General features: G+C 33.4%; 55 protein-coding genes (1 of these 55 running past the window's edge). 31 read left to right on the top strand and 24 right to left on the bottom strand.

All coding sequences use genetic code 11. From position 1 onward, the window contains the following. The 3 genes from ACWNT5_RS00275 to ACWNT5_RS00265 all read left to right on the top strand — a co-directional run. Window positions 1-137 carry the final stretch of a methyltransferase family protein gene (locus ACWNT5_RS00275; protein WP_299602817.1) on the top strand. Its footprint begins 337 nt before the window's first position, so the window shows 137 of its 474 coding nt (coding positions 338-474); its start codon lies beyond the left edge, outside the window; the stop codon is at window positions 135-137. 68 nt (window positions 138-205) lie between these two features. Beyond that, entirely contained in the window at window positions 206-766 is a 561-nt protein-coding gene (locus tag ACWNT5_RS00270; protein ID WP_456516267.1) for a YeeE/YedE family protein, read from the top strand. Window positions 767-768: 2 nt separating this feature from the next. Further along, entirely contained in the window at window positions 769-1,182 is a 414-nt protein-coding gene (locus ACWNT5_RS00265; RefSeq protein WP_456516266.1) for a DUF6691 family protein, read from the top strand. Window positions 1,183-1,279: 97 nt separating this feature from the next. On the opposite strand, the gene ACWNT5_RS00260 is transcribed toward ACWNT5_RS00265, so the two are convergent. Further along, window positions 1,280-1,426, bottom strand: a complete 147-nt coding sequence (locus ACWNT5_RS00260; RefSeq protein WP_456516265.1) for a hypothetical protein — start codon at window positions 1,424-1,426, stop codon at window positions 1,280-1,282. 922 nt (window positions 1,427-2,348) lie between these two features. Here ACWNT5_RS00260 and trxA point away from each other — a divergent pair. The 7 genes from trxA (at window position 2,349) to ACWNT5_RS00225 (ending at window position 7,492) form a co-directional block, all read left to right on the top strand. Beyond that, window positions 2,349-2,648, top strand: coding sequence for a thioredoxin (gene trxA / locus ACWNT5_RS00255; RefSeq protein WP_299602809.1), 300 nt, complete (start codon window positions 2,349-2,351; stop codon window positions 2,646-2,648). 13 nt (window positions 2,649-2,661) lie between these two features. Beyond that, window positions 2,662-2,934: an acylphosphatase gene (locus ACWNT5_RS00250; RefSeq protein ID WP_456516264.1), complete on the top strand. Its 273-nt coding sequence runs from the start codon at window positions 2,662-2,664 to the stop codon at window positions 2,932-2,934. Between the two features lie 167 nt (window positions 2,935-3,101). Next, a complete protein-coding gene (locus tag ACWNT5_RS00245) occupies window positions 3,102-3,977 on the top strand; it encodes a sterol desaturase family protein (RefSeq protein WP_456516263.1) in 876 nt (291 codons plus the stop codon). 18 nt (window positions 3,978-3,995) lie between these two features. Then, on the top strand, window positions 3,996-4,181 hold the full coding sequence (locus ACWNT5_RS00240; RefSeq protein ID WP_299895710.1) for a hypothetical protein: 186 nt from the start codon (window positions 3,996-3,998) through the stop codon (window positions 4,179-4,181). A gap of 74 nt (window positions 4,182-4,255) precedes the next feature. Further along, complete coding sequence (locus tag ACWNT5_RS00235; RefSeq protein ID WP_456516262.1) at window positions 4,256-5,641, top strand: MBL fold metallo-hydrolase; 1,386 nt, start codon at window positions 4,256-4,258, stop codon at window positions 5,639-5,641. Window positions 5,642-5,841: 200 nt separating this feature from the next. Next, a complete protein-coding gene (locus ACWNT5_RS00230) occupies window positions 5,842-6,648 on the top strand; it encodes a zinc-dependent peptidase (RefSeq protein ID WP_456516261.1) in 807 nt (268 codons plus the stop codon). A 139-nt stretch (window positions 6,649-6,787) separates the two neighbouring features. Next, on the top strand, window positions 6,788-7,492 hold the full coding sequence (locus ACWNT5_RS00225) for a Bax inhibitor-1/YccA family protein (protein ID WP_299895717.1): 705 nt from the start codon (window positions 6,788-6,790) through the stop codon (window positions 7,490-7,492). A gap of 101 nt (window positions 7,493-7,593) precedes the next feature. Here the strand turns inward: ACWNT5_RS00225 and ACWNT5_RS00220 are convergent, their stop codons facing one another. The 6 genes from ACWNT5_RS00220 to ACWNT5_RS00195 all read right to left on the bottom strand — a co-directional run bounded on the left by ACWNT5_RS00220 (window position 7,594) and on the right by ACWNT5_RS00195 (window position 12,441). Further along, window positions 7,594-8,568 carry a YpdA family putative bacillithiol disulfide reductase gene (locus tag ACWNT5_RS00220; RefSeq protein ID WP_456516260.1) on the bottom strand — a complete coding sequence of 325 codons (975 nt, stop codon included), beginning with the start codon at window positions 8,566-8,568 and terminating at the stop codon, window positions 7,594-7,596. Further along, window positions 8,568-9,227: a ribulose-phosphate 3-epimerase gene (gene rpe / locus ACWNT5_RS00215; protein WP_299602791.1), complete on the bottom strand. Its 660-nt coding sequence runs from the start codon at window positions 9,225-9,227 to the stop codon at window positions 8,568-8,570. Before rpe ends, ACWNT5_RS00220 begins: the two co-directional genes overlap by 1 nt. A 42-nt stretch (window positions 9,228-9,269) precedes the next feature. Further along, complete coding sequence (locus tag ACWNT5_RS00210) at window positions 9,270-9,686, bottom strand: BLUF domain-containing protein (protein ID WP_299602788.1); 417 nt, start codon at window positions 9,684-9,686, stop codon at window positions 9,270-9,272. A gap of 113 nt (window positions 9,687-9,799) precedes the next feature. Continuing rightward, the gene (locus ACWNT5_RS00205; RefSeq protein ID WP_299602786.1) at window positions 9,800-10,207 is read right to left on the bottom strand and encodes a BLUF domain-containing protein; all 408 of its coding nucleotides are present in this window, start codon (window positions 10,205-10,207) and stop codon (window positions 9,800-9,802) included. A gap of 227 nt (window positions 10,208-10,434) precedes the next feature. Then, the gene (locus ACWNT5_RS00200) at window positions 10,435-11,298 is read right to left on the bottom strand and encodes a sigma-70 family RNA polymerase sigma factor (RefSeq protein WP_027395748.1); all 864 of its coding nucleotides are present in this window, start codon (window positions 11,296-11,298) and stop codon (window positions 10,435-10,437) included. A 174-nt stretch (window positions 11,299-11,472) separates the two neighbouring features. Then, the gene (locus tag ACWNT5_RS00195; protein ID WP_456516259.1) at window positions 11,473-12,441 is read right to left on the bottom strand and encodes a hypothetical protein; all 969 of its coding nucleotides are present in this window, start codon (window positions 12,439-12,441) and stop codon (window positions 11,473-11,475) included. A 243-nt stretch (window positions 12,442-12,684) separates the two neighbouring features. Here ACWNT5_RS00195 and ACWNT5_RS00190 point away from each other — a divergent pair, with 243 nt between their 5' ends. The 6 genes from ACWNT5_RS00190 to ACWNT5_RS00165 all read left to right on the top strand — a co-directional run bounded on the left by ACWNT5_RS00190 (window position 12,685) and on the right by ACWNT5_RS00165 (window position 17,775). Continuing rightward, window positions 12,685-13,449, top strand: a complete 765-nt coding sequence (locus ACWNT5_RS00190) for an LA_2272 family surface repeat-containing protein (RefSeq protein WP_456516258.1) — start codon at window positions 12,685-12,687, stop codon at window positions 13,447-13,449. A gap of 5 nt (window positions 13,450-13,454) precedes the next feature. After that, window positions 13,455-13,841, top strand: a complete 387-nt coding sequence (locus tag ACWNT5_RS00185) for a hypothetical protein (protein WP_456516257.1) — start codon at window positions 13,455-13,457, stop codon at window positions 13,839-13,841. Between the two features lie 152 nt (window positions 13,842-13,993). After that, window positions 13,994-15,091: a fatty acid desaturase family protein gene (locus ACWNT5_RS00180; RefSeq protein WP_456516256.1), complete on the top strand. Its 1,098-nt coding sequence runs from the start codon at window positions 13,994-13,996 to the stop codon at window positions 15,089-15,091. After that, window positions 15,081-16,136: a fatty acid desaturase family protein gene (locus tag ACWNT5_RS00175; protein ID WP_456516255.1), complete on the top strand. Its 1,056-nt coding sequence runs from the start codon at window positions 15,081-15,083 to the stop codon at window positions 16,134-16,136. Before ACWNT5_RS00180 ends, ACWNT5_RS00175 begins: the two co-directional genes overlap by 11 nt. A gap of 180 nt (window positions 16,137-16,316) precedes the next feature. Next, window positions 16,317-16,871, top strand: a complete 555-nt coding sequence (locus ACWNT5_RS00170; protein ID WP_456516254.1) for a hypothetical protein — start codon at window positions 16,317-16,319, stop codon at window positions 16,869-16,871. Between the two features lie 184 nt (window positions 16,872-17,055). Continuing rightward, entirely contained in the window at window positions 17,056-17,775 is a 720-nt protein-coding gene (locus tag ACWNT5_RS00165; protein WP_456516253.1) for a hypothetical protein, read from the top strand. 53 nt (window positions 17,776-17,828) lie between these two features. Here ACWNT5_RS00165 and ACWNT5_RS00160 read toward each other — a convergent pair whose 3' ends face one another. From ACWNT5_RS00160 to rpsO, 3 genes are all read right to left on the bottom strand, one after another. Continuing rightward, on the bottom strand, window positions 17,829-20,336 hold the full coding sequence (locus ACWNT5_RS00160) for a chondroitinase-B domain-containing protein (protein WP_456516252.1): 2,508 nt from the start codon (window positions 20,334-20,336) through the stop codon (window positions 17,829-17,831). A 137-nt stretch (window positions 20,337-20,473) separates the two neighbouring features. After that, window positions 20,474-22,663: a polyribonucleotide nucleotidyltransferase gene (locus ACWNT5_RS00155; protein WP_456516251.1), complete on the bottom strand. Its 2,190-nt coding sequence runs from the start codon at window positions 22,661-22,663 to the stop codon at window positions 20,474-20,476. A gap of 244 nt (window positions 22,664-22,907) precedes the next feature. Then, complete coding sequence (rpsO, locus tag ACWNT5_RS00150) at window positions 22,908-23,177, bottom strand: 30S ribosomal protein S15 (protein WP_299602757.1); 270 nt, start codon at window positions 23,175-23,177, stop codon at window positions 22,908-22,910. A 164-nt stretch (window positions 23,178-23,341) separates the two neighbouring features. Between rpsO and ACWNT5_RS00145 the strand changes: the two genes are divergently transcribed. Then, window positions 23,342-24,172 carry a hypothetical protein gene (locus tag ACWNT5_RS00145; protein ID WP_456516250.1) on the top strand — a complete coding sequence of 277 codons (831 nt, stop codon included), beginning with the start codon at window positions 23,342-23,344 and terminating at the stop codon, window positions 24,170-24,172. A 73-nt stretch (window positions 24,173-24,245) separates the two neighbouring features. Here the strand turns inward: ACWNT5_RS00145 and accD are convergent, their stop codons facing one another. The 3 genes from accD to tamL form a co-directional block, all read right to left on the bottom strand. Next, window positions 24,246-25,106 (bottom strand): acetyl-CoA carboxylase, carboxyltransferase subunit beta, encoded by an 861-nt coding sequence (accD, locus tag ACWNT5_RS00140; protein ID WP_299602751.1) that lies wholly within the window; start codon window positions 25,104-25,106, stop codon window positions 24,246-24,248. Window positions 25,107-25,172: 66 nt separating this feature from the next. After that, a complete protein-coding gene (fbaA, locus tag ACWNT5_RS00135) occupies window positions 25,173-26,240 on the bottom strand; it encodes a class II fructose-bisphosphate aldolase (RefSeq protein WP_299602749.1) in 1,068 nt (355 codons plus the stop codon). An 87-nt stretch (window positions 26,241-26,327) separates the two neighbouring features. After that, the gene (gene tamL / locus ACWNT5_RS00130) at window positions 26,328-28,892 is read right to left on the bottom strand and encodes a translocation and assembly module lipoprotein TamL (protein ID WP_456516249.1); all 2,565 of its coding nucleotides are present in this window, start codon (window positions 28,890-28,892) and stop codon (window positions 26,328-26,330) included. Window positions 28,893-28,929: 37 nt separating this feature from the next. Here tamL and ACWNT5_RS00125 point away from each other — a divergent pair, with 37 nt between their 5' ends. Then, complete coding sequence (locus ACWNT5_RS00125; RefSeq protein ID WP_456516248.1) at window positions 28,930-29,661, top strand: TrmH family RNA methyltransferase; 732 nt, start codon at window positions 28,930-28,932, stop codon at window positions 29,659-29,661. A gap of 5 nt (window positions 29,662-29,666) precedes the next feature. On the opposite strand, the gene porT is transcribed toward ACWNT5_RS00125, so the two are convergent. The 3 genes from porT to ACWNT5_RS00110 form a co-directional block, all read right to left on the bottom strand. Continuing rightward, window positions 29,667-30,389, bottom strand: a complete 723-nt coding sequence (porT, locus tag ACWNT5_RS00120; protein ID WP_299602742.1) for a type IX secretion/gliding motility protein PorT/SprT — start codon at window positions 30,387-30,389, stop codon at window positions 29,667-29,669. Window position 30,390: 1 nt separating this feature from the next. Then, the gene (gene ubiE, locus ACWNT5_RS00115) at window positions 30,391-31,119 is read right to left on the bottom strand and encodes a bifunctional demethylmenaquinone methyltransferase/2-methoxy-6-polyprenyl-1,4-benzoquinol methylase UbiE (RefSeq protein WP_299602739.1); all 729 of its coding nucleotides are present in this window, start codon (window positions 31,117-31,119) and stop codon (window positions 30,391-30,393) included. A 241-nt stretch (window positions 31,120-31,360) separates the two neighbouring features. Beyond that, window positions 31,361-32,455, bottom strand: a complete 1,095-nt coding sequence (locus tag ACWNT5_RS00110; RefSeq protein ID WP_456516247.1) for a hypothetical protein — start codon at window positions 32,453-32,455, stop codon at window positions 31,361-31,363. 434 nt (window positions 32,456-32,889) lie between these two features. Here ACWNT5_RS00110 and trkA point away from each other — a divergent pair, with 434 nt between their 5' ends. Together trkA and ACWNT5_RS00100 are read left to right on the top strand one after the other, a co-directional pair. Beyond that, complete coding sequence (gene trkA, locus ACWNT5_RS00105) at window positions 32,890-34,239, top strand: Trk system potassium transporter TrkA (RefSeq protein WP_299602733.1); 1,350 nt, start codon at window positions 32,890-32,892, stop codon at window positions 34,237-34,239. Between the two features lies 1 nt (window position 34,240). Beyond that, a complete protein-coding gene (locus tag ACWNT5_RS00100; protein ID WP_299602730.1) occupies window positions 34,241-35,737 on the top strand; it encodes a TrkH family potassium uptake protein in 1,497 nt (498 codons plus the stop codon). Between the two features lie 8 nt (window positions 35,738-35,745). On the opposite strand, the gene ACWNT5_RS00095 is transcribed toward ACWNT5_RS00100, so the two are convergent. The 3 genes from ACWNT5_RS00095 to ACWNT5_RS00085 form a co-directional block, all read right to left on the bottom strand. After that, window positions 35,746-36,024: a hypothetical protein gene (locus tag ACWNT5_RS00095; RefSeq protein ID WP_299602727.1), complete on the bottom strand. Its 279-nt coding sequence runs from the start codon at window positions 36,022-36,024 to the stop codon at window positions 35,746-35,748. Window positions 36,025-36,219: 195 nt separating this feature from the next. Further along, a complete protein-coding gene (locus ACWNT5_RS00090) occupies window positions 36,220-37,407 on the bottom strand; it encodes a pyridoxal phosphate-dependent aminotransferase (RefSeq protein ID WP_456516695.1) in 1,188 nt (395 codons plus the stop codon). Window positions 37,408-37,450: 43 nt separating this feature from the next. Further along, complete coding sequence (locus ACWNT5_RS00085) at window positions 37,451-38,551, bottom strand: fatty acid desaturase family protein (protein ID WP_343911928.1); 1,101 nt, start codon at window positions 38,549-38,551, stop codon at window positions 37,451-37,453. A gap of 137 nt (window positions 38,552-38,688) precedes the next feature. On the opposite strand from ACWNT5_RS00085, the gene rsmG reads away from it, so the two are divergent. Both rsmG and ACWNT5_RS00075 read left to right on the top strand, forming a co-directional pair. Next, complete coding sequence (gene rsmG / locus ACWNT5_RS00080) at window positions 38,689-39,318, top strand: 16S rRNA (guanine(527)-N(7))-methyltransferase RsmG (protein WP_456516246.1); 630 nt, start codon at window positions 38,689-38,691, stop codon at window positions 39,316-39,318. Between the two features lie 83 nt (window positions 39,319-39,401). Further along, window positions 39,402-40,007: a hypothetical protein gene (locus ACWNT5_RS00075; protein WP_299602718.1), complete on the top strand. Its 606-nt coding sequence runs from the start codon at window positions 39,402-39,404 to the stop codon at window positions 40,005-40,007. A 79-nt stretch (window positions 40,008-40,086) separates the two neighbouring features. On the opposite strand, the gene ACWNT5_RS00070 is transcribed toward ACWNT5_RS00075, so the two are convergent. Together ACWNT5_RS00070 and pruA are read right to left on the bottom strand one after the other, a co-directional pair. Further along, window positions 40,087-40,548, bottom strand: a complete 462-nt coding sequence (locus ACWNT5_RS00070) for a GNAT family N-acetyltransferase (RefSeq protein WP_456516245.1) — start codon at window positions 40,546-40,548, stop codon at window positions 40,087-40,089. Window positions 40,549-40,981: 433 nt separating this feature from the next. Beyond that, window positions 40,982-42,610, bottom strand: coding sequence for an L-glutamate gamma-semialdehyde dehydrogenase (gene pruA, locus ACWNT5_RS00065; RefSeq protein ID WP_299602713.1), 1,629 nt, complete (start codon window positions 42,608-42,610; stop codon window positions 40,982-40,984). A 162-nt stretch (window positions 42,611-42,772) separates the two neighbouring features. Here pruA and ACWNT5_RS00060 point away from each other — a divergent pair, with 162 nt between their 5' ends. Beyond that, complete coding sequence (locus ACWNT5_RS00060; RefSeq protein WP_456516244.1) at window positions 42,773-43,492, top strand: NRDE family protein; 720 nt, start codon at window positions 42,773-42,775, stop codon at window positions 43,490-43,492. Between the two features lie 65 nt (window positions 43,493-43,557). Next, on the top strand, window positions 43,558-44,574 hold the full coding sequence (locus tag ACWNT5_RS00055) for a DUF6695 family protein (RefSeq protein ID WP_456516694.1): 1,017 nt from the start codon (window positions 43,558-43,560) through the stop codon (window positions 44,572-44,574). On the opposite strand, the gene apaG is transcribed toward ACWNT5_RS00055, so the two are convergent. Both apaG and ACWNT5_RS00045 read right to left on the bottom strand, forming a co-directional pair. Further along, a complete protein-coding gene (gene apaG, locus ACWNT5_RS00050; RefSeq protein ID WP_299602706.1) occupies window positions 44,543-44,929 on the bottom strand; it encodes a Co2+/Mg2+ efflux protein ApaG in 387 nt (128 codons plus the stop codon). The genes ACWNT5_RS00055 and apaG overlap by 32 nt on opposite strands. A 2-nt stretch (window positions 44,930-44,931) precedes the next feature. Beyond that, window positions 44,932-45,990, bottom strand: a complete 1,059-nt coding sequence (locus ACWNT5_RS00045; protein ID WP_299895769.1) for a DUF3667 domain-containing protein — start codon at window positions 45,988-45,990, stop codon at window positions 44,932-44,934. Window positions 45,991-46,379: 389 nt separating this feature from the next. Between ACWNT5_RS00045 and ACWNT5_RS00040 the strand changes: the two genes are divergently transcribed. Further along, a complete protein-coding gene (locus ACWNT5_RS00040) occupies window positions 46,380-49,883 on the top strand; it encodes a starch-binding protein (protein ID WP_456516243.1) in 3,504 nt (1,167 codons plus the stop codon). Window positions 49,884-49,935: 52 nt separating this feature from the next. Here the strand turns inward: ACWNT5_RS00040 and ACWNT5_RS00035 are convergent, their stop codons facing one another. Beyond that, window positions 49,936-51,204: a type IX secretion system plug protein gene (locus ACWNT5_RS00035; protein ID WP_299602699.1), complete on the bottom strand. Its 1,269-nt coding sequence runs from the start codon at window positions 51,202-51,204 to the stop codon at window positions 49,936-49,938. 189 nt (window positions 51,205-51,393) lie between these two features. Here ACWNT5_RS00035 and ACWNT5_RS00030 point away from each other — a divergent pair, with 189 nt between their 5' ends. From ACWNT5_RS00030 to nqrF, 6 genes are read left to right on the top strand one after another with little or no spacing between them, the layout of a single operon-like run. Then, on the top strand, window positions 51,394-52,746 hold the full coding sequence (locus tag ACWNT5_RS00030) for a Na(+)-translocating NADH-quinone reductase subunit A (protein WP_299602696.1): 1,353 nt from the start codon (window positions 51,394-51,396) through the stop codon (window positions 52,744-52,746). 4 nt (window positions 52,747-52,750) lie between these two features. Then, window positions 52,751-53,995: an NADH:ubiquinone reductase (Na(+)-transporting) subunit B gene (locus tag ACWNT5_RS00025; protein ID WP_299602693.1), complete on the top strand. Its 1,245-nt coding sequence runs from the start codon at window positions 52,751-52,753 to the stop codon at window positions 53,993-53,995. 2 nt (window positions 53,996-53,997) lie between these two features. Next, on the top strand, window positions 53,998-54,753 hold the full coding sequence (locus ACWNT5_RS00020) for a Na(+)-translocating NADH-quinone reductase subunit C (protein WP_299602690.1): 756 nt from the start codon (window positions 53,998-54,000) through the stop codon (window positions 54,751-54,753). Window positions 54,754-54,756: 3 nt separating this feature from the next. Continuing rightward, the gene (locus ACWNT5_RS00015) at window positions 54,757-55,455 is read left to right on the top strand and encodes an NADH:ubiquinone reductase (Na(+)-transporting) subunit D (protein ID WP_299602688.1); all 699 of its coding nucleotides are present in this window, start codon (window positions 54,757-54,759) and stop codon (window positions 55,453-55,455) included. Window positions 55,456-55,466: 11 nt separating this feature from the next. Then, entirely contained in the window at window positions 55,467-56,180 is a 714-nt protein-coding gene (gene nqrE / locus ACWNT5_RS00010) for an NADH:ubiquinone reductase (Na(+)-transporting) subunit E (RefSeq protein ID WP_299602685.1), read from the top strand. Window position 56,181: 1 nt separating this feature from the next. Next, a complete protein-coding gene (nqrF, locus tag ACWNT5_RS00005) occupies window positions 56,182-57,492 on the top strand; it encodes an NADH:ubiquinone reductase (Na(+)-transporting) subunit F (protein WP_299602683.1) in 1,311 nt (436 codons plus the stop codon). Window positions 57,493-57,671: the final 179 nt, after the last annotated feature.

Genomic DNA, 57,671 nt, shown 5'->3' with positions numbered 1-57,671 from the left:
GTATCTACATACTTTTTCATTTTAAAGCAAAGTATGAAGAAAAGAAATTAGCCATCTTTTTTTCTGAATATGCAGATTATCAAAAGAATACAGGGAGATTTTTGCCGAAAATACCCACATTTTTAGCTAAAAAATAATGTAATGTAACAATAGTTACTGACTTTCCTTTTTTAAATCCAGTAGTTTGTAGAGAAAATAAAATTGCATGAATTGGATACAACAACCTTGGCCATGGTATGTTGCAGGACCATTAATTGCACTAGTGATGATTTTATTGCTAATGCTTGATAAAAAAATGGGAATGTCATCTAACCTTCGAACACTCTGCGCTATTTGTGGAGCTGGAAAGACAACGAGTTTTTTTAGATTTAATTGGAAAGCGCAGCGATGGAATCTAGTTGTTGCTTTGGGAATGGTATTAGGAGGTTTTATTGGAGGAAATTTACTTTCTGAAGATCCAACAGTCCATATAGCGTCTAATGCAATTACAGAAGACTTAAAAGAAATGGGTTTTAGTGATGTTGGTAATGCTTACGCACCAGATAAATTATATGCTGATAATGTATTCAATGATCCAATAATGTTACTAATACTTGTAGTAGGTGGTTTATTAGTAGGTTTTGGAGCTAGGTACGCTGGAGGATGTACCTCTGGTCATGCGATTTCGGGATTAAGCGATTTGCAGTTACCTTCTTTAATAGCCGTTATAGGATTTTTTATAGGAGGTTTGCTAATGGTTCATTTTATATTTCCATTAATATTTTAGGGATGAGAACAGTAATTTATTTAGGTGTCGGAATTTTATTTGGGATTGTTCTTTTTAAATCAGAAGCAGCCTCGTGGTTTCGAATTTATGAAATGTTCCAGTTTGGATCTTTCCATATGTATGGAATTATTGGTTCTGCTGTTGTCATTGGTAGCGTTTTTATCCAATTCGCGAAAAAAGGAAATATAACATCCTTCTCTGGAAATAAAATCAACATGGTTCCAAAAGAAAGAGGATTTTATAGATATCTATTAGGAGGAATAATTTTTGGCTTGGGTTGGGCTTTAGCTGGAGCTTGCCCAGGTCCTTTATTTGTTCTGGCTGGAGCTGGTTATTTGCCTATTGTCATTGTAATAATAGCATCAATATTAGGGACATTTTTGTACGGATTGTTAAGAGATAAATTACCACATTAATTTAGAGTAATTGATAAGAAGAAAATATTAAAGTCGTTGCTATGAAAGAGAAGGGCTGAATTTTAAATTAATTTTTAAGATTCAGCCCTTTAAATGATCATTCTGTTTGATACGTATATCGCTTATTTCCGGTAATAATATTTCCTTCATAATCGTAAAATTGTGTTATATAATTTACGAATCGATTGTATTGTGGACTAGCACTATTTCGTGATCGATTCCTTATGTTTTGTAATGTTCTCATGATGATTAGATTTTTGATTGATAATTGATTTTATAATTACCTATAACGCCTTTTGGCATTCCAGATGTTTCCTTTTGTACTTTTTAATTTGTTCGAAATTTGATTGCTGTCTAAAGTTCTCATGATGTTGATTTTTTTTGATTGATGAATAATTGGTTTGATTGATTATCTGTAGCGTCTTTTAGCATTCCAGATATTTCCTTTTGTACTTTTTAATTTGTTCGAAATTTGATTGTTGTCTAAAGTTCTCATGATGTTGATTTTTTTGATTGATGAATAATTGTTTTGATTGTTTATCTGTAGCGTCTTTTAGCATTCCAGATATTTCCTTTTGTACTTTTTAATTTGTTTGAAATTTGATTGTTGTCTAAAGTTCTCATGATGTTGATTTTTTTTGATTGATGAATAATTGGTTTGATTGATTATCTGTAGCGTCTTTTAGCATTCCAGATATTTCCTTTTGTACTTTTTAATTTGTTCGAAATTTGATTGTTGTCTAAAGTTCTCATGATGTTGATTTTTTTTGATTGATGAATAATTAGTTTGATTTTTTATCTGTAGCGTCTTTTAGCGTTCCAGATGTTTCCTTTTGTACTTTTTAATTTGTTTGTGATTTGATTGCTGTCTAAAGTTCTCATAATTGATATTGTTTTGAATTGTTATATACTTACTAGACAACAAAACTTCAATTTCGTTACAGTACTATGTATAAAAAGGTACTATTTTAACATTTTTTAACCAAAATACAGGTGTTTTCAGACGTTTTTTAGAAATAAATTAGAGATTTATATGAAAAAAGAGCTACTTTTCCTCTGTAATAATGACTATATATGAAATAAGCCATAACAATAAGATGATACCTGCAGATATGATTAGATGGCGGTTCCATCTGACCATAAAAAAACAATAAAATTATAAACAGATGAAAGATAATTTTAGTAATATAATAGATTCAACTACTCCGGTCCTGATTGACTTTTATGCAGATTGGTGTGGTCCATGTAAAATGTTAGCTCCTATATTAAAGGAAGTAAAGGAGGAATTAGGAGATTCTATTAAAATTGTAAAAATAGATGTGGACAAAAATCAAACTTTAGCAGCAAAATATCAGGTAAGAGGAGTTCCAACAATGCTACTCTTTAAAGATGGTAAGCAACTTTGGAGACAATCTGGAGTATTGCAAAAGCAAAATATTATTTCAATAGTCAAATCTTATACATAATACTAGTAGTGATATGATTAAGCATTATAATATTATTGTAACAGGTAAAGTACAAGGAGTTTGGTATCGCAAAAGCACTTTGGAAAAAGCGCAAGGATTAGGAATAAAAGGAATTGTAAAAAATTTACCTAATGGAGATGTGTATATTGAAGCCGAAGGAGATGAAGATCAGTTATCACAGTTGTTGGCATGGTGTGCGGATGGTCCGCAATTTGCAAAAGTTACCAATGTGAATAAAGAGGAGGCACCAGTACTTTCTTTTAAAGAGTTTCAAATACAATATTAAAGCAAGCTGTGCTTAGTTGTTTTTGGATTGTAACTTTTGTTACTGAAATCAAAGTTCTCCTTTTATACATTTACCATTCTAAAAACTAATTCTTCATATAGTGTAGGAAAGGAATCATTTACTCGACATATAGTAAGGTAAGCGGTTTTCTTTAGTAAATTTGTATTATGGATAAATATGTGAATGTATTTATTGATGCGTTTAAAAATAGTCTTCAGTGGACTTGGAACTCTATTCTTTTTGAAGTTCCTTGGTATACCAACTATTTCTGGGGATTAATAGCTATTTCATTATTAGTTTGGAGTTTGGAGTTGTTATTTCCTTGGAGGAAAGACCAAGTAATTTTTAGAAAAGATTTTTGGTTGGATGGATTCTATATGTTTTTCAACTTTTTTGTGTTTTCTATTGTAATAAGTGGGGTTTATGAATTGTTGAGTTTATTTTTTAACAACTTAGGAATATCACATCAAAGTCTTACGATTTTGAATATATCAGATTTACCGAAATGGTTGCAGTTGCTCGTGTTTTTTATTATTCTAGACTTTGTACAATGGTTTACACATGTATTATTACATAAGTTTTCTTTCTTTTGGCGATTTCATAAAATACATCATTCCGTAAAGGAAATGGGGTTTGCCGCACATCTTAGATATCATTGGATGGAAAACATATTATACAAACCTCTTAAAACTATTGGAGTCATGATTTTAGGAGGATTCGAGCCAGAACAAGCTTATATAGTGCACTTTTTGGCAATTGCGATAGGGCATTTTAATCACGCGAATATTAAGATTACTTGGGGACCACTTAAGTATATTTTAAATAATCCAGTGATGCATTTATATCATCATGCGTATGTTTTGCCTAAAAATTCTTTTGGAGTAAATTTTGGAATTAGTTTAAGTCTTTGGGATTATATCTTTAAGACAAATTATATTCCAGAGGATAGCGGAACTGTTAAGATAGGTTTTCCGGGAGACGAAAATGTACCTAAAAGTTTTTTAGGACAGTTACTATATGGTTTTAAATACCCCAAAAAATAGGGTTTATCCTACTATAAGATGAAAGAAAAAGTACAGAAAAAAGCTTCTTCAAATACTGTTTATGGATTAGGTATTATTGGTGCTTTGATCTATTATATTAGTCATGCAACAAGTTTTTGGATGGGTTTATTAGGTGTGGTGAAAGCAATAGTATGGCCTGCTTTTCTTGTATATGAATTACTGAAATTTCTTGGTGCTTCATAAATGGGAGTAATAGCTTGTGGTATTTTTAATTAATTATAAATTTGAAAAATTTTTGATATTTATTTCTGAGAAAGATGAGAATAGAACAAATGTATACCGGTTGCCTTGCACAAGGAGCATATTATATAGAAAGTAATGGAGAAGTGGCGATCATAGATCCACTAAGAGAAATAAAACCATATATAGACAAATCAAAGGCGGATAATGCCGAGATCAAATATATTTTCGAAACACATTTTCACGCCGATTTTGTAAGTGGACATATTACACTTTCTAAAGAGTCTAATGCTCCAATTGTATATGGGCCCAATGCTCATACTTCTTTTGATGCAATCATTGCAGAAGACGGTCAGGAATTCAAAATAGGAGATGTAACTATTGTGGCCTTGCATACTCCAGGACATACCTTAGAAAGTACAACCTATTTATTAAGAGATTCAGAAGGAAAAGATCATGCTATTTTTAGTGGAGATACTTTGTTTTTAGGTGATGTAGGCAGACCTGATCTGGCGCAAAAAGCTGCGAATATGACCCAAGAACAGTTGGCAGAGATGTTATTTGATAGTTTACGCACTAAAATAATGCCGCTAGGAGATGATGTTATTGTGTATCCAGCGCATGGCGCAGGTTCAGCATGTGGAAAAAATATGAGTTCAGAAACTGTTGGAACCTTAGGAGTACAGAAGCAAACCAATTATGCGCTGAGATCGGATATGACCAAGGAAGAGTTTGTAAAAGAAGTAACAGATGGTTTATTACCGCCTCCCTCTTATTTTCCACTGAATGTGAAAATGAATAAAGAAGGATATGATGACATACAGGTAGTATTAAATCGTGGAACCCAAAAGTTAGATCCAGATACTTTTGAGCAAATAGCAAATGAGACTGGAGCAGTGATTTTAGATGTAAGGCATCAGAGTGATTTTGTTAAAGGGCATATTCCAAGATCAATTTTTATCGGTATAGATGGAGGTTTTGCACCATGGGTAGGAGCATTGATAGGAGATGTAAAACAACCTATACTATTAGTTACTCCAGAGGGTAGAGAAGAGGAAACGGTTACCAGATTATCCAGAGTTGGCTTTGATCATACATTAGGATGTTTAGAAGGCGGTTTTGAAACCTGGATACAAGCCGGAAAAGAAATCGATCAATTAGATTCTATTACTGCAGATACATTTAAAAATAAACTTACCGAAAGCACACCCGTTTTCGATGTACGAAAACAATCTGAGTTTTCTGGAGGACATATTCTAAAAGCTTCTAATACCCCTTTGAGTATGATTAATGATTACTTAGCGGATTTTCCAAAAGATGAAACCTTTTATGTGCATTGCGCAGGAGGTTATCGTTCGGTGATTGCAGCGTCTATTTTAAAAAGTAGAGGGATTCATAATCTGGTAGATGTGGCAGGTGGTTATAAATCCATCCAAGAAGTAGGAATTAATACCACCAAATAGTTAGATTTAAAGACCTTATTTGTAGGTTTTCTTTCATACTATTCGTTAAGGTTTAGCGTTTTAGTTACTGATTTAACAGAGTTTTTATTTCAAAACCTTTATTATTGTAACTTAATAAACCTACTTTTAGCTTTTTGAATCTTTATTTTTTATACATTATTTCCCTTCAGGAACAACCTGAACCTGGGATACCGAAATTTTTGGCTGTAATACTAGCCATGACTATTGTTGCTATATGTCTATATTATATCTCAAGATATCTGGAAACCGTATATGCAAATAAGTATAAGAAGCCTTTCTTCGTACATTTTTATATTACTCCCAAAAAGTTGCCTAAGCATTTGGTGCCTTTTTTGGCTACTAACTCATTGTATAATAGACTAGATAAACAGAAAAAAATTTTTTTTGAGCATCGTGTAGTTCGGTTTTTAGAAACGACAAAGTTTGTAGGAAGAGAAGGGGTGATTGTTGATGATGAAAAACGTATGCAAATTACGTTATTAGTGATTCAGATGACTTTTGGGATGCGTAATTATTTATTAGAATACGTAGAGACTATTATCTTATACCCATCTTCGTATTATTCTATTCTAAACAAAACAGAGAACAAAGGAGAATTTAATCCAAGATCTAAAGCTTTAGTGCTGTCTTGGGAGCATTTTAATCTTGGAAATTTAGATCAGGATGATGGTATCAATTTAGGAATTCATGAAATAACGCATGCGATTCATTATTGTTCTCTAAAAAGTAATAATATAAGTTCAGAAATATTTCATGATACTTTTCTGGAGTTGGAAGATCACTTATCCTCGGTTACGTTAAGGAATAAAATTATTGATAGTAAATTACTAAGAGAATATGCATTTACGGATAAATTTGAGTTTATCGCTGTGTTGGTTGAGGTCTTTATGGAATCTCCTGATAAGTTAAGAGATCAATTTCCCGATATCTATCTATATGTAAGCAGGATGCTCAATTTTCGTTATTTCGAAACTCAGATCAATTAATTTATATGTTACTTTTAAGTGACCTATCAGTTAAATCTAAAAAAAAGAAGAAATCAGGGTAACATTTTGCGCTATATTGACACTTATGTTTAACGATAAAAAGTATCTTAGTACGTATAACAAATTAAAAAAATAAAAAATGGAAGAATTTCAGCAAGTAGCTCCAGTAGTAAGTTCTCTTACTGACGAAAAAAGAGTGGCTTTTTACAAAAAGACATATACGCATCTAGCGATGGCAGTATTATTATTTGTAATTGTAGAATGGGTGTTTTTTCAGATAGAGCCATTAGTAAATTTTGCCTTTTCTATGACACAGGGATGGAGATGGTTATTGATGTTAGGAGGATTTATGCTGGCAACTAATTATGCGGAAAGAATGGCGCATAAAACTCATGATATTAATAAGCAATACTTAGGTCTTGTATTATACGTGGTTGCAGAAGCGTTTATTTTTATTCCTTTAATTGGGATAGCTATGATGATTGCTGAGAGTGGTGGTGCTAATATATTAAATCAAGCAGCAATTCTTACGTTAGCATTGTTTACTGGTTTGTCTGGTGTCGTACTCTTGACAAAAAAAGATTTCTCTTTTCTTAGATCTATGTTAACAATAGGGTTTTTTATTGCCCTTGGTTTAATTGTAGCGGGAATGTTATTTGGTTTTAATCTTGGTTTATGGTTTAGTGTTGGGATGGTAGTTTTAGCTTCGGGATCAATTTTATACCAAACCTCTAATATGGTTCATAAATACTCGGAAGATCAATATGTAGGTGCTTCATTAGGTTTGTTTGCATCATTAATGTTATTATTCTGGTATATTCTAAGTATCTTATCTAATGACTAACAGCTAAGATTAGATAAAATAAAACATTAAAAAGCGGGAGTTTATATTAAAACTCCCGCTTTTTCTTATAGCGAAATTTTGTTCTTTTCTAGTTGAAACCTTTAAGAGTCCTGTTTAGTAGTAACAATGTGGTTTAAGATAGTTTTTGCATGTATTCTAGAGTTTTCAATAAACCAAACATGTGTATCCATTCCACCGCAAATTACACCAGCTAAATAAAGACCATTGATGTTAGACTCCATAGTGTTTTCATCATACTGCGGATACTTCTTTTTGTCATCCGAAAGTTCAATACCAATGTTTTCTAAAAACTCAAAATTTGGCATGTATCCTGTTAAAGCCAATACGTAATCATTTTCTATAGAAACTTCACCTTCGGGTGTTGTAATCAGTAGTTTGTCCGAATGTATTTCTTTTACATTGGCGTTGTAAAAGGAATGAATACTTCCTTCTTTGATTCGGTTTTCGATATCAGGTCGTACCCAATATTTCACACGTTTTCCAATTTCTGGAGATCGAACTATCATGGTAACATCTGCCCCCTTGCGATAACACTCTAAAGCGGCATCTACTGCAGAATTACTAGCGCCAATAACTGCTAATTTTTGCTTTGCAAAAAAATGAGGGTCCTTATAATAGTGAGATACTTTGGGTAGTTCTTCACCAGGAACATTGATCTTATTCGGAATATCATAAAACCCCGTAGCTACTATAATGTAATTAGATGTATACGTATCCTTTTCCGTTTGGATATGGAAAAGATTTCCTTCTTTTTTAGCAGAATATACTTTTTCGAATAAGTTTATAGTAAGATTATTAGAAGTAACAATTCTTCTATAATATTCTAGAGCTTCATTTCTTTTTGGCTTTGCTTCATTGCTTATAAAAGGAATATTATCAATTTCCAATTTTTCTGAAGAAGAGAAAAATTGCATATTAACAGGGTAGTTAAAAAGAGAATTAACAATTGGGCCTTTTTCTATAATGAGATAATCTATCCCCTTTTTCTGAGCTTCTAGACCACAAGCAATACCTATTGGACCACCACCGATTATAATAAGCTCAATGTGTTTCATTACCCAATAATCTCTTTTAGTCCTTTTACAGTTTCAATAGGGTTTTCACTCTTAAAAACGTAGCTACCAGCAACCAATACATCTGCTCCAGCATCAACAAGTTGCTTTGCATTTTTGTTAGTAACTCCACCATCAATTTCGATCATAGTACTGGCGTTATTACGAACAATTATTTCTTTAAGCTGTTGTACTTTTTTATAAGTGTTTTCTATAAAAGATTGTCCTCCAAAACCTGGATTTACACTCATAATACAAACTAAATCAATATCATTGATCGTATCTTCTAATAAGCTAGCATTGGTATGTGGATTGATCGCAACTCCTGCTTTCATACCTTCTGCCTTTATTGCCTGCAATGTTCTATGAAGGTGTGTACAAGCTTCGTAATGAACGGTTAAAATATTACTACCTAAATCCGCAAATGTTTTTATATATCTGTCTGGATCTACGATCATTAAATGAACATCAATAGTTTTTGTTGCATGTTTTACGATATCTCTTAGTACTGGCATACCAAAGGAAATGTTAGGTACAAAAACTCCATCCATGATGTCGATATGAAACCAATCAGCATCACTGTTGTTTATCATTTCAACATCTCTTTGTAGGTTAGCAAAATCCGCAGCTAATACAGAAGGGGCAATTAATTTAGAAGCCATATTTAGTAAAATTTGCTGCAAAAATACTATTTAAGTTTAAAACTAAGAGAGCTTCATAAATTTATTCGCGATGTAGGATATGTTTTTAAAGTTTTTTGGATTATAACTCTTTTCAGATTCTAGAAAACGTTCTAGCTCTAAATAATCTTTCTCCTTATTTACGACAGTATAGGAATTTTCAAAAGTTTTAAAACATCGAATTTCTGTAGACCTATCAAATATTTTAATAATATCAAAATGCCTAATATCACGGACTATCTTTTGATATAAATTTTTAATAGTTGTTACTTCTCCTTCGATAATTTGAAAGAAATTTTGTTCAGAATACATCAAAATTCCTGTAATTCCTAAGTCATTATTTTTCAGTTTTGTAGTATTTAATAATTCGTTTATTTCTTGATCAGAAAGCTCGGAGCAAGTGCTAACATACGATATGGTATGGTAAATAGGTTTTTTCATATAACTTAAAGTTATAATTTTGAAAGGGAATTTTTCTGCAAAAAAATAGATTTAACAGTTGTTTTTAACAGTCGTTTAGTAAGACATGAATTTTTGCTCTACTAAATAATTACCTAGGAAAGTTTCATGAACTTTTTAGTAAGATAGGAGACACTTTTGTAATTGTCTGGATTATAAGACTTTTCTCCTTCTAAGAAATTCTGAAGTTCATTATGACTATAAGATTCTCCAAAAACTTTAAAGTCCGAGTGGTATTTTGAAAAGCAAGGGTTGATAATCTTTCGATCAAAAATTTTAATAACATTATAATGGCGTTCATCTTGTTGTATCTTAGAAAATAGCTCATGTATATAAGTTTTCTCACCTTCTAGTATTTGCATGAAATTACCATCCGAATATAAAAGTATACCAGTAATGCCCAGATCATTGTTTTTTTGTTTAACGAGCTGGAAAAGGTCTTCCATTTCTAAGGTAGTCAATGATGGATCTGCAGTACTTACATAACTAATGGTTTGCCACATAATTTCCTTTATATACTTTTAAAGGTACAGTTTTTTTAGAAAATTTGGGAAGTAATAAGATTTAATAATCATAATAATACTGTTAATTGTGGTTCAACAGTAATGTGTAAAACTACAGATATTGTGCAAGAAAAAACCTCCGGTAATCAGCCGGAGGTCATTCATCAATCAAAAAACGAACAGTTATGTTATAAACTGTTTGTAACCGCAATTTAGGAAATTAAAAGTTATCCTAAATAAGTTTTTAATATTTTACTACGAGATGTATGTTTTAATCTACGAATAGCTTTCTCTTTAATTTGTCTTACACGCTCACGAGTTAAGTCAAAAGTTTCACCGATTTCTTCTAAAGTCATAGGGTGTTGATCTCCTAGACCAAAGTATAAACGGATTACATCAGCTTCTCTTGGTGTTAGTGTTTCTAAAGCACGCTCAATTTCGGTGCGAAGTGATTCGTGCAATAGAGATCTATCAGGATTTGGAGATTCTCCAGAATTTAGTACATCATATAAGTTAGAATCTTCACCTTCTACTAAAGGAGCGTCCATACTTACGTGACGACCAGAATTTTTCATGGATTCCTTTACGTCATTGATCGTCATGTCTAATTCTTTAGCGATCTCTTCTGCACTTGGCGGTCTTTCATGAGATTGCTCTAAGAAAGCATATGTCTTATTTATCTTATTGATCGAACCAATTTTGTTTAATGGTAATCGAACGATACGTGATTGCTCTGCTAATGCTTGTAATATAGATTGACGAATCCACCATACAGCATAAGAAATAAATTTAAATCCTCTAGTCTCATCAAAACGCTTAGCAGCTTTGATTAAACCTAAGTTTCCTTCATTAATCAAATCAGGTAATGTCAATCCTTGATTTTGATATTGTTTTGCAACAGATACCACAAATCGAAGATTGGCTTTTGTTAATTTTTCAAGGGCTCTCTCATCTCCAGCTTTAATGCGCTGAGCTAATTCCACCTCTTCATCTGCAGTAATAAGATCTACCTTACCTATTTCCTGCAAATACTTATCCAGCGATGCAGTTTCACGATTCGTTACCTGCTTCGTAATTTTAAGTTGTCTCATCTATGTTATCCTTGAAATTTAATATTGTGAATATTTAGGGCTTCTCTTTTCTTAATTATACGTAAGGTGTTACGAAAATGTTACAAAAAAGTAAAATTATTTTTTTATATGCACTATTACTGCCTTAAGTATTGGTAGTATATGAGTCGTAATAGGAGCTAAAAGTTTACAGGCTTATTCGAATTCTAGTACATTTTTGGCTATAATTAATGAACGTAAGGCTTCAATTTTTTTCTGCATTTTATTAAAAAATAAATTTCTTTCTTTTTCTCCCGCAGTACTTAATAATTTAGAACCTTCCATTTGTATATTTAGAAATTCTTCGGCTTGATCACAAGTGATCACATCGTTGGTCCTATAATAAGAAAGAATGGTAAAAGGGACATAGAGCGATCTTTCGGTAGGTGTTTTTACCAATACACGGTTGTTCATGAGTAACAATTCATTATAGTAGAACTTAAAATTATCTTTTTGCTCAATTATTTTTCTAGAAATTTGATGTAGTAACTGTTGCAGGTCATCACAGATTTGTAAAGCATCTTTAGAAGTAAGAGAATCGGATTCGAAATAAAAGTGTATCTGTTTTAATGTACTATTAATAGTAGTGATGTCCCAAATTTCTATAGAGTTAAGATCATTGTACATTTTTCCTAATCTTTTAGCAGCCTCAATTAAGGATAGAGAAGGGTTAAAACCAGTGAATTTTACATCACCAAGTTCAGAATCCATAATTTTTAACCATACATACATCTTAAATTTAGAAAGGAGATTATCATCAGAAGTATAGAATATTGGTAGATCTTTGGCTGAATAAATTATCTCTACATTCGGATTGTTAATGAGCGGAGATAAAGATTTGTAGGAGTTTTCATAGTATGCTAATAAACTTTTCATGTCCTGAACTGGAGCCGTTTTTTTTACTGCCACAATATGCTCATCTTCACTAGAAAACAACTGATCAATGGATAAACTGAAGTATTTAGCCAGTGTTACCCCTTCTTCAAGAGATAACTTACTTTTTTTACTAATTCTTCTATGAGCAGCATCATAGCTTATATCTAAAGCTGTTGCTACTTCATCGATGAGCGAAGTTTTAGAGCAGATTTGTTTTTTAATAAGCTCTAAAAAATTTTCTTGTATCATTCTTTATTTTTTTACGATTGATGATAGTGCGATGGAAAAATAAGATAGAAAAATAATTCAATTTTGTGATTTTCGCAAAAAATATAAAGTGTCTTTGTGATTTTTAATTTTTTCACAAATACAAAATTAGGAGATATTAATTTGCGAAAATCACAAAAAAATAAAATCCTTTTCGCACTTATCACTTTTTGTCTTGTACTTATCACAATAGTTTTGACTTGTGAAATTTTAAAAACAAGAAAAATGAGAATTAGTATTTTAACCTTAATGGTATTGATAATAAGCAGAATTACTTTCGGACAAGACAATAAGGTAGTAGCACCAATTGGTTTTTTTAATAGTACAAATACAGATGTTTATGGTTTGTCGATTGGTTTGGCACAAAAGAAAGTAGAACCAGACACGAACACAACAAAATCAAACGGGCTTAGAATTGAACCTTTCGGTAAAGGTTTTTCGATATTTTTTACTCCCAAAATCGGACTACCTGATAAAGAAAGTGAATTTGAAAATTATTTCAATCGGAAACCTACGGAGATCGTAAATGGAATAAATGTTTCTGGTGGAACTTTATCATTTATGGATATTAATGGGATTTCTGTTTCTGGAGGAGTTCAAGCTTTAAGAAGAATGAATGGGATTTCTATAACAGGATTCGGTAATTATTCTTACAAAGTAAATGGAATTCAATTAGCTGTTTATGGCAGCTCTACTTATGTTTTACGAGGTGTTCTCTTTGGAATGCTTGGTAGTTTTGTTGTGGATGGAAAAGGAATTCAAATATCAGGATTTAATGATTTTAAGACATTTAAGGGATTGCAAATAGGTGCTTGGAACGATATTGACTCCAAAAGTGAGAGTTTTGAAGGGGTTCAAATAGGAATTCTTAATAATACAAAAACACTAAAAGGTATTCAAATAGGGCTTTGGAATAAAAATGAAAGACGCTCTTTGCCTTTTATCAATTGGCAATTTTCTAAAAAGAAAAATAAATCAAAAACATCTTAGTAATTATGAATATCACTAGCAACTTAAGCATCGAAGGGGACTATGGTTTCGAAGCTTTTTACGTACTTACTGGAAACTTGGTTGGTCTTATTCCGGTAAAAGAAAAATTGTATACTCGCATTAAAGTGTTGGATAAAGAGACATTAAAAATTTGTTTAATGAAATCTGAAACACTAAAAGTGTCAAAATATATTAAAGGATCACTAAAAGATGGGATTTTTAGTGTTTCCTCTTCTAATAAGATTACTTCTGTTTTATCATTTATTAAACATTGGCGGACACAGAAAATAAATGCGAATTCTAAAAAAGAACAACTATTGGTGTTCTTATCTAAAACAGGAAATGTTCAACTAGGGGTTTTTAAGGATATTACTTCTAGAAAAAAGAAGTAGTATGTTGAATGATCTAAAAAGGAGCACTTAGTTTATACCCTATAAACTCTTCGTATTAATTCTAGTTAATTCACTATATGTTGGAATGTGAGAAGGTATGCCTTCTCACATATCCAAAGGACTGTTATATGTCTAATTTTAAAGAAATAATTATGCAAAAAATAAAATTTTCTAAAGATGAAGGTTCTGAATTTTATAAAGAACTTACCGAGAAGATTCGAGAATATTTTGAGTCTAATAGGTTGGAGAAATTCGGAAATAATAAGATGATTTTTAAAATCATTCTATATTTTATGATGGCAGTCTTGTTGTATGTTCTGATGATAACGTCATCAAATATAATCGGTTTTTACTTGTTGTATTTAGGTCTGGGAATATCAGTTTTGTTAACAGCATTTAATGTATCTCATGATGCAGCGCATGGAGTGGCTGTAAAAAGTAAATTCTGGAATAAAATTTTGTTTCAGTTAAGCTTTAATTTACAAGGCAATAATGCATATGTATGGGGCAAAAATCATAATGAATCCCATCATTTGTATACTAATATTGAAGGAAGTGATATCGATGTGTTAAATAATCCTCTTGTTAGGATGACAACAAGTCAAAAGGTACGTTGGTATCATAGATTTCAATATTTATATGTGCCATTTTTATATTTGTTTTATTCTCTTAATTGGTTTTTGTTTAGAGAGTTTTTAATGATATTTAATCGCTCGAGTAGGACAATTAAGGTTGCAATTCCGGTATGGGAAATCGTAAAGCTTTTGTTCTTTAAAGTATTTTATGTGGGGTACATGATTGTTATTCCTGGCTTGTTATTGCCATTTGGTTGGGAGCATATTGTAGTAGCTTTTATGCTCAATCACTTTCTAATTTCTATCATATTTACTGCGGTTTTAGGAGTATCTCATTTATCGGATTTTGTAGCACATCCCGAAGCTGATAAAGAAGGTAATTTGTCGATGAGTTGGCCAAAGTTGCAGATGTGTACTTCGGTTGATTATAATGTGGATAGTAAATTTTTAAACTGGGTTTTAGGAGGATTTAATGCACATGCTTTACATCATTTATTACCAAATATATGTCATGTACATTATATAAAATTGGCTCCGATATTTAGAGAATTAGCAAATAAACATAGTATTACGTACATGGAGATGCCATATCGCGATGCCCTAAAATCACATTTTAGGTTTCTAAAGAAAATGGGAACACAAGAATCACCAAAACCTTTGCAATATGAAATCTAAGCATTTATATATTAAAGATCATGTAGAGCTTTTTGGTGCTATTCAGGAAGAGATCTATAAAAAAATTAATTTCTGTAACCGAAGATTTCAGAAAAAGATGTTCTTAAAGGGATTCATTTATTTTTCCTTTACACTAATTTCATATAGTTTTATTTATCAAATATCACAACCGCAATTGTTGGTATTGGCTTATGTTGTTTTTGGGTTAGTTTCTATGTTATTCGCATTTAACTTTGCGCACGATTTTTCGCATAACACAATTTTTAAGAAAAAGGAGTTAAATCATAAATGTTTCATTACTCTTTATACGATGGTAGGAGCTCATGCAGAAGCATGGAAAGAGAGGCATGTAACATCGCATCATCATGCTCCTAATGTTGAAGGTTATGATACAGATTTAGAAATTACGAATTTAATAAGAGTAGTTCCTGGTTCGAACATGAAATGGTTTCATCGTTTCCAATATTTATATGCTCCTTTTTTGTATACAACGTATTCATTGTTCTGGGTGTTTATTAAAGATTTTAAGGTGTTTTTTAGCAACTTTGGTAATAGCAAGAAACATTCTTTAGCATACAAGTTTTCTTTCTGGTGTCAAAAAATAGTTTATCTAAGCTATTTGGTGTTCTTGCCTATGATATTTATTGACCTAAAATTGTATTGGGTAATAGTAGCATTTATAAGTATGCATATGGTGCAATCGCTATTTTTATTGTTCACCTTTTTTATGACACATCATATAAAGGGTCTGGCATATCCAGAAAAAGATACTTCTGGAAAGATAAAAACATCATGGTTCATGAATCAGGTGCAAAGTTCAAATGATTTTTATCCTTTTAGTAGGTTTGCAAATTTTATTTTTGGAGGATTTAATAATCATATAGCACATCATCTTTTTCCGCACATTCATCATGTTTATTATCCGGAACTTAATAAGATTCTATATAAGGTTTTAAAGAATCATCAAATCATTCCGAATCAGACTTCTTATTTAGGTGGAGTAGTAGCTCATTTATCGCATCTAAAAAGATTGGGGATAGAATAATAAATTTTTGCAAACAATAAAATAAGATTGAAGCACCTTCATTTTTTTGAAGGTGTTTTTTTATGAACATACCCGAATTGTGATTATCACAAGTATAAAATTTTATACTCGTGATTTTGACAATGGTAGTTCTTAGATAGAAAGTATGTTTGATTCACTAAACAAGTTAAATATTTTATTATGGAAAGATTAATTAAAGTGGCTATTGTGTTACTAATTTCAAAGATTTCCTTTGGACAGGAAAATGATACGTCTGATAAGGGGAAATTTAGATTCAGATCTATCGAGGCCGGTTTTGGTTTTTATGAATCAACTTACAAAGAAAGAATCAATTCTTCTGGCCATAGTGGAATTGATTTAAGTGTAAGAACATCCTTTTCATTAAAAAGGAATATTTTTTCCTTGGATTTAAAATTAGGAGAAGAAGTGAGCTTTTTTGGAGGTGGGGATAGTTTTTATACGGTTAATCTTTTGTACGGAAGACAATGGGATTTAGCAGCTTGGTTTGCAATAGAAACTCATTCAGGATTAGGAGTATTTTCTAATAGTAGATATGATCTTAGTGGTGATTTTGGAAGGGATACTAAAACAGAGGAAAGTCTAGGAGTTCCTATTGATCTAAAATTTATGTTGTATCCCAAAGGGTTTACTATCGGACTTAATCCAGGAGTTAATTTTAATTCTATTGGTAATACTTTTTACGGGAATCTCATTTTTCAATATAATTTCAACTAATCCATAGTATTCTATGATAGATAATCCTTATAGACTAGTTCTAAAAAGTCTGTTGCTGTTTTTTTAGCACTGATCACTTTGCTCTTGTGATTATCGCAAAACCAAAATTTCATACTCGTGATTTTGACAACTAAGACTGTGGTATTGCTATTATGTTTACATCACTAAACAATAAATTTTTAATATGATGAAAAAGTTGGTCAGTGTTACAATTCTATTCTTATGTGTGTCAAAATATGGTCATAGTCAAAATTTGGATAAGGATCAAAAACAAAGAAGAGAGAAGAAACCAATTGCCTTTACCAATGGTTTTAGCTCTATTGCCAGTGATGAAAGTAATGAGTTGGATATTTACGGAGGTATTATGTTTGAACGAAAAAACGGATGGGGATATGGATTTGATTTTACAAGATCTGCCTACACCGCAGAAAGTACAAAAGGTATCCCTCCAATAGATGAGATAGAAAACTTTGAAGGAACAGAATTACCTGAAGGAATTGAAAAAAGATTTCCTAATAGTGGTGAGAGGGATAATAGATTGTATGCGTTATCTCCTAATTTATTTAAGTCATTTGCTCTTAACAAGAAAAGCTCTTTTAAGATATTTGCCATGCTAGGTCCTTCTATTATATACAGTGAAGACTATGAGTATGCTGTAGAATATTCTCCAGGATCTACTTGTGGTTTTGGAGGTTTTTGTTTTCCCGGTTCATCGGGACCATCATTGGATTATAGGAGAGTACAAGAAAGTAAGAAAATCATTCTTGGGGGATTTTCTAAGATATCTTTGCGATATACATTTAATAGTGTAGTAGGTCTCGAACTTTCTACTTATGGTAATCTCAATGGGGTTAAAAGTGTATATGGCTTTCAGTTTGGTGTTGTCTTAGGAAGACTTTTCTAATAGAAAAAACAAACCCTCTTTAAGACCTATTAAAGAGGGTTTGTTTTTTGTTGTTATTGTATCACAAAACGGCCGTAGGCTCCTTGTATTTTAGCAATATAAGTTCCATTACTTAAGTTATTAGTGTTAATCGTACCATTGGTACTATTAAACTCTTCTTTTAGGATTGTTCTACCTCTAAGATCAAAGACTTGTACTAAACCGATAGCTGTCTTAGAAATGATTTGGATCGGTTGGTTTTCTGAAGGAACAGGGTATAATAAAATACCCTTACTAGCTAGAGTGTTTTCATCTACTCCTAAGGTAGCATCACATTCTAGGTCACCATAGATATTCACTTCGACAATACTTGCAAAACCAGATCCCGTATTGGTACCATTGGAAGTAAACTTGATATATCTTCCTGTTACATTGTTAAGAGCAAATAACTGCTCTGTATTTTCAGCACCACTTTCGATGGCACTATCTTGTCCTGTCAATACATTGGTAAAAGGACCATTTTGATCATCGGCAACGGCAATATCGAAATTAATCATTCTTTCATCAGCTTTTAAAACATGAATTCCTATTTGACTAAGGGTTCTTATACAAGATACATCGAATGTTATCGAAACTTCAGGTTCGGTATTTGCGTCTCCTGTCCAATATTCAGATGCGGTTACATTATCATCCCATGCAAATTGAGGCCCAACATTAGGTTTTCCTTGTTCAGTTCCTATTGCAGTTGCGTCTACTATAGTAATTTCTTCTGAAAAAAGATTAGACTGTATAATGTTTACTGTAGTGGTTAAATCACTTCCTCCAGGAGTCTCATTAATGGTTAAGGTTGCGGTACGCTGTGCATTAGTATTATTCTCTGTATAGTCAACTGTAATTATCGCAGAGTTGCTTCCCGAAACATTATCAACTGTTATCCAAGCGGAGTTTTCGGTGATGGTCCAGTTAACATTAGCATTGATTTCAAACGAAATGTTTCCTCCACTTCGATTTGCGTTCAATGTTGTTGGAGTAGCTGTTAGTCTTGGAGTATCCATTCCAGTTCCACCAAAACCAATACTCACACCTACATCGGCAGTTGTGTATGGAATACGAGATCCACCTGAATTGAATTCTTCTGCACCTGCATCAAGGCTTCCAGAACGAGTACCTCCTAAGATGTCCGTAGTAACAAAAGGGTAGTTACCAACTGCTGCGTCGATAGCAGGACTGTTAGAACCTAATTCATAATAAAAAGGACCATTTTCTAAAAGTCCAGATGTTACTACTTGGTTACTATTAGTGCCCGTTGAAAGATCCCAGGAACCATTTTGTGTTATATTTCCTTGGTATACAGATGTTCCTGTTGGTGCTGTTTGCTCGTCAACTGCACTTTCTGCAGTATTAATCATGATATTATTTGCAATAATTAAGTTTTCTGGTGCTAAGCTTAAGTTACCTCCAACATTAGTTCCGATTCTAAAACCATAATCACAGTTTACAAAAGTATTATTTACTATAGTAGCATCAATAACCTGATAATATCCATTAAGGGCTGTATTAGGTCTTCCATTACTAACATTAATAGCTCCAGCTGTACTAGTGTTACTACCATCTGGTTTTTCAGAATTTACTCCTTCAATATAGTTGTTATATACTCTATGTCCTTCTCCAATTACACGAATACCACCTGAAAAAAGATTGTTTTGTGCAAAAAAGAAGTTGTTGTATACTTCGCAGTTATCACCATGGCGTAATGTTAACGTTCCTTGATAGTCTCTAAAAGTATTATTGTAATATTTGTTTTCACCACTTTTGTTTGAAATAATTTCTACTTCTCCAGACCAGTTGTAAAATAGATTGTCATAAACTTCAGTATTAGAAGGATGTAATGAGGTGCTACTGTTTCCTATTCTAATAGCATCTTGATCATTATCCTGATTAACCTCTCTAATTGGTGTACGATCTGCAAAATAGTTATGATGAATTTTTGTAAAATCAGGTTCTGCAAATTCAGTAGAAGTAGCATTTCTATTGTCGTTGATAATACTACCAATACCATGTTTTCCAATAAATGAACTGAAGCTAATTTCGTTATATTGTCCGTACACCACAATCCATTTGAAAGTTAAGGTTTCTTGTGATGTAGTTCCATTATAACTATCTACTTTTATATTTGTAACTGTACAATGATCACATTCATTGTTACTGCTATCTCTAAACTCAATTATAGGTTCTATCGTACTTCCGCTAGTGCTTAAGTTTGATGGATTTTGAAAAACTACTCCTTCAAAAACAACATAGGAACCACCCATACTTACTCTAGAATTACCTTCGAAAAAAACTGAACCTGGAGTTTGTGCTTTGATAGTAACTGGATTTGTTTCCGTACCATTTTTATTGATGTTTATGACCACATTTGTCCAAGTTCCATTAGCCAGTGTAATGGTAGATCCTGCGGATGCATTAGTGATAGCGCTTTGTAATTCAGAATTGTTAGAAACTGTTTGTGCAAATATTGGGGTATTTGCAAAAGTCAGCAATACACAAATGACGATTGTGCTTGTTAAGATTTTAATGTTCATGATTTAGGGTCTTCAATTAAATTGGTCAACCAATTTGGTCAACCAGACAAATATACTATTCATTTTTGTAAAACCAAAAAACGCTTTCAAAAATAATGAAAGCGTTTATTATTAGGTATTTAGAGAAATGTTATAGCCTACTTCTCTTTTTTGTCATTGCTTCTTGGTTTTCTATCACCTCTTGGTTTATCACCATCTTTTCTTGGTGGTCTAGGTAATAAAGCTTTTCTGGAAACTTTTTCCTTTCGAGTTCTAGAATCAATACCAAAGTATTTTACATCCATTACATCACCCATATTTACCACGTCACTTACATTTTCAGTACGTTCCCAAGCTAATTCAGAAACGTGAAGTAGTACTTCATTTCCTGGAGCTTCCATATATTCTACAACAGCTCCGAAGTCAAGCATTTTTACAACTTTTACTTCATAGACACTTCCTACTTCTGGTTTGAAGGTAATAGCATTTATTTTTGCTAGAACTTTATCAATTCCTTCTTGATCTGTACCAAGGATTTCTACAATACCTTCTTCAGTAACAGGATCTTCATTAATTACAATAGTTGTATTTGTTTCCTTCTGAAGTTCTTGAATAACCTTACCTCCAGGTCCGATAAGAGCACCAATATATTCTCCAGGAATGGTTCTGGTAACCATTTTTGGAGCGTGTCCCTTTACATCTGCATTTGGAGTAGAAATTGTATCGGTTAATTTTTCGAGAATGTGTAAACGTCCATCACGAGCTTGTTTTAATGCATTTACTAAAATCTCATAGCTTAATCCTTTAATTTTAATATCCATCTGGCAAGCAGTGATACCATCTGCAGTACCAGTAACTTTAAAGTCCATGTCTCCTAAGTGATCTTCATCACCTAGAATATCCGATAATACTGCATAATTACCTGTGTCTGGATCGGAAATTAATCCCATCGCAATACCTGAAACTGGCTTTTTTAGTTGAACTCCAGCATCCATTAATGCCATAGTTCCAGAACATACTGTTGCCATAGAAGAAGATCCGTTAGATTCTAGAATTTCAGAAACTACACGAACTGTATATGGACAGTCATCAGGAATCATTCCTTTAAGAGCACGTTGCGCTAAATTACCATGTCCGACCTCTCTTCTTGAAGTTCCACGAATTGGTCTTGCTTCTCCTGTAGAGAAAGGAGGGAAGTTGTAATGTAGATAAAATGTTTCTTCTCCTTCGTAAGAAGGCATATCTATCTGATTAGCTTCTCTAGAAGTTCCTAAAGTTACAGTTGCTAAAGCCTGTGTTTCACCTCTTGTAAATATAGACGATCCGTGTGTAGATGGTAGATAGTCGACTTCACACCAAATTGGTCTAATTTCGGTTGTCTTTCTTCCATCAAGTCGTAATCCTTCGTTTAGTGTCAAATCACGAACCGCTGCTTTTTCGGCTTTTCCGTAATATTTAGAAACTAAGTCTCCTATGTCTTCTAATTCCTCTTCAGAAAAAGTAGCTAATATTTCTTCTTTGATTTCTGCAAATGCAGCACCTCTTTCTTTCTTAGAAGAACCTTGTTTTGCTACAGCATAAACTTTATCATATGCCATATCATGAATTTTCTGAGCTAGATCTTCATCATTTCTTTCTGGTTCGTATTCTCTAACTTCCTTCTTTCCGAATGCTTCTGCTAATTTTCTTTGAGCAATACATTGTGCCTTAATAGCTTCATGTGCAAACTTGATAGCCTCTGTCATTTCCTCTTCGGAAATTTCATCCATTTCTCCTTCAACCATCATAACAGAATCTTCGGATGCTCCGATGACCATATCAATATCAGATTCGTCTAATTGAGCTCTTGTAGGATTTACAATAAACTCTCCGTTAATTCTTCCTACTCTTACTTCAGAAATAGGGCATTCAAATGGAAAATCAGATAATTGTATTGCTGCAGACGCTGCCAATGCCGCCATTGCATCTGGCATCACATTTTCATCGTGAGACATTAACTGGATCATTACCTGAGTTTCGGAGTGATAATCTTTAGGGAATAGTGGGCGTAGTACACGGTCTACTAATCTCATTGTTAATACTTCTCCATCACTTGGTCTCGCTTCTCTCTTGAAGAATCCACCAGGATATCTACCTGCAGCTGCAAATTTTTCTCTATAGTCTACAGTTAATGGAAGGAAATCTACATCTGCAGCTTTATAGTTAGAAACTACAGTACACAATAGCATACACTTTCCTGATTGTACAACAACAGAACCATGTGCCTGTTTTGCTAATTTTCCAGTCTCTAAACTAATTTCTCTTCCATCACCTAGGTCAATGACCTCTCTATACACTTTTGGAATCATATTTTTTTTTTGATTCTAATCTCAATATATAATGCGATTGCATTTCTTATATCAAGATTTCATTAAACATTGGTTTCCGTCTTACTCGGACGGACAAGGTTGTGTTGTTGTAGTTGTTGTGCGACCAATGAAAAACTAAGGCATTCATTTTAATCTTCTCTAGATCAAAATGTTTTATTAAATTTTATCAAAAAGAAAATAAGAGTATAATTAAAAAGAGAGGCATACAGCCTCTCTTTTTTGATTATTTTCTTAATCCTAATTCTTTTACGATTGCACGATATCTCATGATATCTTTCTTTTTAAGATAGTCTAAAAGATCTCTACGCTTACCTACTAATTTTACTAGTGAACGCTCAGTGTTAAAATCTTTACGATTCTTTTTTAAGTGTTCAGTTAAGTGTGAAATTCTGTGTGTAAACAATGCAATCTGTCCTTCAGCAGAACCCGTATCGTTTTTACCTTTACCGTGTTTTGCGAAGATTTCTTCTTTAATTTCTTTTGTTAAATACATTCCAATATTATTTAAATGATTTTTATGTATAAATAGCATTCTGCTATTAGCGTGCAAATATAATACTTTTTCGACAAGAAACTCTTTTTATGAAAAAAAACGTCCTTAATTAAACCTTTTTTAAATAGGTATGTCCTAGAGAAGTAACATTAAAAATTAAGATAATGAAGAACAACATTTTAAAATTTGGATTTATTGCATTCTTTTCTGTGGTTTTAGTTGGATGTAATAGCGAAGAAGTAGCAGATCAATTATCATTTGATGCTATAGATGCGACGGAAGCTTCCTTAACAGCGAATATTGATGACGGTTCTGAGGTGATAAGTGATCTTACATTGCAAGGTTTCGAGGATGAAGAGAACTTAGGAAAAAGCAGTAATAATCGTTTTTTGCCTGATTGTGCTACAATAACTGTGGTTTTAACTGATGCTTCTAAGGAGGTAACAATTGATTTTGGAACAGAAGGTTGTGAGGTGAGAAGTGGGCATATTGTAAAAGGAAAGATACTGATGTCTTATCAGCTCGATGTAGATGCTATGTCATTGGTTATTAATTATGGCTTAGAAGATTTCTTTATAGACGATATGCAATTTGAAGGATCGAAAACAATTACAAGATTAAAATCAAACACTAATGGGAATCCACAGTATTCAATGGATTTAGATCTTACAGTAACTTTTGCTGATGGTACACAAGCATCAAGAACAGGTAGTAAGACTAGAGAATGGATAGAAGGTGCCTTCAATGGTAATTGGGGTGATAATGTGTTTTTAATTACGGGAGCATGGCAAACAAATCTTGCAAATGGTAATACGCATAGTACAACGATCACTACGCCTATAAGAAGAGAAGCTAGTTGTAGATTTTTAGTTAGTGGGGTAGTAGAGTTGGTGAGAACTAATTACAGTGGTACTTTAGATTATGGAGATGGTTCTTGCGATAATAAAGCAGTGTTTACAAATTCAGATGGAGAACAAAGAGAAATTGTATTGTAATTATTTGGTTTTAACAAAGAAAAAGCGCCCTTGTTCTCAAGGACGCTTTTTTGTTTGTCTAAAAATCTTATCTCTAATTAGATGATAAAGGTCTGTTTAGGATAAGATCAAGATATAGATTTATTTTTTCTTTTAGATTTTGTCTAGGACTTATAAAGTCTAAGAACCCATGTTCTTTAAGGAATTCTGCTGTTTGGAAACCTTCAGGAAGTTCTTTTCCTGTGGTATCGCGAACAACTCTTGGACCAGCAAATCCTATCAAAGCTCCTGGTTCTGCAATATTAATGTCTCCCAGCATTGCAAAAGAGGCAGTCGTTCCTCCTGTAGTAGGATCTGTACATAAAGAAATGTAAGGAATTCCTGCATCTGCCAGTTGAGCAAGTTTAGCAGAAGTTTTTGCTAACTGCATAAGTGATAATGCTGCTTCCATCATTCGAGCACCTCCAGATTTAGAGATAATCATAAAGGGTATATTATGTTTTAAGGAATGATCTGCAGCTCTGGCTATTTTTTCTCCAACAACGCTTCCCATAGATCCACCGATGAATGAAAAATCCATACAAGCAATTACAATGTCATTACCATTTGATTTTCCTACTGCAGTTCTAACAGCGTCTTTTAAGTTTGTTTTCTCCTGAGCATCTTTAAGACGTTCAGTATACTTCTTTTTGTCTTCGAATTTAAGAGGGTCCTTAGAGGAAAGGTTTTTGTCTAATTCTTTAAATTTATTATCATCAAAAAGAATTTCGAAATATTCTTTACTACCGATTCTTACGTGATATCCGTCTTCGGGACTTACATAAAAGTTCTTTTCTAGTTGTTCTGCATCAACTATTTTCCCAGTTGGAGATTTATACCAAAGTCCTTTTGGAACGTCTTTTTTGTCCTCAGTAGCGGTTTGTATACCTTTTTGAGTTCTCTTAAACCAAGCCATAAATTATTTGTATTAAAAAAGCTGAAACTCTTTTTTATTCAGAGTTTCAGCTTGGTTGTCTATTAGTTATAATGTATTTACATTATTTAAATCCTCGAAAGCCTTTTTAAGACGGGTTTTAAAGGTGATTTCACCTTCTCTTAACCATTTTCTAGGGTCGTAATATTTCTTATTAGGCTCATCAGCGCCTTCTGGATTTCCAATTTGCGTTTTAAGATAATCAATCTTACCGGTCATGTAATCTCTAATCCCTTCGTTAAAAGCAAACTGTAAGTCTGTGTCAATATTCATTTTAATTACTCCGTATCCAATTGCTTCTCTGATTTCTTCTAGAGTAGAACCGCTTCCTCCGTGGAACACGAAGTCAATGTGGTTATGTTCTACACCATATTTTTCAGAAATAAACTCCTGAGAGTTTTTCAAAATTTTAGGAGTTAATTTTACATTTCCTGGTTTATATACACCATGAACATTACCAAAAGCAGCCGCTACGGTAAATTTGTCACTTACTTTGCTTAATTCTTCATAAGCGTAAGCAACTTCTTCTGGTTGCGTGTATAATTTAGAATCATCTACATCACTATTGTCCACACCATCTTCTTCTCCTCCAGTAATACCTAATTCTATTTCTAGAGTCATCCCCATTTTACTCATACGAGCAAGATATTCTTTACAGATTTCGATGTTTTCTTCGATAGGCTCCTCTGATAAATCAATCATATGAGAGCTATATAAAGGTTTTCCTGTTTCTTTGTAAAAAGCTTCTCCTGCTTCTAACAATCCGTCTATCCAAGGAAGTAATTTTTTTGCACAGTGGTCAGTATGCAAAATTACAGGTACCCCATAAGCTTCAGCCATTAGGTGTACATGTCGAGCTCCTGCAGTAGCACCTGCGATTGCAGCTTTCTGGTCTTCATTAGAAAGTCCTTTTCCTGCATTAAATTGAGCTCCTCCGTTAGAGAATTGAATAATTACCGGTGAGTTTAACTCTGCTGCAGTTTCTAATACAGCGTTGATAGAATTGGATCCAATTACATTTACCGCTGGTAAGGCGTAAGCATTTTCTTTTGCATGATTAAAGATAGCCTGTACTTCGTCTCCTGTTGCAACTCCTGGTTTGATGTTGTGACTCATAATTTACTTTTAGTTAATAAGCCTACAAAAATAATAAAATAATACGGAATGAATTTTAATTTTAAAGACGAAAAGTGTGATTGTTTTTTAGAAAGGATAATTAATCCCCACATTGTAAACACCTTCAGAAAAATTATAACCTTTAAACCATCTTTGATCTTCTAAGCGAGCAGGGTTGAATGTTTTAAAACCAAGGTCTAATCTAACTACAAAAAAATCGAAATCATAACGCAATCCTAAACCACTTCCGACGGCTATTTCCTGAATATCATCTAATCTCGAAAAAACAGCATCTTCTTCCTCCACACTATCTAAAACGTTCCAGATATTACCAGCATCTACAAAGAAAGCTCCATTAAGTGAGCCTAAAATATTGTATCTAAACTCTGCGTTTAGTGCAATTTTCATATTGGCTTCATTGAATTCATTTCTGCCGCCACTACTTCCAGGTCCTAAATCATAGGGAAGCCAAGCTCGGTTGTCATTTGGACCACCACCAAAGAAACTTCGAGCAAAAGGAATACTATTAGCATTTCCATAAGGTAGTGCGATCCCACCAAAGGCTCTAAAGGCTAAAACACTTTTTCCACCGAGATCCCAATGTTTTATATAATCCAATTCTGTTTTTACATATTGTGAGAATTCTACTCCAAAGATCTCGAAACGATCGTTAGAGTTTTTGTTTAACCCTGTTAGGTTAGAAACTGTATTTAAAACGTTTCCAGCTAATTCTAATTTTGCTCTGAAAATTGAAAAATCCTCATCATAAAGATTTTCTCGATTATTTTTTAAATAGGTATAGCTAGAAGCAAAAATAAGGTTGTCTTCTGTAAGTCGTTCTTTTCGTTCGTTGATATTTCTGATTTCTTGTAATTGTTCTGAAGTAAGATCAGGATCAGGAGTTTCGCTGAGCGATTCTATTATAAAGCTATTGGCACCAGATGGAATTGATAATCTAGTCTCGTTTTCGTTTTCAGGATCAAAAAATGGTGAATTTGAATCTAATACTTCATTAGCAATATTATTTAATCTGCTGAAAGAGTTAGAATATACGTTGAAATAGTTTCCTGTATTTAGATTTCTAACGTATTGAACATTAACTAAATCAATCTGATTTGTAAGTTTTGTGTTTGGTTTCCATTCATAGTTGAATATTCCGGAAGCATTTTGTTTGTCTAAACCAATGTTTTGTTGGGTGTTGATACCGAAAATAAGATTGGTAGTCGGAGACATGTATTTAGGGATGATTTTCCTCGTTTGAAGTGGGAAAATAATTTTAGGAAATGATAATTTAAGATCGACCCCAATTTCGGAAATGTCAAAAAATTGCCCATTTGGATCTACGGGATCTTTAGAGGATCCAACACTACCTCTTCCTGAGATTTCAAAAATTTCAGCTCCACCAAAAACATTTCGTATTAAGAATGAACCACTAAAACCAATTCCGAATACCTGAATATTAGAAGTAGATACGTCGAATTCTACATTAGTACTGTATTTTTTTCTGGGTGTTAATAATACATTGGCAATAAGGTCGGTTCCTTTTGGATCATCTGGATCTAAAATGTATCGGATGTTTGGATATTTAAAAGTTTTTAAATTATTAATCTGATTATACGTAAGGGTTCGGTCTTTATCTCTAAAAATTTCTCCTGGTGTTATCAGTATAGAGTTGGCAATAGCTTTGCGAGTATATCTCAACTTGTCATAACTATAAATGTTATATCCATTGTATGAGGCACTGTCTTTTGGAGTTTCATTTCTGTTTTGATAGGAGTAATCCGTAAATACATTTACTTTGCTAATCTTATGTACCTGAAAAGGTACTCTTTTTGTTTCTTCATCTTCTGTTACTTGTCTATCCTTAATTAGAAGATTTAGGTGTATTTTTTGATTGGTATTTACCGTATCAGCGTCAAATTTTATGTATTCTTTTTCGAAATGATATAGCCCGGAATTTCTATATAAGCTGGTTAAGCGTTCTCTTTCCGATTCGATATCTAAGGTTCTATATTGTTTTCCAACAACGATTGCAGATTCGTCTTGATGTAGTTTGTAAATAGAATCAGCTACTTTAGAATCGATTTTAGTATTTAATGTGTCTATAAAGTAAGGTTTGTGAGGTCTTACATAATAAGAAGCGGATGCTCTTTGATCTTCTTTATAATTGATGCTGTAGTCTGTTTTTACATTAAACCAACCGTTATTCCAGTAATAGGACTGCAATCTTTTTACAGATCTTTTTGCTTTAGCGCTATCAACTACAACTGGAGCTTCTCCAGCTTTTTTTAACCAATTATTAATTCCAGAATAGGCTACACCTAATCGATTAACCTGTTTTTTAGATAAAAAATTAATTAATTTTTGTTCTCTTTTAGGATTCTTATATAGCCAGTTTTGATAAGAGGAGTCAGGATTTACCTTTGCCATATTATAGAGGTGAAGTCTAAAAGGAGTCCATGCAAGTTTTGAATTCGGTTTTTGGTATAGCTGATTGTAAAGTTTAGTGTCATTACTTTTAATACTATCAACAAAAATTTCATTTTTAACCAATAAAGAATCTTCTTCAGATACTCTTTTAATTGCGTTACAGGAAATTAAAAAAATTGTAGATACTACAACAAATACTATTTTTGTGAACAGGTGTTTCAATCGAGATTCATTATTGTGTCAAAAATACATTATTTGTATGGTTAGCAAAAACCAAAAGAAATTAATAAATAGTTTACATCAAAAAAAGTACCGAAAACAACATGGATTGTTTGTTGCAGAAGGTAAAAAAGTGATTCAGGAGTTTTTAGATGCTGATTTAGAGCTTCATTCTCTTTTTTCGATGGATGAGTCTTTTTTTAATACACCCAAAGAAAAAACGTTTATTGTAAGTGATGCTGAGTTAAAAGGAATTACTTTTCTTAAGACACCGCAGTTTGCACTAGCGCTTTTTTATATCCCAAATGCTGAGTTAATTGATGTAGATAATTTGATTGTAGCTCTGGATGATGTTCGTGACCCTGGAAATCTTGGAACGATTATTCGTTTATGCGATTGGTTTGGGATCACTAATTTAGTATGTTCTGATCAAACTGTAGATTGTTATAATCCAAAGGTTGTTCAAGCTACTATGGGGTCTATCACACGTGTTAATATAACGTATACTAACCTTTTTGACTTTTTGAGTTTATATAAAGATACGGTATCAGTGTATGGAACGTTTATGGATGGTGAGGTTATTTACCAAGAATCGTTGTCTAAAAAAGGAATTATTGTAATGGGCAATGAGGCTAATGGTATTTCTGGTGAGATAGCATCACTGGTTTCAAAAAGAATAGCCATACCAAGATTTGGTGAAACCCAAATAACGGAAAGCTTGAATGTGGCAACGGCTACCGCAATAATTCTTAATGAATTTAGACGTTCTTAGTGTTTTTATTGAAAGGTAAAGTTGATAAAAACTCCTCTAGAAGACATTTTATCAATAGCCGATGTATAAGGGCTATTAGGATCATTATCAGCAACTAATTCGTCCGTCATTGCAAACACACCGCGTATCGAAGGTGTGAATTTGAAATAAAATAAGTAAAAGTCAACCCCAAATCCAAGTTCAAAATAATTAGTGTTTGTTTTTGTTCTAAACTGTCCTACACTATTGTCATCTGGATTACTTTCATTACTGGATAAATTTATAGAAGTAGATACTCCACCAACAATAAATGGTTTAAAATTATTAAGTCTTTTGGTGGAAACTTTTAATAGTAATGGTATATGAACATAGGTAGAAGTTACTTCTCTGAATCTTTGATTTTCATCAAAATCAGGTCCTGTAAAAGTTAAGTCTCTTCTTACAAATGATACTTGTGGCTCTAGTCTAAGATCTAGGTAGTCGTTGATTCTTAAATTCCCTAATAGACCTACATTAAAACCAATGGATTTAGCGACTTCTACATCATTGTCCAGTATAGGATCTTCACCTTCTGGAGTAGCTTTATAGTCAAAATTAAAGTCATAGGTGTTAAATCCAAGAATATATCCCCAACTTAATCTTGGCTTATCATAGTTTTGTAAATTTCTAACACGTTCTTTAGAAAATAACTGTGCACTCATATCTTGAGTACAAACGATCACAGCTATGGCAATAAAAATTCTTTTCATATTATTTTGTTGCTGTATAAATTGTAGCGACACCAAAAGTTTGTGGATGATCCTCGACTTCTATAAACCCAATTTTTCTCAAAATATTGTTGAAAGCATTTCCATAAGGAAAAGCTGCAGCACTTTCACTAAGATAAGAATAAGCGGATCTATCTTTAGAAAAGATCTTTCCAATTAATGGTAGTATTGAGCTGGTATATAGTTTGTAACCTTGTTTATAAGGGGTTTTCGTAGGTACTGAGGTTTCCAGAACAACAAATATTCCTTTTGGTTTTAATACGCGATATATTTCTGATAAACCTTGTTCTAAATCTTCAAAATTTCTTACACCAAAAGCAACAGTGATAGCATCAAAATAATTATCCTCATAGGGTAAACTCTCACCATCTCCTTTCACCATTGTGATAATTTGGTCTAGTTTTTTCGCTTTGATTTTATCTTTTCCTACATCTAGCATCCCTGCGGAAATGTCTAAGCCAACAATTTCGGTAGCTCCCGTTTCTGCTAGATTAATTGCTAGATCTCCCGTTCCTGTGGCTACATCTAGAATGTTTTTTGGTTGCGTTTTAGAAACTATTTTGACAACTTTTTTACGCCATTTCACATCAATCCCGAAAGAAATGACCCTGTTTAAACCATCATAGTTGCCAGAAATAGTATCAAACATTTCTGTAACCTGTTCTTTCTTGGTGGTAGTTTTGTCTTTGTATGGCGTTATCTTTTCTGACATTCAAAAAAATTTAGGCAAATATACATTTTTGATAGGTATCGTAGGAAAAGAATGTCATTTAGTTACAGTAATCCGAAATGTTTTTTAATATCACTCTTATTGGATAGCAATGAATTGTGGATGATTTTACTTTTTAAGATTAATGTTTAAAATGAGAAATCCAACAACCGTTCCTAATTTATGACTGTAAAAGTGCTTAAGAAAGAGTTGTTGGATTGTCTTTTAGATCCTATTAGAAAGCTTATATTTTTAAGTTGTAAACCTTTTTTCTGGTACCATTTTCAAAAAGAACAATAATAATTTCGTTGGTAGAATCTACCGGAACTTCTTGTCCTAATAAATTATGGGCTTTTACGATTTTTTGATTGGTTTCAGGAAGTTGAACGTCCTCCACTGATAATACAGGATCATCCGCCGTGCTCACAATTGCTCCATAGTTTCCAGAAGATAATGTCGGCATGTCGAAAGAATCTTCTGTTCCTGTATCTATATTGTACTTTAAAACTAAAGTTTCTGAAAAACCAATGATCTCTGAAGTTTCTGGGTTGTAGGTTAAACTTTCTACAGCATCAAATCCTGGAAATGTAGCTGTATAGTCATAAGTGCTAATAACGCTGCCATCTGTCTGATTTAATTCTACCAAAGAATGAATATAGTTGTTAGGATCTGTGAAATCCCTTCTAGAAACATATAACCTATTATTTGCGATGACTACATCCTGATAATCACCTGAAGTTAGCGATGGTAATGTAAACGATCCTTCATTACCTGTTTCTATGTTGTACTTTAAAATTAGATTATCAGAAATGCCGAAAATTTCTGAGGTTTCTGAATTGTAAGTCAAACTTTCTACAGAATTGAATCCAGGGAATGTAGCAGTATAGTCATATGTGTCAATAATGCTACCATCGGTTTGGTTTAATTCTACTAGAGAATGAATGTAGTTGTTTGGATCTGTAAAATCCCTTCTAGAAACAAATAATCTATTATTGGCAATGACCACATCCTGATAATCTCCTGAAGTTAATGATGGGAGAGTAAAGGAATCTTCAATGCCAGTTTCTATATTATATTTTAAAATTAAATTATCAGAAATGCCAAAGACTTCTTTTGTTGCTTGATTATAAGTTAAACTTTCTACTGCGTTAAATCCTGGGAATGTAGCAGTGTAATCATAAGTGTCTAAAATAGTTCCGTTAGTTTCATTTAATTCTAGAAGAGAATGTATATAATTGTTTGGGTCTGTAAAGTCTCTTCTGGTAATTTGTAGGTTTTGACTTAAAAGAGTGTTAGTTGTAATTAATAATAAAAGTAAAATAGTAGTTGTTCTTTTCATGTTTTAGGGTTTATGGTTGAATATTAAGGTAAAATGATTAATAACAATAATCATGAAATTGTTACCCAATTTAATAGTTTTTATAGAGAATGACTTCAAATAAAGTAAGTGCCGATATTATATTACTCTTTTTGTAAAAACTCTGTACATACTGATTGATTTTATACTTGAAAATGTAGAAATAAGTTGGTCTTAATAATGTGTTTTTTGTCTTTAAAGAGGATTTGATTGTTTCAAATGAAAGTGATCTTTTTTGATAAACTACTATTTTGAATTTGCTTTTTGTGTAGGCGTTATTTAATAATTTTACCAGTTTATTAAATTCCATTATCTTTGTAGACTTTTATTTTTCAGTAGAAATTTTTCACCTTTAAAAACAGGGTTTCTGCTGAAGTTTAATTTTATCTTTTGATGATAAATAATAAAAAACACCGATGAAAATTATTATTGCCGGAGCAGGCGAGGTAGGGTTTCATTTGGCGAAATTACTTTCATTTGAGTCTCAGGATATTACACTGATAGATCCTGATAAAGAATGTTTAAATTATGCGGATAGTCACTTGGATATACGTGTGATAAAGGGAGATGCAACTTCAATAAGTATTCTTAAAGATGCCAGAGTAGAAAATGTTGATATGGTAATAAGTGTTACCTCTAGTGAGACTACTAATATTACTGTATGTGTTTTAGCAAAACAATTAGGAGCAAAACGCACGATCGCCAGAATATCAAATACTGAGTTTATTGAAAATAAGGAAGAAGTAGGTTTTATTAAGTTTGGAATAGATGAATTAATTTCTCCAGAAGCATTAGCAGCTAGTGAAATTGAACTATTGCTTAATCAGTCTGCTTTTAGTGATAGTTATGAGTTTGAAGATGGAGCACTAACCATGGTGGGGACTACACTTTCTGAGTCAGCTCTTTTTGTAGATAAGACTGTTAGGGAAGCAGCAGAGATTTTTCCAGAATTACATTTTATGCCCATTGCTATTCAGCGATCAGGTACCCAATATACTATTATACCTAGGGGAGATACTAAATTCAAGGAAGGAGATCAGGTATATTTCGTGACATCAAAAGGTGGAGTGGAAGAACTGTATAAGTTAACCGGTAAGGTTAAGGAGCAGATCAAGAAAGTGATGATTCTTGGAGGGAGTAAAATTGGTTATAAAACAACTTGTGATTTATGTGATCATAAGTTTAGGGTTAAGCTTATAGAAAGTGATAAGGATAAAGCTTTCGATCTAGCAGATGATCTTCCAAATGCGTTGATTATCAATGGTGATGGGCGTAATGTAGAGTTGCTAGAAGAGGAGAACATAGATGATATGGATGCTTTTATTGCTGTAACTGGTAATTCAGAGACCAATATTATGTCTTGCTTAGTAGCAAAATCGAAAGGTGTTCGGAAGACGATAGCTTTAGTAGAAAATATGGACTACTTTCAATTATCACATTCGATTGGGATTGATACATTAATTAATAAAAAACTTTTAGCAGCTAATAATATATTCAGATTTATTAGAAAAGGGGAAGTAGTGGCAATGACAAAGCTCAATAACATGAATGCGGAGTTGCTAGAGTTTGTTGTAAAGCCTACATCTGAGGTGAGTGATAATCTGATTAGAGATCTTGATTTTCCAAGATCTGCAATTATAGCTGGTGTTATTAGAGATGGAGAAGGGATGATTCCTCTTGGAGGTTTTTATATAAAAGCGGGTGATAGAGTAGTGGTATGCTGTTTGCCAAAATCTATTAAGAAAATAGAAAAACTTTTCCTGTAAGATGTCTAAGCTTAACTTTAAAATTATTACTCATATTATGGGGCTTTTATTGCTCTGTAATGGAGGTTTTATGCTGATAGCAACTATCGTTAGTTTTATCTATAAAGATGGTGTTACCATGCAAATCATGTTAGCGGCATTGTCTACCATGTTTGTCGGAATAATTTTAATGTTTCTTACGCGCGAGCATCAAAAGTCTATTAATAAAAGAGAAGGTTATATTGTTGTTACTTTTGGATGGATTTTCATGTCCTTAAGTGGTACATTACCTTATTTGTTTTCTGATGCCATTCCCTCGTTTACCAATGCGTTTTTTGAAACGATGTCTGGTTATACTACTACTGGCGCCTCTATACTTAATGAAATAGAAATTGTGCCAAAAGGAGTGCTTTTTTGGCGTAGTCTTACTCATTGGATAGGTGGCATGGGAATTATTGTATTAGCGGTAGCAATATTACCATTATTAGGAATTGGAGGTATGCAGTTATTTGCTGCAGAGGCTCCTGGACCTAGTGCCGATAAGTTGCATCCTAGAATTACAGATACGGCAAAAAGGCTGTGGCTTATCTATTTTGGGTATACAGCTGCAGAAACCATATTGCTTAAAGTTGCAGGGATGGATTTCTTCGATGCTATTAATCATGCGTTAAGTACCTTATCCACTGGAGGTTTTTCAACCAAAAATGCTAGTGTGGCTTATTGGAATGATCAGCCGCTTATTCAATACATTATTATTGTATTCATGTTTTTAGCTGGAATGAATTTTATTTTAAGTTATTTCGGTTTTAAAGGGAAGTTTGGTAAATTCTTAAAAGATGAAGAGTTTAAGTGGTATGTAATTTTTATGGTTGTGTTTACCGCAGTTTCTGCTATTATTATTTATTTGAAAGCGGATCCTGCAAATTCGGTTATAGATCATCCGATGGTGTTAGGAGAAGCGGAGAGTGCTTTTAGGCATGCATTATTTCAGGTTTTGGCAGTTGTGACTACAACAGGATTTGTCTCGGCTGATTTTACCGTCTGGACGCCTTTCTTAAAAATAATATTTTTCGGTTTGATGTTCTTAGGTGGATCTGCTGGGTCTACAGCCGGAGGTATGAAAATAGTAAGACATTTAATTACTATTCGTAATGGTATTTTAGAATTTAAAAGAACGTTGCATCCAAGAGCGGTATTGCCTGTGCGTTATAATACTAGAGCGGTTTCTAAAGAGATCGTATATAATATACTTGCGTTTTTTATATTGTATATGTTGTCGTTTATAATTGGTTCATTAGTTTTAGGAATGCTAGGATTAGATTTCGAAACCGCGATTGGAGGAGCGGCTTCCTCGCTTGGTAATGTTGGGCCAGCTTTAGGAAAACTTAGTCCTGTGAATAACTTCGATGTATTACCAGCATTTGGAAAATGGTGGTGTTCTTTCTTAATGCTTATCGGACGTTTAGAATTGTTTACTGTTCTTATACTGCTTACTCCTTTCTTTTGGAGAAATAGGTAAACTTTATATTAAAAAGCAGCTTCCCACGGACCTATTGCATAAGGATTGATATGCCAAAGCTCTGCCACCTTTTTAATGGTGTCTTTTACTTTGCCTTGTACACTTTGCAAATAAATAGGTTCTATAAAAAAGATGTCAAGTATTGCTTCGTAATAAGATGTTGAATTATCGATGTCCGAAGGCGTATAATTTAGAATCTCATCATCTGAAAGGGGGCTTTTAAAATTCTCTTTGAAAATTTGAAGCACATTTTTTTGAACGATACGTTCTTTTTCAAGAATGTCCATAAATACAAATACGGGTTTTAAGATTGTTATTTATGTTCAAACTACAATTATTTCTTTCTTCAGTGTTTTCCCCAAAACATTTTAGAATATCATCACTTATAACTCCGAAAACGGTAATTTATTTTGGAAAAAATAAAAACCGATGATTTTTATGGAATCATCGGTTTTTTAATAAAAGATATATGATTTTGTTAATTAACTAACAGCTTTTTTGATTCTGTTTATAGCTTCAGTAATTTGTTCAGTACTTGCAGCATAAGATATTCTGATGCAGTTTCCGTTTCCAAAAGCATCTCCAGTAACAGTGGCAACATTTGCTTTCTCTAATAAGAACATAGAAAAGTCTGAAGCGTTATTAATAGTAGTGCCATCGATTGTTTTTCCAAAATAATAAGAGATGTCTGGGAATACGTAAAAAGCTCCTTCGGGTTCATTACATTCGAAACCAGGTATTGCTGCTAATAAATCTAAAATTAGTTTTCTACGGTTTTTAAACTCATCAACCATATATTGGATATTGCTTACAGGAGCTTCTAAAGCGGTAATAACTGCTCTTTGGGCAATACAATTGGCTCCACTAGTTACCTGACCTTGCATTTTGTTACAAGCTCTAGCAATGGCTTGTGGTGCTCCAATATAACCTATTCTCCATCCTGTCATCGCAAATGCTTTGGCAACACCGTTTACCGTAACAGTTCTATCGTACATATCTTCGAATTGAGCCATAGAAGCATGATCTCCTACATAGTTGATGTGCTCATAGATTTCATCACTAACTACGATAATGTCTGGGTATTTTTGTAACACATCTGCCAATGCTCTTAATTCATCCTTGCTATATATAGATCCACTAGGGTTACAAGGAGAACTGTACCAAATCATTTTAGTTTTAGGTGTTATGGCGTTTTCTAGTTGATCAGCGGTCATTTTAAAATCATTCTCTATAGAAGTTTTTACCTCCACAGGAACACCTTCTGCAAGTTTTACAATATCACTATAACTTACCCAATAAGGGCAAGGAAGTATAACTTCATCACCAGGGTTTAGGTATACCTGCGCAACATTGTACAGAGATTGTTTTGCACCTGTAGATACTACAATCTGAGAACGATCGTATGTTAGGTTGTTATCTCTTTTGAATTTTGTGATGATTGCGTCCTTTAATTCTACATATCCATCTACTGGTGTATAAGAATTGTAGTTATCGTTAACAGCCTGAATGGCTGCGTCTTTTATAAAATCCGGAGTATTAAAGTCTGGCTCCCCCAAACTTAAACCGATAATATCTTTACCTTCTGCTCTTAATTCTCTAGCCTTAGCTGCCATTGCTAAGGTTGCAGAGGCCTTTAATTTGTTGATTTTGTCTGATAATTGAATACTCATTTCCGATACTTGTGTGCTCATTTTGGTAATTGATAAATAAAAGTTATGATCGCATAGCAGGTTTCATTCCCATCTGTTTTAGATGTTTAAAATGGGCGATAATCGCTTTGCGAGTAGTCTTGTACTCATTATATGGTAAATTAAACTCCTGTGCTGTTTGTTTTACAATCTTAGAAATTTTGGTATAATGAATGTGACTAATATGTGGAAAAATGTGGTGTTCCACTTGATGGTTTAATCCTCCGGTAAACCAGTTTATTATTCTGTTTTTGGTTGAGAAATTTACAGTGGTAAATAATTGATGTATCGCCCATGTGTTTTTCATAGTGCCAGTAGTGTCTGGCAAAGGCATTTGGGCTTCTTCCACCATATGCGCCAACTGGAATATGATACTTAATATCAAACCAGCTACATAATGCATTACGAAAAAACCGATGAGGATTTTCCACCATGCGATGGACATAATCACCATTGGTACTACGATCCAAATTAAAAGGTATATGATTTTAGTTATAACTATAGTGCTCCACTGTTTAATTGGACTAGGTAATTTACCATAAGCTAATTTTCGAGCTAGATATCTTTTAGTTTGTTTAAAATCTGTTGTTAATGCCCAATTAAAAGTCAGTAAGCCATATAAAAAAACAGAGTAGTAATGCTGAAATTTATGAAATTTCATCCATTTAGCATGTTTTGTAAAACGAATGATTCTACCAGCATCCATATCTTCATCATGACCGTGAATATTGGTGTAAGTGTGATGCAAAACATTATGTTGTACCTGCCAATTATATACATTTCCAGCAAGAATATACATGCTACTTCCCATTAGTTTGTTGATCCACTTTTTAGAAGAATAAGATCCGTGGTTTCCATCATGCATAACATTCATACCAACTCCTGCCATACCAATACCCATTATAACGGTAAGCAAAAGCATCCACCATTGTGATATATCAAGGGTAAGTATTAGAAAATATGGGGTTAAGAATATCGAAAACATGATAATTGTTTTCAAATGTAGCTTCCAGTTTCCCGTTCGTTTAATATTATTTTCTTTGAAATATTGATTCACTCGCTTATTCAGAGTTCTGAAAAATTTTGCTGAATCAACTCTGCTAAATTTCACATTAGGTGTAGTCATGGGTTTCATATTTATGACTTAACGGTATTCGTCATACTTTATTCGGTAAAGTTAGGTATTTATATTTTTTTAACTTCTTAAAAAGTAGTAAAATATATCCAAGTTTAGATGTATTTTTGCGCTTTAAAAATTAGTCCATGGATATTCTACATAAATATTTCCCCGATCTAACTGATGATCAAAAAGAAAAATTTGAAAGGCTTGGTGATTTGTATAAAGATTGGAACGCTAAGATTAATGTAATATCCAGAAAAGATATTGATTTACTATACGAACGACATGTTTTGCATTCACTGGGTATAGCAAAAGTTGAACAATTTAAACCTGGTGCTAAAGTCTTGGATGTAGGTACTGGAGGAGGATTTCCAGGTGTGCCTTTGGCTATTTTATTTCCAGAAACTGAATTTTACTTAGTAGATGTGATTGCAAAGAAGATTCGAGTTGTAAATGAAGTGGTAAAAGCATTGGGGTTGACTAATGTAAAAGCGGAACAAAGAAGAGCAGGAACTTTTGATGAACGTTTTGATTTTATCATAAGCAGGGCTGTAACTAATATGCCAGATTTTGTAAAATGGATTCGAAAGAATATCACTAAAAAGTCTAATCATCAATTGTCTAATGGAATACTATATTTAAAAGGAGGTGATCTTACCGAGGAACTTTCCGCATTTCCAAAAGCGCATCAATACAATTTGTCGGATTATTTTGAAGAGGAGTTTTTTGAAACCAAAAAAGTGGTGTACATGCCATTAAAATATAAGTTATAATAAAAAGAGTAAACAGGGAGAGTTGCTTATCAATTAGTAATTGCTAAACACTACCGCGAAAACATACTTAACCACTTAAGAATATGAGAAAAACGCTTAGTATACTTCTAATTATTTTTTGTTCACTAACTGTTTTAGGTCAAAAAATTAAAACAGCTTCTGGAGATATTTCTGTACTTGCAGGAGAAAAAGAACTGTCAGTTACTTTTGGGTATGATAATATAAAGGTGCATGGTTATGAGACAGAAGAGGAGTTTATAGAAGATAAGATGCGAATACGAGAAAGACATAAACCTGGATCTGGTGCTGGCGAAAGGTTCAAAGGTTCTTGGTTTGCCGATAGAGATACAGTATATGCACCAATGTTTATCGAAAACTTGAATTATGCAATACCTAAAAAAAGAAAAATCAAAGTTTCAGAAAATAATCCAGAGGCAAAATATAATTTGCATGTAGAAACATTGTGGGTGTATCCTGGGTATAATGTAGGTTTTTCACAGCCTTGTAAAATAGAAGTGGCACTTAAAATATATGAAATAGCCAATCCTGATAACGTTGTCTGGGAGTCCAAATCACCTTTGCGTATTGAGGCTAAGCTAGCTCCGTATAAGAGAGAAATTAGAATAGGTGCTGCTTATGGTGCTTTAGCTATGAAACTGTCTTGGTTTTTAAGGAAAAAAGCAAAGTGAGATTTATTGTTTTTATAAAGCTAAAGAAGATGAAAATTTGTTTTTTTTATAGAAAATAAACAATAACTAATTCTGAGGGTCAATCTTTTAAATTCACTCTCATTTTCACGAGATATTTTTCAAAACCTGCTTTTTCATACGCCTTAATGGCGCGAGGATTTTGATCATATACATCTAAGTGGAGTTCATAGATTTCTTTTGAGCGGAACCAATCGGATAAATATTTTATTATATTTTGACTTACTCCCATTCCTCGATAATCTTCCTTAACAAACATAAATCCTATATATCCCATCGTCGTTTCTTTGAAAAACACTTTTCGATCTCTTATCTGCCCATAACCGCTGCCTACTATTTCTCCATTAATTTCTGCTACAGCTACTTCTGTGTGATCTGCTGTAATGTATTCAGAAAGGTCATAATAATTTATTTTTTCTGAAGTAATTAAAGTTGGGTCCATTGGGATTTCTGTTTTTATAATTTCTTGTTCGAAATCTAACAGAATAGGCAGATCTTTAATTTTTGCTGGACGTATAATCATAGGGTTATTTCTTCTTAAAAATACTAATCATTAAATGTATAAACAAAATAGGTTGTACCAACATTACTAATGATAAAAGTATTAGTTGAGTAATAATAAGATTATCGTTATAGGACCATTTTGATTCGGAAGAAAAAATATAAGGAACCAATGTAAATAAAAGAAGTCCACCAATTGTTCCTATAATATGAATGTAAGTAAGTATTAGATTTTTTGTTTTATTCAATTTGTGAATTGTAAAATAAGTCAACCCAATACCAAGAAATAAAAGGGACATAAGCAAAAAAACATGAAACCAAGAGATTACGTAATAGGTGTCATGTACATTGATATCTAAAGTGTCATTCTGAAAATAAAAACCGTATATCGTCATAAATAGAGATAATACCCAAAATGAGATATACGGTTTGCTTGTAATATGTTTTAGCATTTACTATTCTCCTAAAAATGGATATCTGTAGTCTGCTGGTGAAACAAATGTTTCTTTTATCGTACGAGGAGATACCCAACGTAATAGGTTTAGGTATGATCCTGCTTTATCATTAGTACCCGAAGCTCTTGCTCCTCCAAATGGTTGTTGTCCTACAACAGCACCAGTTGGTTTGTCATTGATATAGAAGTTTCCAGCAGCATTTTCTAACGCTTTAGTGGCTTCTGCAGCTGCATATCTATCTGTAGAGAAAATAGCACCTGTTAAAGCATATTCGCTAGTTTGATCAACTAATTTTAAAGTTTCTTCCCATTGATTGTCATCGTATACATAGATTGTAATCACAGGTCCAAAAAGTTCAGTACACATTGTGGTGTATTTTGGATCTTCTGTAAGAATCACCGTTGGTTCTATAAAGTATCCTTTTGACTTGTCATACCCACCACCAGCAATAATTGTAGCATTATCATCTTCTTTAGCTTGATCAATATACTTAGCAAGTTTATCGAATGATCCTTCATGAATTACAGCAGTAATGAAATTGCTCATATCCTCTGGAGATCCCATTTTGAAGGATTTGATGTCTGCCAATAAGAATTTTTCTACATCGCTCCACAAGCTTTTTGGTATATAAGCTCTGGAAGCTGCACTACATTTTTGTCCTTGGAATTCGAAAGCTCCTCTAGAAATCCCAGTAGCAACTTGTTTTGCATTTGCACTTGGATGTGCAACAATAAAATCTTTACCTCCAGTCTCGCCTACGATTCTAGGGTAGGTTTTATAGTTGTGGATATTGGTTCCAATTTTGGCCCAAATGTCTTTAAATACATGAGTACTTCCCGTAAAGTGGATACCAGCAAAATCCGGACTTGCTAATACAGTGTCTGTTATCATCACAGGATCACCGTATACTACATTGATTACTCCATCAGGAACTCCGGCTTCTTTGAAAATATCAACAATTACTTTTGCAGAATATATTTGACTATCACTTGGTTTCCATACGACAGTGTTTCCCATTAACGCAGCACTCGCAGGTAGATTTCCTGATATTGCAGTAAAGTTAAAAGGAGTAATTGCATATACGAAACCTTCTAACGGTCTATACTCTAATCTATTCCAAGCTCCAGAAGTAGAGTCTGGTTGATCTTCATAGATCTGAGTCATAAATTCTACATTAAATCTTAAGAAGTCTATAAATTCACAAGCTGCATCAATTTCAGCCTGAAAAATATTTTTTGATTGCGCTAACATCGTCGCTGCATTAATCTTTGCTCTGTAAGGACCAGCAATTAATTCTGCAGCTCTTAAGAATACAGCAGCACGTTGTTCCCAAGCAAGATTTGCCCATTTCGTGCGAGCTTCTAACGCTGTGTCGATAGCTTTTTGTATATGCTGTTTTTCAGCTTTATGATATGTTCCTAAAACATGTTTATGGTCGTGAGGAGGTGACATCGTTTCTGTATCTCCAGTTCTGATTTCTTCTCCGTTTATATAAAGAGGTACATCAATAGTAGTATTATACATTGATTTATAGGTTGCCAGAACTTCTTCTCTTTCTGGGGTTCCGGGCGCATATGACTTTACAGGCTCATTTATAGCTGTTGGAACTTGAAAAAAACCTTTTCCCATGATCTGATATATTTAGTTTGTAAGATGAGTACGTTTACTTAAAGCGGCAAAGATAGGAAATTAAAAAGGGCAATATTGATTTTAACCTTTTATAAACATGAGTAAAGTATTGTATGTATTTTTTTCGTAAGTTGTACAAAATTTATCCGACCCAAAAGACCTATGTGTACAGTAACTTTGATCCCCACCCAAGAAAACGGTTTTATATTAACCTCTAATAGAGATGAGGCAATTAATCGAAAAACGCTGGTTCCAGAGTTTTATCAGATTAAGAAGACTAGAATGCTTTTTCCTAAAGATGCGGTGGCTGGTGGTACTTGGATTGGTATCAGTGATAAAAATACGATGATTTGTTTGCTTAATGGAGGTTTTAAAATTCATGAAAGACTTATTTCTTACAGGCAAAGTCGAGGAGTAGTGGTTAAGGACTTGTTGGGGGCGGATGATTTGGAACAAGCAATAGAATCATATGATTACAAAGGAATAGAACCATTTACCATCGTTGCAGCAAATTGGAGTTCGGATTTGAAGTTTTATGAATTGGTTTGGGATGGAAAACAAAAACATTTTAAACAGTTAGAAAAACAGACGCATATTTGGTCATCTTCAACTTTGTATACTCCAGAAATGAAAAGTACAAGAGAAAACTGGTTTGATGCATTTGAGCAAGAAAATACGTTGACTTCCCAATCTCTTTTGAATTTTCATAAAAATGCTGGAATAGGTGATAAAAATATCGATTTACAAATCGACCGAGGTTTTCTTAGAACTCGAAGCATCACTCAGGTAGTAAAAGATAATGAAGAAGAGCTTTCTATGCGATACGAAGATCTTCAAAATTCCAAAGTTCATACCATAGCTTTTGGTGCTATTACTGCTTAGTTAAATAGTATCTTATTGTTATATAAAAGAATTAAGGTTATTAATATTAAAATGTGAAATCTGTGATGGATTACACGGGTAAAATAATTTCATTAGCATTTCCAGATACGTTTGTTAGATTTTCTGCCGAGGAGACTAAATCTACAAGTGTTTTGCAATTCTTAGGATTGGGAAAAAATGGTGTTATTAAGGCAGGTCATGCAGCGTTTGTCTTAATTGAAAATAAAACAGGAAATGCCGAGTATTACGATTTTGGCAGATATATTACGCCTCATGGAAAAGGTAGGGTGCGTAGTGCAATTACAGATGTGGAATTAGAAATTCCATTTAAGGCCACGTTCTCTGATGATGGCGCTTTGACTAATCTGGATAAGTTTCTTGTTTGGTTAGAGGCGCATCCTGAGAAAACGCATGGAACTGGAAGATTGGTTGCTTCTGTTTGTGATTATATTAATTATGAAAAAGCCAAGTCTTACGTGGTTGAAATGCAGGATCGAGGAAGTATTCCGTATTCAACTTTTAGAAAAGAAGGCAGTAATTGCTCTAGAATTGTTACCGATACCATTTTGAATAGCACGGATAAATCTCGTATTAGGACACCTTTACTCAGAAATAAATTATTTACACCTAGTCCTTTAGGAAATGTAGAAAAAGGATCTTTGAAGAATCAAATATTTCAGGTAGAGAATGGAGTTTTAATGGAGTATCCAAATTCCGTTTTAAAAGAAAATCTTACGAACTATTTTGATAAAAGAACTCCTGATATGGAATATTCTACTAATATAGAGTTGCCAAATTCTTTAGAAAATGCTCATTATCTTTCTGGAATTGGGAGTAGTGCATATTTTACAATAAAGAAGTCATCCGAAGTATCAATGTTTGAAATTAGTAGATATACCGAACATGGAATTGAGGATTTTAGAGGTGTATTTAAGTCGAGTACTGTTTTTAGTCTAACCAAAGAATATAAGTTCGTATATGATTCTAATTGTAAGTATTGTCATGTACAACAAGAAGGGAATACAATACGTTTTGATTTAGTTAAAAAACTTAATTTAAAGCAAAAGGAGCACTTAGTTTAAAACTAGGAATGATGACTTTAAACTTTCTAGTAGAAGTGAAGTTTACCATATTGTAGTGTCCTTTCATCGCTCCGAAAGGGGAACTTAAAAGACATCCGCTATTGTAAGTATGAGACTCTCCTGGTTTTAGTACTGGTTTTTTGCCAATAACACCCTCACCTTCTACAATTTCAGTATTGCTCAATGCATCTTTTATTTTCCAAAATCTCGAAGTAAGTTGAACCGAATCTTTACTTTGATTTTCTATGGTGATGCGGTAACCAAAGGCAAAATGAATCTTATAGTTCTTAAAGAACGTGCCTTCAAAGGTAGTATCTACCGAAATTTTTATACCTCTTGTTATTTGCTCAACCATTGTTAAAAAATAAATATAGATCCTATAATAGCCACCATTGAACCTATACTTGCTAAGATAAAAAATAATATGTTTACTAACAGAAATTTAACAATAGTTTTGGCTCTTTTTTGCTGATAAAAGTTACGCATAGCCTTATACAGATAAAAAAGAAAAACAAACATAGCGATGCTAGAAGCAATTTCGCTATTTGTAATTTGATCTAGTAATATGGCAATCCCCATTAGAATAAAAAACATGGTTTGAGTATGAAAAGTAAATACCAGATGTTCCATGTAGTTAAAGGAGCGTCTAACGTAGATCAACCAAATGGTTAAAGCGAAAAAAGGAAGGAAGAAAAAAATGATAAATGGAAGTTTGTTAAATACAAATTTCAAAAGTTCCATTGGATTTTCATTAAGATCTCCTGTTCTAATACTTCTTCTGTATAGATATTTGGTATATCCACTTTTATTATGTTGCAAACTGTCTAGCGCCAAACTAGCTGATAACTGTCCTGTTTTTTTATAATGAGATTTGTAAGTTTTCCATCGACCTTTAGTTGCATTATATATGCTCATGGTGTCTAATTGAGCTTCATCATAATATACAAAATCTTCCTGCTCTTTATTTTGAGCGATAGTGTCTGTTTTGTTGCTTTCATCGGTCAATGAAGGGCTCGATATTTTGACTTGAAATGCTTCTTTTTTATCTCTTTCCTCATGGTCTTCAAGGATTAAAGTGTCAAAATCAATAAACAATCCACTAATAATAAAAAATATGATAGAGACACTGAGGTAAAACCTAAATGGGTTGGCGTATTTTATACGTTTTCCTTCGACATATTCTTTCGTAACCACTCCTGGTTTGAAAAGTAATCCCACGATGGTGTGTCTTAATCGAGAGTCGTAAGAAAAAATACTGGCAAAGAACTCGTTAAAAAAATCTTTAAACGAAAGTTTTTTGGTAGTGTTAATTTGGCCGCAATTATGACAATAACGATCTATAACATCCAAAGGAACTCCACAGTTTAAACATTCATTACCTCGATATTTTTTAAGAAATCTCCCCTTTTCTTTCATGGTTAGCAGATGGTTTGCATAATGAGACTAAAGTAGTTGTATTTCGTTACAAAATAAAACAATTTCCAATGTCTTTAAAACTGGGTAAGTTGTTGCAAATATTTAAGTTCGAAATACGCAAACGATAGAATAAAAATGTAGGAAAAAATGATTATAACGTTTTAGTTGAATTTTGATAGTGTTTTTAAGCAATATTTTTAGGTTTTTATCGAAAAAAATAATTTTAACTTTATCGATTTAGGTTAGTTTAAGTATTTGAAAATAAGTCAGTTAAATTGATTTTAAAGCTTATGAAGGTATAGTGTTTAGAGAAGGTAAATGGTATTTTTGAGTAGTTAAATTACGGTTTAGCAACAATACTTTTTTTAAACAACTTAATAAACCTTTATATGATTAAATCAAACCTTGTCTTTAGCATAGCTTTATGTTTATTTATTTTTTTTAGAGTTACTATTGGAAATGCGCAATATAATGCAGATGCGCCATGGATGTCTCAAACTTTTCAAAAATCAACTTCCGATACTAAAAACACATTAAAATTTAATGAATTGGTCAATGCTTTTGATCGATATTGGGAGAATAAAGATTTTAATGTAAAAGGAAACGGACATAAACCTTTTAAGAGATGGCAGGAGTTTCATAAGAATACAGTGATGCCAGATGGTACGTTACCAACATCTGATTTTTTGTGGGATGTCTGGGAAGAAAAACAAAATAAGAAGACGTATAACAGTAAAATGACGGAAAGTTGGCTTCCAATTGGGCCTTTTGATCATGATCCTACAAATTCGTGGTCACCAGGCCAAGGGAGAATAAATGTTGGGATCATCGATCCTAATCAGTCTAATGTTATGTATGTAGGAGCGCCTGCAGGAGGAATTTGGAAATCTATAGATAATGGAGAAAATTGGGAGCCTTTATCCGATGATTTACCTCAAATCGGAGTTTCGGGTATCGCAATTGACTATAATAATTCTAATGTAATTTATATATCTACAGGTGATGATGATGCTAGTGATTCTTACGGGATAGGTGTGTTGAAATCGACTGATGGAGGGTATACCTGGAATAAAACCGGTCTCGAAGCCTCTGATCAATACGAAATTGGTAATGATATTTATATAGATCCTAATAATTCTAATAAATTATGGGTGGCAACGAGTAGAGGTGTTTATAAAACTGAAGATGCTGGTGCAAATTGGGTAAAAACATTAGTGGGAAATATTAAGGATATAAAGATAAAACCTGGTGATACCAATACCATCTATGCGGCAACTTCTAATACTTTTTATAAATCTACTGACGGAGGTAATAGTTTTTACGTAGTACAAAATGGATTGCCTGTCAATTCTTCACGACTTGTTATAGATGTTACTCCTGCAGATCCGAATTATGTATATGTTTTAAGTGCTGCCATTGGAAACTCTTTTCAAGGTTTGTATAGATCTACTGATGCTGGTGCAAGCTTTCATAAAACTCAGGAAACTGAAAATATTTTAGAAAGTACACAAGCATGGTATGATTTAGCATTAGCGGTTTCGGATGAGGATCCAGATATGGTTTTTGTAGGGTGTCTTAATGTATGGAAATCGATTGATGGAGGAGATAATTTTGTAAGAGTAAATAGGTGGAATAGTCCAACGGAACCTACATATACACACGCAGATATACATTTTTTACGTTTTTATAATGGCCGACTTTTGTGTGGAAGTGATGGAGGGATTTATGAGTCTGTGAATAACGGGATATCGTTTACGGATTTGACAAAAGGTCTTCAAATTGGTCAGTTTTATAAAATATCAGTAGCAGAGAATAGTTCTTCTGATCATTTGGTTGGTGGTTTACAAGATAACGGAGGCTATGCTTTAGACGGTTCTCAGTGGAATGTTTATCATGGAGCAGATGGTATGGATTGTGCGGTTCAGGGTGATGATCCAAATACATATTATGGATTTATTCAATATGGGATTAGTTTGTATAAAACAGAAGATCGAGGTAAAACTCGTAGATATTCTGGTGGAGGACCTGAAAGAGGAAATTGGGTAACGCCTTTGGTGTCCGATCGTAATGGAAATATTTACGCAGGATTTAAAAGCTTCTATAAGTTAGACAATGTTTCTTTTAGAAAACAAACTGATTTTGATTTCGGAGGTAGTAATATAGATCATATAGAGTTAGATCCTACAGATATGAATATAATCTACGCTGCTGATTTTAGAGATTTATATAAAAGTAAAGATCGTGGTGTAAACTGGGAGAAAATATATTCATTTCCTTCTTCAATTACTTCTATCGAAGTTCATAATGATAATAATCGGATTATTTATGTATCAACATCAGGATCTATTAGCGGAAAAGTTTTTAGATCAGAAAACCAAGGAGTTAGTTTTCAAGATATTTCTGGGGATTTATCGCCAGATGCCAAATTCGTAGTGAGACATCACAAAGGAACAGAATCTATTTATTTAGGAACCTACTTAGGAGTATATTTAAAAAATGGAGAAGAGCCGTGGCAAGATTATTCTTCCAAGCTTCCTAATGTAGCTGTAAGAGATTTAGAGATAAATCTAAAGGATAATGTGTTATTAGCAGCTACCTATGGTAGAGGAGTTTGGAAAGTTCCGTTAGCTATAGAAATTCCATCTGATGAAATAGCGCCGTCTAAGCCATTAGAAGTTGTGACATCAGAAATTGATCAGGTTTCGCTAACATTAACTTGGAATGCGTCTACGGATAATATTGCAGTTACTAGTTATGAGATTTATGAAGGAGATGAGTTTGTGAAATCGGTAAATGGTACAACTACAAATATTACAGGACTATCTGCGAATACCAGTTATGAATTTAGAATTATAGCATTAGACAGAAAAGGAAATAAATCTATTCCAAGCGATGTTACTTTCGTTACGACAGAAATGGTTTCCGAAATTACTGTAAACTTTTATAAACCATGGGGTTGGAGTGATCAGGTGCAGGTTTACTTTTTTAGTGCTTCTTTAAATACAACACTTTCTGGAACTAATGAATGGCCAGGGCAATCCATGAGTTTGTTTCCAACAACAAATTGGTATTCTTATACAGTGCAGTTGCCTGCTGGTATTCATGAAAATGATATACGTATGGTGTTTAATGCCGATGGTAATCAAACAGATGATTTGATGCGTTCATCAGATGGTTGGTATTATGAAGGTGTTTGGAGCGATGAATGTCCGATAGATTGTGATGGTTTAAATGCAACAGTTATAGATATTTATTTTAATACTCCTACCTACAGCTGGAATGGGCCTTCGAATATTTATGTGTTTGATAGAAATCGAAATATTACTTTAGAAAACACCGTAGCTTGGCCTGGTCAAGCGATGGCCACTATATCAGGAACTCCATGGAAGAAATGGTCATTCATCGTTCCTAATGGGGTGTCTCCTGATGATATAGGTATAGTATTTAATGATGGTAATGGAATGCAGACGGTAGATTTAGCAAGAAATAGGACAGGTTGGTTTACAGCTGGATATATCGATAATGGAAAATATGTTGGTTTCTGGAGTGATTCTTGTCCGTCATCATGTGATCAGATACCGTCAATTGATGAGGTAGAAGAATCAATTTCGACAATAGCATCTACTTCGGAAGATACCGTAAAGGCGATGATTATACCTAACCCGATTAAAGAGGATTCATTTTTAAGGCTTAATTTGCCAAGTAGCGGAGTTTTAGAAGTTAATTTTATAAACTTACTAGGGCAAAAAAGAACAATATTTAATGATAATGTTATTTCTGGAAGAATGGATATTCAACTTAATCATTTCGATAATAGTCGAAAAGGAATATGCTTTTACGAAATCAAACTCAATGGAACTAGACTGCATACCATAAAAGCAGTTGTGCAATAAATTTTGCAAAGAGTTTAAAAAGGGTAAAGTTTTATTGTTTTACCCTTTTTTTTTAGTTTGTAATATTTCTTGAGTTTCCGATTCCTTTTCCAATTGCACGATCATAACGAGCACCAGGAGCACGATAATATGGAATGACTACATATTCATTTTCAGTTTCATCGAAATTACCGCTAATAAAACCTGGGTCAATGGTTCCGTCAGGACGCACCAATACATATTTGTAATTGTTGAATCCCTGTTTAAATAATTTTTTACCTGTGTAAATTCCGTTCTCTTGATCATATGTTAAACGAGTAGACTCGTCAGTTATATAATTATTGAAATTTCCGAAAAGATGAATTTCTCCGCCATCTAAAGGCTCATAGCACTGCAATGCAAAATGCATCCATACGTAATCCGCTTCTGTATTGCTGTTTTCTGCTCTGAGATTTCTAACAACAAAACTACCGTTAATATCAGGATAATAAGTGTAAATTCTATTACCGCGTACCACATCTGTATAGAGATAATTGTGATAAATATCTTGTAAATCGATTCCTCTGATATTAGCAGTAGGTGATCGTACTTCTTTATTGTCAAAGAAAAGAAATTCATTTCCTGCCCAGAAGCTAGATTCAGTATCATATTTGTATACTAGGTTATTGGCAACGGTAAATTGTGGAATTAAATCTGTGATAGCATTTTTTAAATCATTATTCTGAATCACTAAGGTTTTTACGTTGCGTTTAGGATTCTTCAGAATTTCATTTGGTGAACTTATTTCAAATTGTACAGATTGTCGTGTATCGATAAATTTTAAGTCTCTTGATCTTTTGGTGTATACTTTAACGTTAGTCAGATTTTCATAAACGATGAACTTTCTGGAAAACACAATTTCACCATCGTCATCATAAATTTCGATCATATAGTTCCCACTTACCTTTAAACCTCTTGTATCTTCATTGGGGATTCTTAAGGTATAATGGCTATACATCTGTAAGGTGTTAAAAGAATTTTCGTAGTTGACTATTCTAATATCATCAAATCCGTTTAGGTATTCATTTTTGTACAAGGAAGAAGGAGTCCAGTCAAAATTATAATAGGTGATTTTGTAATAATAATCTACTTCATCTCCATTGATATCATCAAACCTAATGGTTAGTGGATCACCAAGTTTTAAAATTGGTGTGCCCGAAAATTCTTCACTACCAAAAAGTTGAATGGTTTTGATATGGTCTGGAGGTGCGACCTCTTCTGTGGTTTCTTGAGCGAGAATAATTGATGGAAAGGAGCTAAAAATTCCTAAAATCAAAAAGAATTGTTTAAGTTTTTGTGACATTAATAGAATTGTTGATTGTGTAAAGATAAACAAAATGTGTGCCTAAAGATAAGTGTAGATTTTTTAGGGCTCAAACTTCTTATTTAGAAACATTATAAATAAAATCTTATAACATCACCAGCTTTCACTTACGTGTTTTAATTAGTAAATTTGCACGATTTTTTTAGTTAATTAACATAGACTACTAATATGTCAAAAGACATTCGTATCAGAAAGGGCTTAGACATTAAGCTGGTTGGTGAAGCAGAGAAGATTACTTCTGAAGCTACCAAGAGCAATGTTTACGCAATAAAGCCTGACGATTTCCACGGTATTGTACCCAAAGTTATTGCCAAACAAGGTACAGAAGTAAAAGCCGGCGAACCCCTTTTCCACTCAAAAACTAATGAAAATATGCTTTTTCCTTCCCCAGTAAGTGGTGAAGTTGTGGAAATTGTTCGCGGTGCTAAACGAAAAATATTAACGTTCAAGATTTTAGCGGATAAAGAACAGCAATTTGCCGATTATGGTGCAAAGGATGTAAAGTCAATGAGTGGAGAAGATATCAAATCTCACTTATTAGCGTCTGGTTGTTGGCCGTTTATAAAGCAACGTCCATATGATGTAATTGCTAATCCAGAAGTTGCTCCAAAAGCAATATTTATTTCTGCATATGCAACTGCACCATTGGCTGCAGATCTTGAATACGTTTTAACGGGTAAAGAAAAAGAGCTACAAGCAGCTGTTACGGCATTGAGCAAGTTGACAGAAGGTGATGTCCATGTTTCTATTGGTAAAAATGGAAGTTCTCCTTTTACTGGTTTAGATAACATCACCATTCATAATGTAAGTGGTCCACATCCTGCTGGAAATGTTGGGGTACAGATCGCTAAAGTAGATCCAATAAACAAAGGAGAAGTTGTATGGGTAGTAAATCCTCAGGACTTAGTGATTATTGGAGAGTTGTTATTAACAGGGAAATTTAATGCCGAGCGTATTATTGCGCTAGCAGGATCTTCTGTAAAAAGCCCTAAGTATTTTAAGACAAAAATAGGCGCAGAAGTATCTTCAGTGGTATATGATTCTGGAGTAAATGATAACAACATAAGAGTGATCAGTGGTAATGTGCTTACTGGAGATAATGTAAAGCCTGATGGTCATTTAGGTTTTTATCATGATATGATTACTGTAATCCCGGAAGGAAATGATTATGAGTTTTTTGGATGGAATAAGCCAATCTTCAATAAAATTTCTCCTTCTAGAGCATTGACTTTTTCTTGGTTATTCCCAAATAAAAAGTATGATTTAAATACGAATACGAATGGAGAGCATAGAGCGTTTGTAGTTACTGGTAATTATGAAAATGTTTTTCCAATGGATATTTATCCGTTACAAATCTTAAAAGCTTGTGCTGTTAATGATTTGGATGCGATGGAGCAGTTAGGAATGTATGAAGTAGCTCCTGAAGATTTTGCGTTGACTGAGTTCATTTGTGTGTCCAAACAACCACATCAGCAAATCATCAGAGAAGGATTGGATTTAATGTTAAAAGAAATAGGATAGAGTCATGAGTTTAAAAAGTAAATTACATAACTTAAAACTTAAGTATAAAGGTACAAAGATGGCGCCTGCATTTAATGCAATCCATACTTTTTTGTATTTACCGGACGAAACTACACATTCTGGAGCTCATGTAAGAGGAGCAGATGATCTAAAACGTACGATGAATACTGTGATTATGTCACTAGTGCCATGTTTGATATTTGGTATGTTTAATGCAGGATATCAGCATTATTTAGCACTTGGAGAAATAGAAGCGGCTTCTAATGGTTTTTTTAGCGCTGCTTTTTGGTCTTTAGATAATCTAGTTATTGGATTGTGGAAGATTTTACCATTAGTAGTGATTTCATATGGAGTAGGGTTAGCGGTAGAGTTTTTATTTGCGGTAATTAAAGGTCATGAGGTAGAAGAGGGTTACTTAGTAACAGGAATGTTAGTTCCTTTGATCGTGCCAGTGGATACTCCATTATGGATGTTAGCAGTTGCAGTGATTTTTGGAGTGGTTATCGGTAAAGAAGTATTTGGTGGTACGGGAATGAATATTTTGAATCCTGCTTTAACGATTAGAGCATTTTTATTCTTTGCATATCCAACATGGATGTCAGGTGATAAAGTATGGGTACATGGAGCAGTAGAAAGAGCAAATGAAATTGCTGGTGGAGCACAATTAGATGCAATATCAGGAGAAACAATTCTTGGAGGCTTAGCACAAGGAAAGAATATTATAGGATCAGGTGATGCTACATACTCGGTAATGGACGCTTTTTACGGATTTATTCCTGGTTCTGTAGGAGAAACATCTGCATTATTAATTTTATTAGGAGCAGCTTTCTTAATTTTTACAAAAATTGGAAGTTGGAGAATCATGTTAAGTGCAGTTATCGGAACTTTAGTAATGGGATTAATATTCAACGGAGTTACTAATGCAGGTTGGATTTCGGAATCAAGTAAGTTTTATGCATTAATGAATTTAGAATTCTGGAAACATCTTATTGTAGGTGGAATTGCATTTGGTATAGTGTTTATGGCTACAGATCCAGTAACAGCTTCACAAACGAATAAAGGAAAATGGATTTATGGATTCTTGATTGGATTTATCTCTATATTGATAAGAGTATTTAATCCGGCATATCCAGAAGGAGTATTCTTAGCAATTCTATTGATGAACGTATTTGCTCCAACTATTGATCACTATGTGGTTCAAGGAAATGTGAAGAAGAGAATGAAACGTCTAAAATTAAAAACAGCGTAACGATGGCGATTAATACAGATAAAAATTCATATACGATCATCTTTGCGATTGCAATGGTGGTTGTAGTAGGCGCCTTATTAGCAGGAATATCTTCAGTTTTAAAACCTAATATCACTGCTAATAAAATAACAGAGAAGCAGCAAAATATTTTGTTTGCTATGGGAGTTACTGATACCGAAGATCCTAATGAGTTTGTTCCTGCAGAAAAAGCAGAAGAGCTTTTTAATAAGTATGTGGGAGATGAAAAATATATCATTGTAGGTGATGTTGCAGAGAAGACTGAAGATGCTTTTAACATCGAGGTGAAAAAGGAGAATGATAAATTAAAGCAAGACCCAAATTACAAACGTAAAATGCCTTTATTCATCGGTAAAAAAGATGGAGAGGAGTTTTATATTGTTCCAATGAGAGGAAATGGTCTTTGGGATGCGATTTGGGGATATGTGTCTTTAGATAAAGAGTTTAAGAAGGTAAAAGGAGCATTTTTTGATCACAAAGGAGAAACTCCTGGATTAGGTGCAAATATCAAAGAAGCATATTTCAGAGATGACTTTATTGGAGAAAGCATACTAGATGCTGCTGGAAACTATAAAGGAATTACGGTAAAGAAAGGTAATGGAGATCCTAAGAATGTGAGAAAAGATGACAATGCTGTGGATGCTATGGCGGGAGCTACGATCACTGGTGATGGTGTTACGGCTATGGTAAAGAAAGGGATCAAAATGTATCAACCTTATTTCGCAACTTTAAAAAAATAACAAATGGCTGAAGTAACAGAAGAAAAAGTTGAAGTTAAAGCAAAAGAGCCTAAAGAGCCATTGTTTTCGAAGAAGAATAAAAAGCTATTAACAGATCCACTTGCTGATAATAATCCTATTACAATTCAGGTATTAGGTATTTGTTCTGCATTGGCAATTACTGCGCAGTTAAAGCCATCTATCGTAATGGCAATTTCGGTAGTATTTGTTTTAGGAATCGGTAATGTGGTAATCTCATTGATGAGAAATATCATTCCTTCTAAGATTAGAATTATCGTGCAATTGGTAGTTGTTGCTACTTTAGTAATTGTGGTGGATCAAGTACTAAAAGCATTTGCATATACATTAAGTAAAGAACTTTCGGTATTTATCGGATTAATCATTACCAACTGTATTATCATGGGACGTTTTGAAGCATTTGCTTTGGGTAATGGTCCTTGGAAATCTTTCTTGGATGGTATTGGTAATGCAGCAGGATATGGAGTATTGTTGATCATCGTTGCTTTCTTTAGAGAGTTATTAGGATCAGGAACACTATTCGGGGCTAAAGTATTAGGAGATCCGATCGAAAAGACTGGAGTATACGCTTTTGGATATGAGAATAATGGTTTTATGGTGTTAGCACCAATGGCATTGATCACGGTGGGAATTATTATCTGGATCCAAAGAAGTAGAAATAAAGCATTAATTGAAGATCATTAAAATAAAGAAACATGGAATATTTAGAGTTATTTTTAAAATCGATCTTTATAGATAATATGGTATTCGCATTCTTTTTAGGAATGTGTTCATACCTTGCGGTTTCCAAAAAAGTATCTACTGCGGTAGGTCTTGGAGCAGCCGTTATATTTGTTTTGGCAATTACAGTGCCTTTAAACTTTTTACTAGATAAGTATATTCTTAGAGAAGGTGCATTGGTTTGGTTAGGTCCTGAATACGCAGATTACGACTTAAGTTTCTTAACTTTTATTTTATTTATTGCTACCATAGCTACTATGGTACAATTGGTAGAGATTATTGTAGAGAAGTTTTCTCCATCCTTATACAATTCATTAGGTATATTTTTACCACTTATCGCGGTAAACTGTGCGATTCTTGGAGGGTCATTATTTATGCAACAAAAAGAATTTGCGACGATTTCGCACGCTGCAGTCTACGGAATAGGATCAGGGATAGGATGGTTCTTAGCAATCTTAGCGATTGCTGCTATTAGAGAAAAGATCAGATATTCTAATGTGCCTGCTCCGTTAAGAGGACTAGGAATCACATTTATTCTTACTGGTTTAATGGCGATTGGTTTCATGAGTTTTGGTGGAATGTTAACTGGTGGTGAAGAAGAAGAGGCCAAAAAGAAAGAAACTGTGCAAGTGAAAGAAGAGACTGCTAAAGAAGTAGCAGAAAATACTAACGTTTCAATACTTAAATAATATGATATTTTTAGCATCTACAGTTGGAACAATCGTTATCACCATTATTTCATTTTTGGTGTTAACATTGGTTTTAGTTGGGATTTTATTGTTTGCAAAAGACAAATTATTACCATCAGGACCTGTAAAGATTACCATTAATGGAGAAAAGGAGATAGAAGTAGCTTCTGGAGGTACTTTATTATCTACTTTGGGTAATGAAAAAATATTTTTACCATCTGCATGTGGTGGTGGTGGAACCTGTATACAGTGTGAATGCCACGTATTAGAAGGTGGAGGCGAAGCATTGCCTACAGAAACACCACACTTTTCTCGTAAAGAGTTACAGCATGGAGCGCGTTTAGCTTGTCAGGTAAAAGTAAAACAAGATATGAATATCGAAATACCAGAAGAGGTATTTGGTATCAAGAAATGGGAAGCAGAAGTTGTGCGTAACTATAACGTGGCTTCTTTTATCAAAGAATTTGTAGTTCGTATTCCGGAAGATATGGGATATAAAGCAGGAGGATATATTCAGATAGAAATTCCACCTTGTGAAATTAAATATTCTGATATTGATATTACTGCGCATCCAGAGGAGCATGAAACTCCAGACAAATTCAAAGCGGAATGGGATAAGTTTGGTTTATGGCCATTAGTGATGAAGAATGGAGAAACTGTGGAAAGAGCATATTCTATGGCTTCTTACCCAGCAGAAGGAAGAGACATTATGCTAAATGTTCGTATTGCTACTCCACCATGGGATAGAAGTAAGAATGCTTGGATGGATGTTAATCCAGGTGTAGCATCTTCTTATATTTTCGCACAAAAACCTGGAGATAAAGTTACTATCTCTGGTCCTTACGGAGAATTCTTTATCAATGAATCTGAAGCAGAAATGCTTTACGTAGGTGGTGGTGCAGGAATGGCGCCAATGCGTTCTCACCTGTATCATTTATTCAAAACCTTAGAAACTGGTCGTAAAGTTACCTATTGGTACGGAGGACGTTCTAAAAGAGAATTATTTTACTTAGATCATTTCCAGCAATTAGAAGATAAGTTTCCTAACTTTAAATTCTATTTAGCTTTATCTGAGCCATTAGAAGAGGATAATTGGAAAGTAAAGAAAGATATTAATGATACAGAAGGTGATGGATTTGTAGGATTTATCCATAATTGTGTGATCGATAATTATCTGAATCACCATGATGCACCTGAGGATATAGAATTATATTTCTGTGGTCCACCATTAATGAACAAAGCAGTTCAAAAAATGGGAGAAGATTTTGGTATTCCTGATGAGAATATCAGATTTGATGACTTTGGAGGATAGGACATCTAGTGTCTATAACATACTTTTAAAAACCGATACAAAAATGTATCGGTTTTTTATTCTGGGAGGGTTTAATACCCCGAGGCTTGCCTCGCATGAAAAAAAATAGTAATCTTGAGCGTGAGCTCAAGCATCCATATTCATAAAAGTCACAATGTTTCCCTGTTGTTATATCATTT

The sequence above is a fragment of the Aquimarina sp. 433 genome (assembly GCF_054054605.1).
The sequence above is the reverse complement of the archived record's forward strand: the minus strand, read 5'-3'. Positions and strand labels throughout refer to the sequence as shown.

What these genes read in the sequence shown, in the direction of transcription:
- ACWNT5_RS00270 (WP_456516267.1), top strand. Translation starts at nt 206, where the DNA reads ATGAATTGGATACAACAACCTTGGCCATGGTATGTTGCAGGACCATTA.
- ACWNT5_RS00265 (WP_456516266.1), top strand. Translation starts at nt 769, where the DNA reads ATGAGAACAGTAATTTATTTAGGTGTCGGAATTTTATTTGGGATTGTT.
- ACWNT5_RS00260 (WP_456516265.1), bottom strand. Translation starts at nt 1,426, where the DNA reads ATGAGAACATTACAAAACATAAGGAATCGATCACGAAATAGTGCTAGT.
- trxA (WP_299602809.1), top strand. Translation starts at nt 2,349, where the DNA reads ATGAAAGATAATTTTAGTAATATAATAGATTCAACTACTCCGGTCCTG.
- ACWNT5_RS00250 (WP_456516264.1), top strand. Translation starts at nt 2,662, where the DNA reads ATGATTAAGCATTATAATATTATTGTAACAGGTAAAGTACAAGGAGTT.
- ACWNT5_RS00245 (WP_456516263.1), top strand. Translation starts at nt 3,102, where the DNA reads ATGGATAAATATGTGAATGTATTTATTGATGCGTTTAAAAATAGTCTT.
- ACWNT5_RS00240 (WP_299895710.1), top strand. Translation starts at nt 3,996, where the DNA reads ATGAAAGAAAAAGTACAGAAAAAAGCTTCTTCAAATACTGTTTATGGA.
- ACWNT5_RS00235 (WP_456516262.1), top strand. Translation starts at nt 4,256, where the DNA reads ATGAGAATAGAACAAATGTATACCGGTTGCCTTGCACAAGGAGCATAT.
- ACWNT5_RS00225 (WP_299895717.1), top strand. Translation starts at nt 6,788, where the DNA reads ATGGAAGAATTTCAGCAAGTAGCTCCAGTAGTAAGTTCTCTTACTGAC.
- ACWNT5_RS00220 (WP_456516260.1), bottom strand. Translation starts at nt 8,568, where the DNA reads ATGAAACACATTGAGCTTATTATAATCGGTGGTGGTCCAATAGGTATT.
- rpe (WP_299602791.1), bottom strand. Translation starts at nt 9,227, where the DNA reads ATGGCTTCTAAATTAATTGCCCCTTCTGTATTAGCTGCGGATTTTGCT.
- ACWNT5_RS00210 (WP_299602788.1), bottom strand. Translation starts at nt 9,686, where the DNA reads ATGAAAAAACCTATTTACCATACCATATCGTATGTTAGCACTTGCTCC.
- ACWNT5_RS00205 (WP_299602786.1), bottom strand. Translation starts at nt 10,207, where the DNA reads ATGTGGCAAACCATTAGTTATGTAAGTACTGCAGATCCATCATTGACT.
- ACWNT5_RS00200 (WP_027395748.1), bottom strand. Translation starts at nt 11,298, where the DNA reads ATGAGACAACTTAAAATTACGAAGCAGGTAACGAATCGTGAAACTGCA.
- ACWNT5_RS00195 (WP_456516259.1), bottom strand. Translation starts at nt 12,441, where the DNA reads ATGATACAAGAAAATTTTTTAGAGCTTATTAAAAAACAAATCTGCTCT.
- ACWNT5_RS00190 (WP_456516258.1), top strand. Translation starts at nt 12,685, where the DNA reads ATGAGAATTAGTATTTTAACCTTAATGGTATTGATAATAAGCAGAATT.
- ACWNT5_RS00185 (WP_456516257.1), top strand. Translation starts at nt 13,455, where the DNA reads ATGAATATCACTAGCAACTTAAGCATCGAAGGGGACTATGGTTTCGAA.
- ACWNT5_RS00180 (WP_456516256.1), top strand. Translation starts at nt 13,994, where the DNA reads ATGCAAAAAATAAAATTTTCTAAAGATGAAGGTTCTGAATTTTATAAA.
- ACWNT5_RS00175 (WP_456516255.1), top strand. Translation starts at nt 15,081, where the DNA reads ATGAAATCTAAGCATTTATATATTAAAGATCATGTAGAGCTTTTTGGT.
- ACWNT5_RS00170 (WP_456516254.1), top strand. Translation starts at nt 16,317, where the DNA reads ATGGAAAGATTAATTAAAGTGGCTATTGTGTTACTAATTTCAAAGATT.
- ACWNT5_RS00165 (WP_456516253.1), top strand. Translation starts at nt 17,056, where the DNA reads ATGATGAAAAAGTTGGTCAGTGTTACAATTCTATTCTTATGTGTGTCA.
- ACWNT5_RS00160 (WP_456516252.1), bottom strand. Translation starts at nt 20,336, where the DNA reads ATGAACATTAAAATCTTAACAAGCACAATCGTCATTTGTGTATTGCTG.
- ACWNT5_RS00155 (WP_456516251.1), bottom strand. Translation starts at nt 22,663, where the DNA reads ATGATTCCAAAAGTGTATAGAGAGGTCATTGACCTAGGTGATGGAAGA.
- rpsO (WP_299602757.1), bottom strand. Translation starts at nt 23,177, where the DNA reads ATGTATTTAACAAAAGAAATTAAAGAAGAAATCTTCGCAAAACACGGT.
- ACWNT5_RS00145 (WP_456516250.1), top strand. Translation starts at nt 23,342, where the DNA reads ATGAAGAACAACATTTTAAAATTTGGATTTATTGCATTCTTTTCTGTG.
- accD (WP_299602751.1), bottom strand. Translation starts at nt 25,106, where the DNA reads ATGGCTTGGTTTAAGAGAACTCAAAAAGGTATACAAACCGCTACTGAG.
- fbaA (WP_299602749.1), bottom strand. Translation starts at nt 26,240, where the DNA reads ATGAGTCACAACATCAAACCAGGAGTTGCAACAGGAGACGAAGTACAG.
- ACWNT5_RS00125 (WP_456516248.1), top strand. Translation starts at nt 28,930, where the DNA reads ATGGTTAGCAAAAACCAAAAGAAATTAATAAATAGTTTACATCAAAAA.
- porT (WP_299602742.1), bottom strand. Translation starts at nt 30,389, where the DNA reads ATGAAAAGAATTTTTATTGCCATAGCTGTGATCGTTTGTACTCAAGAT.
- ubiE (WP_299602739.1), bottom strand. Translation starts at nt 31,119, where the DNA reads ATGTCAGAAAAGATAACGCCATACAAAGACAAAACTACCACCAAGAAA.
- ACWNT5_RS00110 (WP_456516247.1), bottom strand. Translation starts at nt 32,455, where the DNA reads ATGAAAAGAACAACTACTATTTTACTTTTATTATTAATTACAACTAAC.
- trkA (WP_299602733.1), top strand. Translation starts at nt 32,890, where the DNA reads ATGAAAATTATTATTGCCGGAGCAGGCGAGGTAGGGTTTCATTTGGCG.
- ACWNT5_RS00100 (WP_299602730.1), top strand. Translation starts at nt 34,241, where the DNA reads ATGTCTAAGCTTAACTTTAAAATTATTACTCATATTATGGGGCTTTTA.
- ACWNT5_RS00095 (WP_299602727.1), bottom strand. Translation starts at nt 36,024, where the DNA reads ATGGACATTCTTGAAAAAGAACGTATCGTTCAAAAAAATGTGCTTCAA.
- ACWNT5_RS00090 (WP_456516695.1), bottom strand. Translation starts at nt 37,407, where the DNA reads ATGAGTATTCAATTATCAGACAAAATCAACAAATTAAAGGCCTCTGCA.
- ACWNT5_RS00085 (WP_343911928.1), bottom strand. Translation starts at nt 38,551, where the DNA reads ATGACTACACCTAATGTGAAATTTAGCAGAGTTGATTCAGCAAAATTT.
- rsmG (WP_456516246.1), top strand. Translation starts at nt 38,689, where the DNA reads ATGGATATTCTACATAAATATTTCCCCGATCTAACTGATGATCAAAAA.
- ACWNT5_RS00075 (WP_299602718.1), top strand. Translation starts at nt 39,402, where the DNA reads ATGAGAAAAACGCTTAGTATACTTCTAATTATTTTTTGTTCACTAACT.
- ACWNT5_RS00070 (WP_456516245.1), bottom strand. Translation starts at nt 40,548, where the DNA reads ATGATTATACGTCCAGCAAAAATTAAAGATCTGCCTATTCTGTTAGAT.
- pruA (WP_299602713.1), bottom strand. Translation starts at nt 42,610, where the DNA reads ATGGGAAAAGGTTTTTTTCAAGTTCCAACAGCTATAAATGAGCCTGTA.
- ACWNT5_RS00060 (WP_456516244.1), top strand. Translation starts at nt 42,773, where the DNA reads ATGTGTACAGTAACTTTGATCCCCACCCAAGAAAACGGTTTTATATTA.
- ACWNT5_RS00055 (WP_456516694.1), top strand. Translation starts at nt 43,558, where the DNA reads ATGGATTACACGGGTAAAATAATTTCATTAGCATTTCCAGATACGTTT.
- apaG (WP_299602706.1), bottom strand. Translation starts at nt 44,929, where the DNA reads ATGGTTGAGCAAATAACAAGAGGTATAAAAATTTCGGTAGATACTACC.
- ACWNT5_RS00045 (WP_299895769.1), bottom strand. Translation starts at nt 45,990, where the DNA reads ATGAAAGAAAAGGGGAGATTTCTTAAAAAATATCGAGGTAATGAATGT.
- ACWNT5_RS00040 (WP_456516243.1), top strand. Translation starts at nt 46,380, where the DNA reads ATGATTAAATCAAACCTTGTCTTTAGCATAGCTTTATGTTTATTTATT.
- ACWNT5_RS00035 (WP_299602699.1), bottom strand. Translation starts at nt 51,204, where the DNA reads ATGTCACAAAAACTTAAACAATTCTTTTTGATTTTAGGAATTTTTAGC.
- ACWNT5_RS00030 (WP_299602696.1), top strand. Translation starts at nt 51,394, where the DNA reads ATGTCAAAAGACATTCGTATCAGAAAGGGCTTAGACATTAAGCTGGTT.
- ACWNT5_RS00025 (WP_299602693.1), top strand. Translation starts at nt 52,751, where the DNA reads ATGAGTTTAAAAAGTAAATTACATAACTTAAAACTTAAGTATAAAGGT.
- ACWNT5_RS00020 (WP_299602690.1), top strand. Translation starts at nt 53,998, where the DNA reads ATGGCGATTAATACAGATAAAAATTCATATACGATCATCTTTGCGATT.
- ACWNT5_RS00015 (WP_299602688.1), top strand. Translation starts at nt 54,757, where the DNA reads ATGGCTGAAGTAACAGAAGAAAAAGTTGAAGTTAAAGCAAAAGAGCCT.
- nqrE (WP_299602685.1), top strand. Translation starts at nt 55,467, where the DNA reads ATGGAATATTTAGAGTTATTTTTAAAATCGATCTTTATAGATAATATG.
- nqrF (WP_299602683.1), top strand. Translation starts at nt 56,182, where the DNA reads ATGATATTTTTAGCATCTACAGTTGGAACAATCGTTATCACCATTATT.